Source organism: Paenibacillus sp. FSL H7-0331 (genome assembly GCF_001956045.1).
On record NZ_MRTH01000001.1, the window covers coordinates 57672 to 115342 of the forward strand.

Annotated in this window: 56 protein-coding genes and 1 other annotated feature (2 of these 57 cut by a window edge); of the genes, 21 read left to right on the forward strand and 35 right to left on the reverse strand. The window is 46.1% G+C overall.

Annotation, left to right across the window (positions count from 1 at the left end; all coding sequences use genetic code 11):
* A protein-coding gene (gene leuC / locus BK127_RS00270) for a 3-isopropylmalate dehydratase large subunit (protein ID WP_076228313.1) crosses the window boundary here: on the reverse strand, positions 1-924 show its 5' portion. Its footprint begins 495 nt before the window's first position; 924 of the gene's 1419 nt are visible here — the first part of the coding sequence; it begins with the start codon at positions 922-924; its stop codon lies beyond the left edge, outside the window.
* Between the two features lie 263 nt (positions 925-1187).
* Between leuC and sda the strand changes: the two genes are divergently transcribed.
* Positions 1188-1355, forward strand: a complete 168-nt coding sequence (gene sda, locus BK127_RS00275; RefSeq protein WP_083688949.1) for a sporulation histidine kinase inhibitor Sda — start codon at positions 1188-1190, stop codon at positions 1353-1355.
* Between the two features lie 199 nt (positions 1356-1554).
* Positions 1555-1665 (forward strand): sporulation protein YjcZ, encoded by a 111-nt coding sequence (locus BK127_RS44445; protein ID WP_218638988.1) that lies wholly within the window; start codon positions 1555-1557, stop codon positions 1663-1665.
* Positions 1666-1937: 272 nt separating this feature from the next.
* Here the strand turns inward: BK127_RS44445 and BK127_RS00280 are convergent, their stop codons facing one another.
* The 4 genes from BK127_RS00280 to BK127_RS00295 all read right to left on the reverse strand — a co-directional run bounded on the left by BK127_RS00280 (position 1938) and on the right by BK127_RS00295 (position 4853).
* Positions 1938-2966, reverse strand: a complete 1029-nt coding sequence (locus tag BK127_RS00280) for a HoxN/HupN/NixA family nickel/cobalt transporter (RefSeq protein WP_076228315.1) — start codon at positions 2964-2966, stop codon at positions 1938-1940.
* A 274-nt stretch (positions 2967-3240) separates the two neighbouring features.
* Positions 3241-3489, reverse strand: coding sequence for a YolD-like family protein (locus tag BK127_RS00285; RefSeq protein ID WP_256711125.1), 249 nt, complete (start codon positions 3487-3489; stop codon positions 3241-3243).
* A gap of 159 nt (positions 3490-3648) precedes the next feature.
* Entirely contained in the window at positions 3649-4440 is a 792-nt protein-coding gene (locus BK127_RS00290; RefSeq protein ID WP_076227352.1) for a DUF1906 domain-containing protein, read from the reverse strand.
* A complete protein-coding gene (locus BK127_RS00295) occupies positions 4437-4853 on the reverse strand; it encodes a phage holin family protein (protein WP_076227354.1) in 417 nt (138 codons plus the stop codon). Before BK127_RS00295 ends, BK127_RS00290 begins: the two co-directional genes overlap by 4 nt.
* A gap of 170 nt (positions 4854-5023) precedes the next feature.
* Between BK127_RS00295 and BK127_RS00300 the strand changes: the two genes are divergently transcribed.
* Entirely contained in the window at positions 5024-6055 is a 1032-nt protein-coding gene (locus BK127_RS00300; RefSeq protein WP_076227357.1) for a DUF3231 family protein, read from the forward strand.
* 150 nt (positions 6056-6205) lie between these two features.
* The gene (locus BK127_RS00305; RefSeq protein ID WP_076227359.1) at positions 6206-7105 is read left to right on the forward strand and encodes a LysR family transcriptional regulator; all 900 of its coding nucleotides are present in this window, start codon (positions 6206-6208) and stop codon (positions 7103-7105) included.
* Here the strand turns inward: BK127_RS00305 and BK127_RS00310 are convergent.
* Positions 7102-7905: a carbon-nitrogen family hydrolase gene (locus tag BK127_RS00310; RefSeq protein WP_076227362.1), complete on the reverse strand. Its 804-nt coding sequence runs from the start codon at positions 7903-7905 to the stop codon at positions 7102-7104. The two genes, BK127_RS00305 and BK127_RS00310, sit on opposite strands and share 4 nt — an antisense overlap.
* A gap of 102 nt (positions 7906-8007) precedes the next feature.
* A complete protein-coding gene (locus BK127_RS00315; RefSeq protein WP_076227364.1) occupies positions 8008-8808 on the reverse strand; it encodes a class I SAM-dependent methyltransferase in 801 nt (266 codons plus the stop codon).
* Positions 8809-9029: 221 nt separating this feature from the next.
* Here BK127_RS00315 and BK127_RS00320 point away from each other — a divergent pair, with 221 nt between their 5' ends.
* The 7 genes from BK127_RS00320 to mtnB all read left to right on the forward strand — a co-directional run bounded on the left by BK127_RS00320 (position 9030) and on the right by mtnB (position 16555).
* Entirely contained in the window at positions 9030-10235 is a 1206-nt protein-coding gene (locus BK127_RS00320; RefSeq protein ID WP_076227366.1) for a pyridoxal phosphate-dependent aminotransferase, read from the forward strand.
* 323 nt (positions 10236-10558) lie between these two features.
* Entirely contained in the window at positions 10559-11692 is a 1134-nt protein-coding gene (proB, locus tag BK127_RS00325; protein WP_076228318.1) for a glutamate 5-kinase, read from the forward strand.
* A 22-nt stretch (positions 11693-11714) separates the two neighbouring features.
* Entirely contained in the window at positions 11715-12992 is a 1278-nt protein-coding gene (locus tag BK127_RS00330; RefSeq protein ID WP_076227369.1) for a glutamate-5-semialdehyde dehydrogenase, read from the forward strand.
* Positions 12993-13051: 59 nt separating this feature from the next.
* Positions 13052-13918, forward strand: a complete 867-nt coding sequence (gene proC / locus BK127_RS00335) for a pyrroline-5-carboxylate reductase (protein ID WP_076227372.1) — start codon at positions 13052-13054, stop codon at positions 13916-13918.
* A 17-nt stretch (positions 13919-13935) separates the two neighbouring features.
* Positions 13936-15252 (forward strand): 2,3-diketo-5-methylthiopentyl-1-phosphate enolase, encoded by a 1317-nt coding sequence (locus BK127_RS00340; RefSeq protein WP_076227374.1) that lies wholly within the window; start codon positions 13936-13938, stop codon positions 15250-15252.
* Positions 15249-15911, forward strand: coding sequence for a 2-hydroxy-3-keto-5-methylthiopentenyl-1-phosphate phosphatase (locus BK127_RS00345; protein ID WP_076227377.1), 663 nt, complete (start codon positions 15249-15251; stop codon positions 15909-15911). Before BK127_RS00340 ends, BK127_RS00345 begins: the two co-directional genes overlap by 4 nt.
* Positions 15908-16555: a methylthioribulose 1-phosphate dehydratase gene (gene mtnB, locus BK127_RS00350; RefSeq protein ID WP_076227380.1), complete on the forward strand. Its 648-nt coding sequence runs from the start codon at positions 15908-15910 to the stop codon at positions 16553-16555. The genes BK127_RS00345 and mtnB overlap by 4 nt, the downstream gene beginning before the upstream one ends.
* Positions 16556-16715: 160 nt before the next feature.
* On the opposite strand, the gene pyrE is transcribed toward mtnB, so the two are convergent.
* The 13 genes from pyrE to BK127_RS42355 all read right to left on the reverse strand — a co-directional run bounded on the left by pyrE (position 16716) and on the right by BK127_RS42355 (position 33069).
* Complete coding sequence (pyrE, locus tag BK127_RS00355) at positions 16716-17372, reverse strand: orotate phosphoribosyltransferase (RefSeq protein WP_076227383.1); 657 nt, start codon at positions 17370-17372, stop codon at positions 16716-16718.
* 143 nt (positions 17373-17515) lie between these two features.
* Positions 17516-18247, reverse strand: coding sequence for an orotidine-5'-phosphate decarboxylase (pyrF, locus tag BK127_RS00360; RefSeq protein ID WP_076227386.1), 732 nt, complete (start codon positions 18245-18247; stop codon positions 17516-17518).
* A gap of 124 nt (positions 18248-18371) precedes the next feature.
* Complete coding sequence (gene carB, locus BK127_RS00365; protein WP_076227389.1) at positions 18372-21587, reverse strand: carbamoyl-phosphate synthase large subunit; 3216 nt, start codon at positions 21585-21587, stop codon at positions 18372-18374.
* Positions 21574-22761 (reverse strand): glutamine-hydrolyzing carbamoyl-phosphate synthase small subunit, encoded by a 1188-nt coding sequence (gene carA, locus BK127_RS00370; RefSeq protein WP_076227392.1) that lies wholly within the window; start codon positions 22759-22761, stop codon positions 21574-21576. The genes carB and carA overlap by 14 nt, the downstream gene beginning before the upstream one ends.
* Before the next feature lie 99 nt (positions 22762-22860).
* On the reverse strand, positions 22861-24150 hold the full coding sequence (locus BK127_RS00375) for a dihydroorotase (RefSeq protein WP_076227394.1): 1290 nt from the start codon (positions 24148-24150) through the stop codon (positions 22861-22863).
* A 32-nt stretch (positions 24151-24182) separates the two neighbouring features.
* Complete coding sequence (locus BK127_RS00380) at positions 24183-25091, reverse strand: aspartate carbamoyltransferase catalytic subunit (RefSeq protein ID WP_076227397.1); 909 nt, start codon at positions 25089-25091, stop codon at positions 24183-24185.
* Complete coding sequence (pyrR, locus tag BK127_RS00385; protein ID WP_076228320.1) at positions 25088-25618, reverse strand: bifunctional pyr operon transcriptional regulator/uracil phosphoribosyltransferase PyrR; 531 nt, start codon at positions 25616-25618, stop codon at positions 25088-25090. The genes BK127_RS00380 and pyrR overlap by 4 nt, the downstream gene beginning before the upstream one ends.
* 323 nt (positions 25619-25941) lie before the next feature.
* On the reverse strand, positions 25942-27549 hold the full coding sequence (locus BK127_RS00390) for a gamma-glutamyltransferase family protein (protein WP_076227400.1): 1608 nt from the start codon (positions 27547-27549) through the stop codon (positions 25942-25944).
* A 44-nt stretch (positions 27550-27593) separates the two neighbouring features.
* The gene (locus tag BK127_RS00395) at positions 27594-28580 is read right to left on the reverse strand and encodes a Gfo/Idh/MocA family protein (protein WP_076227403.1); all 987 of its coding nucleotides are present in this window, start codon (positions 28578-28580) and stop codon (positions 27594-27596) included.
* 21 nt (positions 28581-28601) lie between these two features.
* Positions 28602-29579 (reverse strand): Gfo/Idh/MocA family protein, encoded by a 978-nt coding sequence (locus BK127_RS00400; RefSeq protein ID WP_076227406.1) that lies wholly within the window; start codon positions 29577-29579, stop codon positions 28602-28604.
* Positions 29580-29662: 83 nt separating this feature from the next.
* Positions 29663-31216 carry an extracellular solute-binding protein gene (locus BK127_RS00405; protein WP_256711127.1) on the reverse strand — a complete coding sequence of 518 codons (1554 nt, stop codon included), beginning with the start codon at positions 31214-31216 and terminating at the stop codon, positions 29663-29665.
* Between the two features lie 32 nt (positions 31217-31248).
* The gene (locus BK127_RS42350) at positions 31249-32100 is read right to left on the reverse strand and encodes a carbohydrate ABC transporter permease (RefSeq protein ID WP_240413785.1); all 852 of its coding nucleotides are present in this window, start codon (positions 32098-32100) and stop codon (positions 31249-31251) included.
* Between the two features lie 15 nt (positions 32101-32115).
* Complete coding sequence (locus BK127_RS42355; protein WP_083688952.1) at positions 32116-33069, reverse strand: ABC transporter permease; 954 nt, start codon at positions 33067-33069, stop codon at positions 32116-32118.
* 198 nt (positions 33070-33267) lie between these two features.
* Here BK127_RS42355 and BK127_RS00415 point away from each other — a divergent pair, with 198 nt between their 5' ends.
* The 4 genes from BK127_RS00415 to BK127_RS00430 all read left to right on the forward strand — a co-directional run bounded on the left by BK127_RS00415 (position 33268) and on the right by BK127_RS00430 (position 38196).
* Positions 33268-35082 carry a sensor histidine kinase gene (locus tag BK127_RS00415; RefSeq protein WP_076227409.1) on the forward strand — a complete coding sequence of 605 codons (1815 nt, stop codon included), beginning with the start codon at positions 33268-33270 and terminating at the stop codon, positions 35080-35082.
* Positions 35070-36125: a response regulator transcription factor gene (locus tag BK127_RS00420; protein ID WP_076227412.1), complete on the forward strand. Its 1056-nt coding sequence runs from the start codon at positions 35070-35072 to the stop codon at positions 36123-36125. Before BK127_RS00415 ends, BK127_RS00420 begins: the two co-directional genes overlap by 13 nt.
* Positions 36126-36249: 124 nt before the next feature.
* A complete protein-coding gene (dapD, locus tag BK127_RS00425; protein WP_076227415.1) occupies positions 36250-36960 on the forward strand; it encodes a 2,3,4,5-tetrahydropyridine-2,6-dicarboxylate N-acetyltransferase in 711 nt (236 codons plus the stop codon).
* A 78-nt stretch (positions 36961-37038) separates the two neighbouring features.
* Positions 37039-38196, forward strand: coding sequence for an N-acetyldiaminopimelate deacetylase (locus tag BK127_RS00430; RefSeq protein ID WP_076227418.1), 1158 nt, complete (start codon positions 37039-37041; stop codon positions 38194-38196).
* 56 nt (positions 38197-38252) lie between these two features.
* Here BK127_RS00430 and BK127_RS00435 read toward each other — a convergent pair whose 3' ends face one another.
* Genes BK127_RS00435 through lspA form a run of 3 tightly spaced genes read right to left on the reverse strand, consistent with a single transcriptional unit; the run spans position 38253 to position 40868 of the window.
* Positions 38253-39407 (reverse strand): aminotransferase A, encoded by a 1155-nt coding sequence (locus BK127_RS00435; protein ID WP_076227420.1) that lies wholly within the window; start codon positions 39405-39407, stop codon positions 38253-38255.
* A gap of 17 nt (positions 39408-39424) precedes the next feature.
* Complete coding sequence (locus BK127_RS00440; protein ID WP_076227423.1) at positions 39425-40372, reverse strand: RluA family pseudouridine synthase; 948 nt, start codon at positions 40370-40372, stop codon at positions 39425-39427.
* Between the two features lie 4 nt (positions 40373-40376).
* Positions 40377-40868, reverse strand: a complete 492-nt coding sequence (gene lspA, locus BK127_RS00445) for a signal peptidase II (RefSeq protein WP_076227425.1) — start codon at positions 40866-40868, stop codon at positions 40377-40379.
* A gap of 120 nt (positions 40869-40988) precedes the next feature.
* Here lspA and BK127_RS00450 point away from each other — a divergent pair, with 120 nt between their 5' ends.
* Complete coding sequence (locus BK127_RS00450; RefSeq protein ID WP_076227427.1) at positions 40989-41756, forward strand: TraR/DksA C4-type zinc finger protein; 768 nt, start codon at positions 40989-40991, stop codon at positions 41754-41756.
* Here BK127_RS00450 and BK127_RS00455 read toward each other — a convergent pair whose 3' ends face one another.
* From BK127_RS00455 to spoIIGA, 12 genes are all read right to left on the reverse strand, one after another.
* Positions 41757-42041 (reverse strand): DUF5665 domain-containing protein, encoded by a 285-nt coding sequence (locus BK127_RS00455; RefSeq protein WP_256223325.1) that lies wholly within the window; start codon positions 42039-42041, stop codon positions 41757-41759.
* 118 nt (positions 42042-42159) lie between these two features.
* A complete protein-coding gene (gene ileS / locus BK127_RS00460) occupies positions 42160-44928 on the reverse strand; it encodes an isoleucine--tRNA ligase (RefSeq protein WP_076227431.1) in 2769 nt (922 codons plus the stop codon).
* A gap of 44 nt (positions 44929-44972) precedes the next feature.
* Positions 44973-45230, reverse strand: a binding site (T-box leader).
* Between the two features lie 40 nt (positions 45231-45270).
* A complete protein-coding gene (locus BK127_RS00465; RefSeq protein ID WP_076228324.1) occupies positions 45271-45750 on the reverse strand; it encodes a DivIVA domain-containing protein in 480 nt (159 codons plus the stop codon).
* 144 nt (positions 45751-45894) lie between these two features.
* A complete protein-coding gene (locus BK127_RS00470) occupies positions 45895-46683 on the reverse strand; it encodes a YlmH family RNA-binding protein (protein ID WP_372237336.1) in 789 nt (262 codons plus the stop codon).
* Complete coding sequence (locus BK127_RS00475; RefSeq protein WP_372237337.1) at positions 46683-46961, reverse strand: YggT family protein; 279 nt, start codon at positions 46959-46961, stop codon at positions 46683-46685. Before BK127_RS00475 ends, BK127_RS00470 begins: the two co-directional genes overlap by 1 nt.
* A gap of 23 nt (positions 46962-46984) precedes the next feature.
* Positions 46985-47407, reverse strand: a complete 423-nt coding sequence (locus BK127_RS00480) for a cell division protein SepF (RefSeq protein WP_076227436.1) — start codon at positions 47405-47407, stop codon at positions 46985-46987.
* A 120-nt stretch (positions 47408-47527) separates the two neighbouring features.
* On the reverse strand, positions 47528-48211 hold the full coding sequence (locus tag BK127_RS00485; RefSeq protein ID WP_076227438.1) for a YggS family pyridoxal phosphate-dependent enzyme: 684 nt from the start codon (positions 48209-48211) through the stop codon (positions 47528-47530).
* 14 nt (positions 48212-48225) lie between these two features.
* Positions 48226-49083, reverse strand: a complete 858-nt coding sequence (gene pgeF, locus BK127_RS00490) for a peptidoglycan editing factor PgeF (protein WP_076227440.1) — start codon at positions 49081-49083, stop codon at positions 48226-48228.
* Between the two features lie 164 nt (positions 49084-49247).
* Positions 49248-49553: a YlmC/YmxH family sporulation protein gene (locus tag BK127_RS00495; protein WP_076227442.1), complete on the reverse strand. Its 306-nt coding sequence runs from the start codon at positions 49551-49553 to the stop codon at positions 49248-49250.
* 161 nt (positions 49554-49714) lie between these two features.
* Positions 49715-50497, reverse strand: coding sequence for an RNA polymerase sporulation sigma factor SigG (gene sigG, locus BK127_RS00500; protein ID WP_076227444.1), 783 nt, complete (start codon positions 50495-50497; stop codon positions 49715-49717).
* A 209-nt stretch (positions 50498-50706) separates the two neighbouring features.
* Positions 50707-51429 (reverse strand): RNA polymerase sporulation sigma factor SigE, encoded by a 723-nt coding sequence (gene sigE, locus BK127_RS00505; RefSeq protein WP_076227446.1) that lies wholly within the window; start codon positions 51427-51429, stop codon positions 50707-50709.
* 30 nt (positions 51430-51459) lie between these two features.
* Complete coding sequence (spoIIGA, locus tag BK127_RS00510; protein WP_305954274.1) at positions 51460-52449, reverse strand: sigma-E processing peptidase SpoIIGA; 990 nt, start codon at positions 52447-52449, stop codon at positions 51460-51462.
* Between the two features lie 202 nt (positions 52450-52651).
* Between spoIIGA and BK127_RS00515 the strand changes: the two genes are divergently transcribed.
* The 5 genes in view from BK127_RS00515 to BK127_RS00535 are tightly spaced (at most 27 nt apart) and all read left to right on the forward strand, a layout consistent with a single transcriptional unit that may run on beyond the window.
* Entirely contained in the window at positions 52652-53650 is a 999-nt protein-coding gene (locus BK127_RS00515) for a beta-ketoacyl-ACP synthase III (protein ID WP_076227451.1), read from the forward strand.
* Positions 53640-54863: an ATP-grasp domain-containing protein gene (locus BK127_RS00520; RefSeq protein ID WP_083688955.1), complete on the forward strand. Its 1224-nt coding sequence runs from the start codon at positions 53640-53642 to the stop codon at positions 54861-54863. Before BK127_RS00515 ends, BK127_RS00520 begins: the two co-directional genes overlap by 11 nt.
* Positions 54860-55849: an NAD-dependent epimerase/dehydratase family protein gene (locus BK127_RS00525; protein ID WP_076227453.1), complete on the forward strand. Its 990-nt coding sequence runs from the start codon at positions 54860-54862 to the stop codon at positions 55847-55849. Before BK127_RS00520 ends, BK127_RS00525 begins: the two co-directional genes overlap by 4 nt.
* Positions 55846-56766 carry an MBL fold metallo-hydrolase gene (locus BK127_RS00530; protein WP_256711128.1) on the forward strand — a complete coding sequence of 307 codons (921 nt, stop codon included), beginning with the start codon at positions 55846-55848 and terminating at the stop codon, positions 56764-56766. Before BK127_RS00525 ends, BK127_RS00530 begins: the two co-directional genes overlap by 4 nt.
* Positions 56767-56793: 27 nt before the next feature.
* Positions 56794-57671, forward strand: the 5' portion of a protein-coding gene (locus BK127_RS00535) for a F390 synthetase-related protein (RefSeq protein ID WP_076227456.1). It continues 472 nt past the right edge of the window; the window shows 878 of its 1350 coding nt (coding positions 1-878); its start codon is at positions 56794-56796; its stop codon lies off the right edge, out of view.

The following is a 57671-nucleotide window of genomic DNA, read 5'->3' on the forward strand; positions in this document are numbered from 1 at the left end:
GCTTTGTGGATCCGGTACAAGCGCGGTTACATCGGTTCCCATACCAGGACTTGTTCCCCAGGTCACTTGCGGGATCAGGCTTTCCGCATCAAATTCAACAACCCAATCATATTGAGCGCCATCATCGGTAGTCAGCTTTTTCCATCTGTCTACAGCTTCGTCGAAAGCAGCACCCTGTGGTACATATTGACGACCACGCAGGTATTCAAAAGTAATCTCGTCCGGTGCAATCAGACCTGCTCTTGCGCCGCCTTCAATGGACATGTTACATACAGTCATTCTTTCTTCCATAGACAAACCACGAATCGCTTCACCTGTATATTCAATAACATAGCCAGTTGCGAAATCCGTACCATACTTAGCGATTACGCCAAGAATCAAATCCTTTGCAGTTACGCCAGGCTTCAAATTGCCGTTGATGCGAACTTCAAGCGTTTTGGCTTTGGACTGCTGCAAGCATTGAGTTGCCATAACGTGCTCAACTTCACTTGTACCGATACCAAATGCCAGGGCGCCAAATGCACCGTGAGTAGACGTATGACTGTCACCGCACACGATGGTTTTGCCTGGGTGTGTAAGACCAATCTCAGGTCCCATAACGTGAACGACACCTTGGTCAATATTATCAAGATCGAACAACGTAACGCCAAAATCCTTACAGTTTTGTGACAAGGTATCGATTTGCTGTTTGGAGATTGGATCCGTAATATTAAAACGATCTTTCGTCGGCACATTATGATCCATAGTAGCGTAAGTCAGATCAGGACGGCGAACCTTGCGGTTAGTCAGGCGAAGCCCTTCAAATGCTTGCGGGGACGTAACTTCATGTACCAGATGCAGGTCGATATAAATAATACTTGGTTTGCCTGCTTCCTGATGAATTACGTGATTGTCCCAAATTTTTTCGAACAACGTTTTTGCCATCAGTATCACCTCATTATCAGGAATAAATATCTCTTGGTACTTCATTATCCAATCCTATCATTTCTATACTCATTGTTCCAAGATATAATAGCTATAATATTGATAGGTAAATCGAATAAGCATAAGAAAAAACATTACTCTACGTACCTTGTACTCAAGCACTAGAAAAACCAAAAGATTTGTGCAATTTTTAACACCTATATTTTCCCAAATCATTCATACTGCTTATAGGTGGAGGGATAGGAGCCTTCGCTACAGGGAGATTGATTTCAATACTAAAAAAGCTGAATAACGAGGATTTGCTTGTTTACTACAGCATGGCAATCGAACTCGAACATCACGTAGATAAAGAATTTATTGAATTATTGGAAAGGGAATTAGCACGAAGAAATATTAGCATTCAGCCGCGGCAGGAAGACAACCAGAAGTAATCAAGAAATAAAAATTTGAGAGCGAAAGGCATCTAGCCCTTCACCGGTAGGGGCCCGTTAGCTTGTTGCTAGCGGGTCTCGCTTTCACGGCTCTTCAACAAATCAAGCAAGATTAGAACATACATTTCTTTGATAGGTCCAATCCAAGAGCCGCAGGCATTCATAATATACAAAAGGAAAGGCGAGAGGAGGGGGACATATGGGATTAGGAGTTGGTGGTAGTTGCGGAGGTTACGGGCTCGGAACATCTACTGGGGCGATTCTTGTATTGTTCATTTTGCTGGTAATTATTAGCCGTGCCTTTATCTAAAGATTATTCATCCGCCTACCATAACATTATGGAGGCGGTTTTTCACTAGTAACTATTTACATACTGGATAACGCTAACTTTCTCGACCAATAATAAGCCCATGCCAATTAAGGAGGGACACACAAATGGGTAAGCAACAGGGACATGCAGCTCAAAACACAACCACACGGACATCTGACAAAAAAAGTAACAAAGCTGAAAAGAATAAAGAGAAAGAGTAGAAGATCCTCAACATGAAACCCCCATTAACAAAATCGTTAGCGGGGGTGCTCTCACACATTTCCAGGCCCCCACCGCTCCTCAAGACGCATGCCTTTCCAGATACCAACTGAAATAGCCCAAGCTAGAACAAACAAAATAACCAGCATGTACCCCAGTGATCCAAAATCAAGGTCCTGAATCCAGCTCCAAAAAGCACCGTTCAAGCCCAATTTTTCGGAAAGCACCTGCAAGAGTTCAACCATACCGATGAGTAGGGCCGCGACGACAGCCAGTGAAGTAACGGAAAGATTGTAGTAAAGCTTACGAAGAGGTGTGGAAAACGCCCAGCTGTAAGCCTTGGTCATGAACATCCCATCTGCCGTATCCATTAAGCTCATCCCCGCAGCAAACAAAATAGGGAACGAAAGTACACCGACAAATGGCATGGCCTCTTTGGCGGCTCCAGCTGAAATCGCAAGAAGCGATATCTCGCTTGCGGTATCAAATCCAAGACCAAATAAAAAACCTAACGGATACACGTGCCAGCTGCGGGTTATAAATTTATAAAGAGGTCTTAAGAGCCGAGAGAAAAATCCTCTGGATTCGAGAAGTCTCTCAAATTCATCCTGGTTGTGCGCGCCATTACGAAATTGAACAAATAACTGAAATAATTGAATCAGTACAATAAGATTGATGAGACCTATAATAAGTAAAAACAATCCGGACACGGAAGCGCCTATCAAGCCACCAATTTCTTGCATTTGCGGCAGTTCTCTTTGTACCCATTTAACCGAAAAAGCAGTGACAATCGCCATGAGCAGCACCACCGAGGAATGTCCCAATGAAAAGTAAAAACCAACCCCAAGTGAATTCCTTTTTTGCTGCACCAGCTTACGGACGGTGTTATCAATAGCGGCAATATGATCCACATCAAAGGCATGCCTGAGTCCAAGCGTGTAAGCAAGCAGTCCCATCCCCCAGAGGGCTGGATTGTTACGTGCCGCTACATATAAAAACATCAGACCCATAATATGAAGAATAAGAACAGCACCAGAATAACCTATCCAAGACTTACTCTGCCCGAGATTATCTTTGTTCATCATTTATTTTACCTGGCTTTCCTGTTTATTATTTGGTGCTACGAATATATTAGAATGTAACACGATAATTGCTTTTTGAACATATCCATAACAAAAAAAATCGAACCCAAAAGGACTCGATTGGTTAGTATATGTGACTCAGCCGTTTTCCATATGAACCTGCATATGAAGTCAGCCCTAATAATTTCAGATTCTCATATAGCTTCATAGCTAACTTTTCGTATGAAACAAGTTATTCTCGTATCATCGACGCATACACAATGTATTCAAAACCTCAGGCACCGGAGTTTTCAGCCCTCATTATGTCCATGAACGGGATCTTCACCATCTCACCGCCAAATTGGGTTACATGAACCTTTCGGGTGTTGGCATCCAACTCCACAATCCGCCCACGAATTACCTCGGACTTTCCCCATACAGTCAGCAGCATTTCGCTTCTTTCATGCTTCGCTTCACCCAGCTTATCTCCCAATTCTTCCAGATCGGACTCATCTCTTTCTGGTCGCTTTGCTACATTCATCATTTTCATTACCTCCCACTTATAGGAACATTCGTTCTATACATATTTTATACGAACACAACACGAACGCGCAAGAGCCAAAATGAATTTTTTATGTAAAATGAACCGCAGCTTACGCGGTCCTAATATCCTGGGTATCTCGTTACCTATTGGATTAAACAGTTATACCTTAATTCCACGGTCCACCCTACCATCCAATACGGTATTCAGAAATACCAATTCCGTCACCGTCAATGTCTTGTCCACAATCTTCTGCATCCACTCCCAGCTAAGCTGGTCCGCATTGTAGGCGGCTCCCAGCACCTGGTACAGCATATCCCATTGCCATTGCTCCAGCTTCATCGGCATATTCATCTCATCCTCCTCAGGGATTTCATTGGTGTTCCACCAGCCCTCTTTACCGTACGATTCGTTCAAATCCACATTGATTCCGTTTAAGGTTATATCATTTTGATACTGATAAATGTTCCTAACCTCCGACTTCTTCCCGCCGCTCCAGGCATAGGTTTGCCAGAATCGGGAACAAACGCCGCGTTTGTACATCTCCTCAATCACCGCATAGGAGCCATAGACGCCCGTGTAGTATCCTGGCGTTGCCTCAGCTGCAGCAGCTATATAGTCTGCTATTGTATTCATCTGCGCAATGGTGGCATCGAAATCCACGGCAAAATAAATCGCACTTCCTGCCGGTTGCCCGATATCAATGGCAAGCTGTAAAGCCGTTGCCCCATCATTTAAACCGGCTTCCCGACCGTCCAGAGGCCGGTTGGCCGTTGTTTCGAATACGGATACAATTTGCAGTCCACCCTCTGTGATGATTTCCGCTTCTTTCCTACTCAGCGCCTTCCAGCCGCTGGGAACCAGATAACGGGCAACAAACTCAAAATTCTGTGACCGAAAAGCAGCAGTGACAGCTACCGTCAGCGGTGTTGCACAATCAAAGCCCTTGGTCATTTCTTATCCTCCTCCCCTTTCCCTTTATCTTCTAGCTGCTTCAGCACTTTGGTAATAAAGTGTGGTAGCGGCACACCAATAACCCCCAAATTTTCAACGATCGATAATCCTTCTCTACCAACATAAAAATAAATGGCCAGTGTCCTAAATATCGGTGCGGCATTGCCCACCAGCTCATCCAGCATAACTGCAAGTGCCAGAACAACGAGAATCACACTCTTGCGGATTCCCCCCCAGAACATGACCTCACTATTCAAATTACGCTGCTTGATTGCTCCCAGAACGCCCGTTATATAGTCAGCTACCATACAAAAAATCAACAGCTGTAAACCGATATCCCAGCCTCCCAGAAATGCATTTACAATTAGACCTGTTATCGCCACGATACTGCTGAAGGCCGTTTCTCTGGTCAAAAGTGGCTCCCCCTTTCCTCCGCTGGCAAGGCATGTACGCTCCATACAATATATTCAGATTTGCTAGAGTTGGATTGGACAGCATCAGCAATTACTGTAGCGGCAGGAAGCATACTTTCTGAATTTTTGAGAATCCTAGACATACAAATCTACAAATGGAGGACATAGCAATGACCCCTACACAGCTTCAGCCCTCACCTCAAACTGAACACAAAGTAGAACTGACATCAGCTGAAATAGCCAGCCTTTGGACCTCCTATCTAAGTGATACATTGGCTGTTTGTACCATAGGAGTTTATTTGCAGCATGTCGAAGATCCGGAAACCCAATCCATACTTGAATTCGCGTATCAACAATCGAAAGAACATGTTCAGAAGCTGCAGGCTTTTTTTACAAAAGGCAATATTCCTATACCTGACGGCTTCCAAGAAGGCATTGATACCCACCAGGCACCTCGCTTGTACACCGATGACTTTTACTTGTTCTATATTGAAAACATCGGTAAAGTCGGGATGCGCCAGTATACGATGGCTCTTTCTAATTCTGCACGGTCGGATGTCAGCCAATATTTCACTGACTGTCTGAATGAATCGGTACAAATATTTAACCGGTCTACAGATGCTTTGCTTGCAAAAGGGACTTTTATAAGAGCTCCTTACATTCCAAGCCCTACAACCAAAGAATATGTCCAGAAAAACAGCTACATGGATACATGGTTTGGCCCGCAAAGACCACTCAATGTGATCGAAATATCCGGACTCTATTTTAATTTGATCCAAAACCAGCTGGGTCGTTCTCTACTCATGGGTTTCAGTCAAACGGCAGGGACACAGCAAATTCGTAATTATATGATGCGGGGAAGGAATATTGCAGATAAGCATGTCGAAATTTTCGGTTCGATACTGAGTAAGGAATTCATTCCATCAGCGAGTGTGTGGGACACACTTCCGACAAATTCAACCGCACCCCCATTTTCAGATAAAATGATGATGTTTCAAGTTTCAGCGCTGAACGCCTCAGGAATCGCTCATTATGGAACGAATCTTGGTATGAGTACCAGAAAGGATTTGTCCACCCATTATATTGGTCTGACGGCTGAGATTCTTGCTTTTGCTGAGGATGGAGCCGAAATCATGATAGAGCATGGGTGGATGGAACAACCACCACAAGCACCCGACCGCAACAAGCTGGCTACACCTTGAACCGAGTTATCCCTTTAAAGACACAAAAAAAACAGCCTGCTCTCCAATAATGGATAGTAGGCTGTTTAGATTGTTTCCTGTATAATATGAATAAGCTTAATAGGAAACGATTATAAATGTGATAGCTTTGCTATATAAAGGAGCATTCTTATGGAACTCAGACAGCTGCAGTATGCACTGCAAATTTCAATTGACAAAAACTTCTCCAGAGCGGCTGAAAAGCTGCACATTGCCCAGCCATCTCTCAGCCAACAGCTTTCCAAGCTGGAAAAGGAAATCGGCTTGCTGCTGTTTCAGCGGACAACCAACTCCGTCGAAGTGACCTATGCCGGAGCCTTGTTTGTAGAAAAGGCACAAACGATTCTTGACATGATTGAGCAGCTAAAGCGTGAAATGGAGGATATTTCTCAAATGCGCAAAGGGAGACTCGTCGTTGGCAGTTTGCCTATTACCGGAGCCCATGTACTGCCGCTGGTGCTGCCTGTATTCCAAGCGAATTATCCAGAAATCGAAATTGTGCTGATGGAAGAGACATCTGCGCATTTGGAGCAAATGACAGCCAACGGACAGATCGATATTTCCTTGCTGTCGATCCCGCTCCAGGATGAGTCTCTGACCTATGAGCCCATCATTGAGGAAGAAATACTGCTCGCAGTTCCCCAGCACCATCGATTGGCAGCAAGAGCATCCGCACCACAGCAAACCATAGACATCCTGGAACTCCGCGACGAACCGTTCATCGCGCTTAAGAAAGGACAGGGCTTCCGCCAGATTGCTTTGGAGCTTTGTGCAGAATCCGGCTTCAAGCCTAACATCGTGTTTGAGAGCAGCAATATAGAGACTGTGCAATCACTTGTAGCAGCAGGAATGGGAATTGCTTTTGTTCCGCATATGGTGTCCAGAGGTGGTTGGAGCGAACACGCTCCAGCTTATCTTTCCCTTACTACCAAGCCTACACGCACACTCGTTATCGCTTACCGCAAAGGTCGCTACTTATCTAAAGCCGTAGGCGCTTTTATGAAAACATTCCATGACGTCATCAAAAATTAATATAACGCAGGTCGCCGATCTTCGAAAACCGGAATACGGCTTCGCACCTCATCTACAAGTGCCAAATCAATCTGAGCGCGAATGACCTGCTCCGTCTCATCCCCTTCGGCAAGCGCTTCTCCCCAAGGATCAACGACCATTGAATGCCCAAAAAATTCGGTGGTCCCGCTGATTCCTACACGATTGCAGGAAACGACAAACATTTGGTTTTCTATAGCCCGCGCCATCAACAAAGTGCGCCAATGGTGCAATCGCGGGTTTGGCCATTCCGCAGGTACAAACACAATTTGCGCTCCACCTAAAGCCAGCTTTCTGGAAAGCTCAGGGAACCGGATATCGTAACAGATCATCATGCCGGAGGATACTCCGTCAAGCTCGAACTGTCCAATATGGCTGCCTTCCTCTAAATACTTTTCCTCATCCATTAAGCGGAATAGATGAATTTTGGAATAATCCGCTACGCGGCTGCCCTCACGATTGTACGCATAAATCGTATTGTATATCTGATTGCCCTGCTTCTCGGCAATAGACCCCCCGATGATATTCACCTGATGCTTGCGAGAAAATTCCGACAGCAGCGCATGTGTACGTTGCCCTTCTTCATCTGCTAGCTCTTGAATACGATCCAACGCATAGCCCGTGTTCCACATCTCTGGAAATATTATGACATCCGGCTTCGTCTCGCCCTCAACAGCTTGATTCAGCAGCTTCTCAAGCTTCGCATAATTTAGCTCGGGTTCTCCTATTGCGATGTCCATTTGTAGTAAAGCAAGGTTCCATTTCCGATTATTTAAAGTCATATCCTTCACCCTTTATGATTTATATGATAACGACTTATGGCGTCATTGTGTGTGGATTCGTATATAGTCGTGATTTCATCATAGACGATGATGCACTGAACTTCAATCCTTTCGGGCGAACCATAAGCTCCATCGATCTTGTTCCACAAGTGGTTTGTCGAGAGCCTCCATGCCTTCTGCAGTCAACTGCTGCCGGATATAGTCGATTAAATCTTCCAATTCCACATCCGACAATTCGTGTAAAATCGAACGTCCAGTCCTCAGCAGCAGATCCTCTCGCAACTCCGCAAAATGATGGTAAGATTTCCTCGCTTCCCAAAGCGAAATCTCCTGCACTTGGTTAAAGCCAGCTGTCCTTAATGCGGCCAGTACATGGTCAGAACTGTGACGTCTACTGCTTTCCTGTACCAATAGACTTGGGAATTTATCAAAGATGTAGCCGCGCACATGCTCTTTACTTCCAGCTAACGCACAGTCCTCAGGTGTCCGGTCCTGCACAATAAGCACACCGTCCCGTTTCAAAATCCGATTAGCTTCCTTCATACAGCCTGCTAGCTCATCTGATGAAAGATGATGAATGAGCGCCCGCTCCAGCACAAGATCAATACTCTCGTCGTCCAAGCCTGTGCTCAGCGCGTTTCCTTGCTGAAATCGTATGTTCGGATGACTGTCAGCATAAGCCGTGGCTCCCTCCAGCATCACTTGCGAGAAATCCACACCAACGACTGATTCCACACCCATTTCGATTAGAGCCTTGCTATAAATGCCACCTCCACAGCCAACATCTGCAGCCTGAATTCCTTTTAAATCGACCTTACTGGCTATCAATTGCTTCCAGTCGTTATCCACACTTCGGTTGGTATAGCTGGTTGTGTTCTTCGGATCGTGAAAATCAATGGACATCTAGCAAACCTCCTTCATTCAGTATCATTTCATTAGATGAAACTAAATACTGTTGAATGAAACTTTTGGTTGGTATCATTTTACCATCAGAGTAACCCAAATAACAATAGCGTAACGCATTATCCATACTTACTTCTATACACTGCTTGCGTTTCATGTTACATTTAGGCTATCTGGGCAATTCACCCTTATCCTATACAATTACTGGAGTGTGACTATAGATGAGTTCAGCTTCTTCATCAAGTAAACCCGCGTTTTCCATTCAGCCAGCACAGCGTATGCAGCAGCTTCCTACCCAGTTTTTCGCTACTCTCGTAAGTAAAGCTAACGCACAAATAGCTGCAGGCCATGACGTCATTAACTTGGGACAAGGCAATCCGGATCAACCTACTCCTGCTCATATCGTCAAGGAATTACAGGTTGCTGCCGAAAATCCACTGTATCATCGATACCCGCCCTTCAACGGGTTCCCCTTTCTTAAGCAAGCTGTCGCCAAGCGGTATAAAGAAGATTATAATGTTGATCTGGACCCGGATACCGAGGTTGCCATCTTGTTCGGTGGTAAAACGGGACTTGTGGAAATAAGCCAATGCCTGCTTAATCCAGGCGACGTCTGTCTTGTTCCCGATCCCGGCTATCCGGATTACTGGTCAGGAGTTGCGCTTTCCGGAGCCAAAATGGCCTTCATGCCTTTGCGCGAGTCCAACGCTTTTTTGCCAGATTACAGTGCTTTGTCCGCAGAGGATATTAACAAAGCCAAGCTGATGTTCATTAATTATCCGAACAATCCTACAGGAGCCTCAGCACCGGCTTCGTTCTATGAAGATACGATTCGCTTTGCCGAGCAAAATGGTATTGTGGTTGCGAGTGATTTTGCTTACGGTGCACTTGGTTTTGACGGTCACAAACCGGTCAGCTTTTTGCAATTGCCAGGAGCCAAGGAAGTGGGAATAGAATTCTATACACTGTCCAAAACCTATAATATGGCAGGGTGGCGAGTCGGCTTTGCACTCGGTAATAAAGAGCTTGTCCGTTTAATTAATCTCATTCAGGATCATTATTATTGCAGTCTGTTTGGCGGTATTCAGGCCGCTGCCGCTGCTGCTCTAACGGGTCCACAGGATTGTGTCGCCTCCTTGCTTGCTACATATCAAGGTCGTCGTGATGCATTATACAGCTCTCTGGATCAGATTGGCTGGAAGGCACAACGTTCACAAGGCTCTTTCTTTACGTGGCTGCCTGTACCTAAGGGCCACACCTCCGCATCGCTCGCCGATTTGCTGCTTGAGCAGGCCAAGATCGTGGTAGCACCCGGAATCGGATTCGGTGAAAGCGGCGAAGGCTACGTCCGACTCGGACTTCTGGCACCGGAACCCCGATTGCAGGAAGCCGTCGAGCGGATCGCGAAGCTGCACTTGTTTGATTAATTTGGTTCTGTCCATTAACGGTTTCTAGCGAACGCTTGCTCCTTTACAACCGAATGGCCTCATGCTATGCTATAAAAAGCAAACGTTATGATGGGATTAGTAGAAAGCCCCCCGTGTACAGAGAGTAAATTCCACTGGCTGCAAGAATTTACCGCGAAGACTTATCGAACCCGCCCCGGAACGGCCAGTGACGAGCTGGACGGCCTGCCTTGCTGTTACCTAAGGCCTATTAAGTTGGATGTTCATCATCAATTAAGGTGGTACCGCGGAAGTTCATGCTTTCGTCCTTAGAGGACGGGGGCTTTTTGTGCATTAATCGGGAAATGAGTGATGGAACTGTGCAGTATCAAACCATTGTAGTGAAAATTGGAAGCAGCTCTCTTACCTCCGATGAGGGAGGGCTCAATCGAAGTAAAATCGTATTTTTTGCCGCCGAGCTGGCACGCCTGCATGGACAAGGTTTTCAGCTGCTGCTCGTGACCTCGGGTGCTGTTGCTGCAGGTTTTCGGGAAATAGGTTACACGGCTCGTCCAAAGAATGTTCATGAAAAGCAAGCATCCGCAGCAGTCGGGCAAGCCTTGCTGATGCAAGCCTACAACGAAGCTTTTGCCGCTCATGGAATTGGTGTCGGACAAATACTGCTGACACGTTCGGACTTTTCCAACCGCAAACGAATCCATAACGCAACCATGACGATTGAGGAGCTGTTAAAGCATCGAATACTCCCGATAATCAACGAAAACGATACTGTAGCGGTTGACGAGCTCAACTTGAAATTTGGTGATAACGATGCGCTATCCGCTCTCGTCGCTAACCTGGTCAAAGCCAAACAGCTTATCATCATTACCGATACAGATGGTCTTTATACGGAAGATCCACGCAAAAATGCGGATGCCAAGCGAATTGAACGTGTGCTGGAAATCAATGAAGAAATGATTCGTATTGCCGGAGGCTCCGGCTCGTCTGTGGGAACCGGCGGTATGCGTTCCAAGATTGAGGCAGCCAGGATCGCAATGCGCGGCGGTGTTCCCGTGTTTGTTGGTCGTGTCCTCGAGGATGGCGATTTGGAGCTAGCTGCCAGCAACACGGGCAAAGGCACTTATTTTGATACGAGTCAGCACAATTTGCCTATGAAAAAACAATGGCTTGGCTTCCACTCCATGCCGCTTGGCCATATTATGGTCGATGCTGGAGCTGAGATCGCGCTTGTTGACGGTGGCCGAAGCTTACTCCCCGCAGGAGTAACCGAGGTTGAAGGTGATTTTCACCCAGGCGATGTGGTGGAAGTAATCAATAACCAACGACAAATCATTGGCAGAGGTGTTGTGAATTACACGATCTGGCAGCTTAAAGCTGTCGCAGGCCTTAGTACGGAGGAAGTTCAAAAACGAATTGAGGTCCCTCGGATCGAAGTGATTCATCGGGATGAATGGATCACCCTATCCGTCCACAAATAAACTTTCTCAGGAGGAACTCCCTATGGAATCTTTGGATCAACAAACAATCACAACCAGCGAGGTCGTACAAAAAGCAACTTTAGCCAAACAAGCTGCTCCCCGTTTAAGCCTGCTAACAACTGAACAAAAAAATACCGCCCTGCTCTTGATAGCTGACGCTCTTATAGAAGAGACACCCTCCATATTAACAGCTAATGCTGAAGATCTGCATCTTGGGCGGAAAAACGGGACTAGCGATTCCCTGTTGGATCGTATTGCTCTGAATGAGCACCGTATTGCCGCCATGGCAGAAGGCTTGCGTCAGGTTGTGGCGCTGCCAGATCCTGTTGGTGATATATTAGAACAAACAACGCGTCCCAACGGCTTGAATATTACAAAAATTCGTGTACCTATCGGTGTCATCGGGATTATATATGAGGCTCGTCCAAACGTCACCGTTGATGCGGCTGCCCTTTGTCTTAAGACCGGCAATGCGGTCGTGCTGCGTGGAGGATCTGCAGCCCTATCCTCCAATCGCCGTATCGTAGAGGTTCTTCATGAAGCACTCACCCGCTCCGATATCCCTGCCGACTGCCTGCAATTAATCGAAGATCCTGACCGGAGCTCGGTAGACCAAATGCTGAAGTTAAATGGCTTGCTGGATGTACTTATCCCACGCGGTGGACACTCTCTGATTCAGAATGTTGTCAAAAATTCAACGGTTCCTGTCATTGAAACGGGCGCTGGAATTTGCCATACTTATATAGATGAAACCGCCGATTTCCAAATGGCTCTGCAAATCGCTATCAATGCTAAAGTGCAGCGACCATCCGTATGCAACTCGATGGAAACCATGCTTGTGCATGAACGGTTTGCAGAACAGCACTTGGCATCGATCGCTGAGCAGTTTATCGCCAACAATGTCGAGCTGCGTGGCAACAAGCAGGCTCAAGCCCTGTTTTCAGCAATCAAACCCGCTTCTGACGAGGATTGGAATACGGAATACAGCGACTATATTTTGAATATCCGAATCGTAAGCTCTTTGGATGAAGCTCTACAGCATATACGTCTCCATGGCACCCAGCATTCCGAATGTATTGTCACTACCAACGAAGCCAACGCGGAACGGTTTCTGCAGGAAGTCGATGCGGCTGCGGTATACCATAACGCCTCCACTCGCTTTACTGATGGATTCGAATTCGGATTCGGAGCTGAAATCGGCATCAGTACACAAAAGCTGCATGCGCGCGGACCGATGGGACTTCCTGCATTAACCTCTACGAAATTCCGTGTTTTGGGCAATGGACAAATCCGCGGCTAGTAGAACGTGTTCAAGCAGTCTCGACTCGACGAATCGTTTTAATTAAAGGAGAAATTACATTGACGTCTTTATCTACAGCTCGTATTACGTTTGTCGGAGCCGGCTCGATGGCCGAAGCGATCTTACGCGGACTCACCGCTGATGAAAACAGCAATAAACAGCGAATTACCGTACTGAATCGCTCCGATGTAAACCGTCTGCAATTCCTGCAGCAAAATTACGGGGTTAGCCTTGCAGTCGATGCAGAGCAGCGTGCTGAAGCGATTGCTGCTGCAGATGTTGTTGTTGTAGCTTTTAAGCCCAAGGATGCTATTGAAGGACTCCTATCGATCAAATCGTTATTAAAGCCTTCGCAGCTGTTAGTTTCCGTTATCGCAGGTTTATCCATCACGACTATGGAAATGATACTTGGCACTTCAGGTCAGCCTATCGCACGTACTATGCCGAACACTTCGAGCGCTATCGGGCTCGGAGCAACTGGCATCAGCTTTTCAAAAAGTGTCACGTCTGAGCTGCAGGAGCTCACTACACAAATGTTTGCTTCGACAGGCATCGTCACGATTGTTGAGGAAGCCAGACTGGACATTGTAACCGGTGTGTCAGGAAGCGGACCAGCTTACATTTATTATTTGATGGAAGCCATGATCGAAGGTGGTGTTCGGGGCGGTCTCACGCCGGAAGCTGCCAAAGAGCTTACGATCCAAACCGTGCTCGGTGCAGCGCAAATGGTTCAACAAACCGGTGAAGCACCTGCTGATCTCCGTCGGAAGGTAACTTCACCAAATGGCACCACTCAAGCAGCCATTGAAATGCTGGACCAGCATCAATTTGCTATTGGGGTGACGAAGGCTGTTTTACGTGCTTCAGAACGTGCCAATGAGCTTGGCAAAACGATCAGTGCGCAGGCAAGTGAAATCAAATTCTAATTAAGCAGGTGAAGCTCTTGTCTTATTCTTACTGTTCAGCAACTTATCGCTGCTATGACGAAAAGGCTGATTTCAATAAAAAAGCGCTCGGTATCGCCGTTGGCTTGACCGTAGGCAGCTGGACCGATTTACCCGAAGCTAAAAAGGCAGATATGGAGCGGCATCTCGGTAAAGTGATTAGCGTTGACGTTCATGAACCCGACAGCAGCAGTGGAGAAACCGCCTCTGAGCGGTACGCTGATATCCAGATCGCTTATCCAGACTTGAACTTCAGCCGTGACATCCCGGCACTACTCGTGACGGTATTTGGCAAGCTGTCGATGGATGGTCGAATCAAGCTAATCGACTTATCATTCTCAGAGAATTTTTTATCCGGCTTCCAAGGACCGAAATTTGGTCTCGAGGGCGTTCGCAAGCTGCTTGGAGTACAAGATCGGCCTCTCCTGATGAGTATTTTCAAATCCGTTATCGGTCATGATTTGCCGACACTTCGTGAGCAATTTTATTTGCAGGCGCTTGGTGGAGTCGATCTGATTAAGGACGATGAAATTTTGTTCGAAAACCCTCTTACTCCTTTGGAAAAGCGGGTTGAGGTGTGCATGGAGGCTGCGGCACAAGCCGAACAAGAAACCGGACAAAAGCTGCTGTATGCCGTTAATCTGACAGGTCCAACCTTCAGTCTGCTGGATCAAGCACGTAAAGCGATTCAAGCTGGTGCCAATGCCCTGCTGTTCAATGTATTGGCTTATGGCTTCGATGTACTGAATGAACTTAGCCGCCATCCTGACATCAAGGTGCCCATCATGGCCCATCCGGCAATGGCTGGAGCCTTGTATCCTTCAGCATATCATGGAATTTCGGCTAATGTCCTGCTAGGCAAGTTGATGCGTCTGGCGGGAGCTGATATCGTATTGTTCCCATCCCCTTACGGTTCTGTCGTAATGCCGCGTGAAGAAAATATGGCGATCAAGCAAGCATTGCTTACCGAAAACAAGGCCGATTACGTGTTTAATTCACAAAATAGTGAGCGTACAATCAAAGAAAATGGTAAATCATCCTCACATCAGGCACTTTCTCTGCGCAGCAGCTTTCCGGTCCCATCCGCAGGCATTCATCCGGGATTGGTTCCACTCATCCTGAAGGATTTTGGCAATCAAACGATCGTTAACGCTGGCGGAGGAATTCATGGTCACCCGATGGGTACAGTTGCTGGCGGCCATGCTTTTCGCCAAGCGATAGATGGATGCTTGGCAGGTCAATCCCTCAAGACATACGCCCTTCAGCATCCTGAGCTTAACGCCGCGATTGAAGCCTGGGGGCTTAGAGAATCATGAGTCGTCAACGTATTATCTTTTGCGACTTCGATGGTACGATCACTGTCAATGACAATATCGTAGCGATCATGAAGCACTTTAAGCCGGAAGGCTGGGAGTCATTGGTCGAACAGGTGATTTCGAAGAAAATGACGATCCGGGAAGGTGTCGGGCGAATGTTTGCTTTACTGCCAACCTCACGCAGACAGGAAGTCGTCGATTATGCAATCAATAACGTGACGATCCGGGAAGGTTTCGCTGAGCTATTAGCCTACTGTAAGGAGCAGCACATCGAATTTTATGTGACCAGCGGCGGCATCGATTTTTTCGTGTATCCGGTATTGTCAGCCTTTCCGATTCCACATGACCATATTTATTGCAACGCCAGTAATTTCAATGGAAGCCATATCGAGATTGTATGGCCGCATGCTTGCGATGAGCATTGTCACAATGACTGCGGTATGTGCAAAACGACGATTATACGACGCTATTCCCCTGATAATTACGAACGTATCCTGATAGGGGACAGCGTGACCGATTTCGAAGGCGCAAAGCTCGTTGAAACCGTATTTGCCCGTTCCCATCTGATTGATCTATGCAGTGAGCTCGGTTTGAATTATTTCCCATTTGATAATTTTCATGAGGTAATCCAGCGTTTAGAGGAGATGAGCGTACAATGACAAATCCAGCTGAGCTTCGCTTGGAGGATAAGCAGCAGGCTTTCGCCGAGCTGCGCGAGATTAAGACGACCTTGGCCAACAAAGGCTGGTTTCCAGCAACAAGCGGCAATCTCTCGATCCGTGTTGGTGATTTTGCACCTGACCAATTTACCTTTGCGATTTCCGCGAGCGGTAAAGATAAGTCCGTACATACACCATCCGATTTTTTGTTGGTCAATGAACATGGCAAGCCGACAGAAGCTACTGGGCTGAAGCCTTCAGCAGAAACTTTGATCCATAAAGAGATATATCGTTTAACTGGCTGTGGCGCTATTCTGCATGTACATACCGTGTTCAACAATATCGTCTCGGAGCTGTTCTGGGAGCGCAAATCGATCCCGGTGGATGGCGTCGAATTGATCAAAGCCTTCAACATTTGGGATGAGGAAGCTCATATTGAAATTCCTATTCTCCCTAACTATGCGGACATCCCACGAATTGCTGAGCTGGTGGAAGGTGCAATCGTACCCAAGGTTCCAGGCATTATGCTGCGCAAGCATGGTATTTACGCATGGGGCGCCAACTGCTTTGAAGCCAAACGCAATCTGGAAGCTTTCGAGTTTTTGTTCGAATACGTCTACCGTATGGAGTTATTAAAAAAATAGTTCCAAACAATCTCCATAGGCACACATGGTTTTAATTAAAAAAAGCCCCAACTTTTGTTGACGCTCAGTGATGACTGGCGGTAACAGAAGTTGGGGCTTTTTCTCGACACTGATGTTATCTAAGGAACCTACTTCTATAGAGAAGTTATGATAAATTCAATTATCTTCCATATTCACTTGGATTGCTGCTCCATGATCTCAAGGCTTCGAGATCCCGCTGCTGAATACTGCCCTGTTGTAACGCTACATCCAGTAAAATGGAATAATTGGTTAAGGTTTCGAATGGAATATTTGCCGCTTCAAATGCTGCGGTTGCTTTCTCGAATTGATAAGAGAAGATACCAAGCACACCCAGCGCCTTCGCTCCAGCATCATTTACGGCGAGCGCAACCTTCAATGAACTGCCCCCCGTAGAGATCAGATCCTCGATAACAACGGTTTTTTGTCCTGGGTGAATGCTGCCTTCGATAAGGTTCTCCTTGCCATGTCCCTTCGCTTTATCACGAACGTAAACCATTGGCAGGTTCAGCTTTTGAGCTACCCATGCCGCGTGTGGAATCCCGCCAGTAGCAGCCCCTGCAATAACTTCCGCATCTGGAAAATTCTCACGAACCAGAGCAGCAAAACCTTCTGCTATCGCCTCACGAATGTCCGGATACGAGATCGTAAGACGGTTATCGCAATAAATCGGTGATTTGAGTCCTGATGTCCAGGTGAACGGTTGGTCAGGCCGAAGTGCTACCGCACCGATCTGCAGTAAAGAACTGGCTACTTGCTCGGCAAGCTGTGGGTTCGTCTTAATTGATTGGGTACTCATAAATACATCGCTCCTTAGATAGTCAATTAGTGGTGAACCGGCTCCATCTATGTCTTGTTACACTGCCATCATACAATTGGTACCACACAACTTGTCGATGCAACCTCTTGGCAAGGCCAAGCTGCAATAGCTTTCGATACCATCTATTGGATCGACTCAATAATACTTTCCAGTGCACCACGAGGGTCCTGGGCAGCCGTGATTGGCCTTCCAATTACGATAAAATCCGTACCTTGTGCAAAAGCTTCTGCCGGTGTCAATACTCGTGACTGATCGCCAATATCTGACCCTGCCGGACGAATACCCGGTGTTACAGTTACAAAACCAGAACCGCAGGCTTCCTTGATGCGAACTACCTCTAATGGAGAAGCGACAACTCCAGCCAGTCCAGCTGATTGTGCCAAGGCCGCATAACGAAGAACTGTTGCTTCCACGGAGCCTGCAAGCCCTATTTCCTCGTTCATTACCTGCTGGCTTGTACTTGTCAGCTGTGTCACGCCAATAACCAACGGATGAGCGAGAGAATGCGTACCACCATTTAGTGCCTTATCCACACCTTCCATAGCTGACTCCAGCATTTGCTTACCGCCAGCCACATGCACATTAAACATGTCAACTCCAAGCCTTGTGATGCTTTCAGAGCCGCCTTTTACCGTGTTGGGTATATCGTGCATCTTCAGATCCAAAAACACCTTGTAGCCCTGTTCCTTCAAGCTGAGCACGAACTGGGGACCCGCGCTGTAGAATAACTGCATCCCTACCTTCATATAGCAAGGAATGCCTTGTAACGCTTCCACTAACTGACGAGCTTGACCGGCTTCCGCATAATCGAGTGCCACCATAATACGTTCTGCTACTTTTGCTGGTACTGTCATTCCCCTATCGCCTCCTGATTCATACTGCGTTCCAGTTGACACCTTGCGGCTCAGCCGCCTTATCATGGGATTAGCACAGCTTCCCGCTGAAGTCTTGGGCTGCTGTGCTAATCGATTTAAGCTGTTATATATGATTGGCTGGCATCGCTTCGGATTGGAAGTTGATGGACTCCAGCATATGCCAAAGCGCCCGCACCGTATCCAGTGATGTCATACAAACAATGCCATTCTCTACCGATTCACGGCGAATACGGAATCCGTCGCGCTCCGGTGTTTTACCTTTGGTTAACGTATTGACAACGAAATGCGCTTCTCCATTGCGGATCAAATCCAGAATGTTTGGAGAACCCTCGCTGAGCTTGTTCACAGTCGTTACAACGACCCCCGCTTCTTCCAAAGCTTTGGCCGTACCGCCTGTTGCTACGATCTTATAACCTAGCTTGTAGAAGCCTTTTAAAATCTCAATGGCTTCTTCTTTATCTTTGTCAGCTACGGTTGCGATGATAGAGCCTGTCGGCGGTATTTTCATACCGGAACCGATTAAGCCTTTGTACAAAGCTTTTGCAAAGCTCTTATCACGCCCCATTACCTCACCCGTCGACTTCATCTCAGGTCCAAGTGTCGTATCTACACGGCGCAGCTTGGCAAAAGAGAACACAGGCACTTTTACAGATACAAAGTCATCCTCTGGCCATAGGCCCGTTTCATATCCCATATCGGTAAGCTTCTCGCCAAGAATAACACGCGTCGCGACATTCGCCATCGGAATTCGGGTTACTTTGCTTAAGAATGGCACGGTTCTGGACGAACGCGGATTCACCTCAATCACATAAGGCTGATCTTGATAAATAACGAATTGGATATTAAGCAAACCGACGATTTCCAAACCTCTGGCAATTTTCGTCGTAATCTCAATGATTTGCTGCTTGATGGAATCCGAAACCGTTTGTGTTGGGTACACAGCAATCGAGTCACCTGAGTGCACACCGGCTCTTTCAATATGCTCCATAATACCAGGGATGACGACGGTCTCCTTATCGCAGATCGCATCGACTTCCACTTCTTTACCCAGCATATAACGGTCAATCAATACCGGATGCTCAGGGTTGATTTTTACGGCATACTCCATGTAGCTCAATAGCTCATCATCGGAATAGACGATTTCCATCGCGCGGCCACCCAGTACATAAGATGGACGAACCAATACCGGGTAACCATGGATCGCAGCCATACCTACTGCCTGGTCAACTGATGTTACTGTACCGCCCGGAGGCTGAGCGATATTCAATCCACGAAGCAGCGCTTCGAATTTCTTGCGATCCTCTGCTGCATCGATGTTTTCCAGATCGGTACCAAGAATGCGTACGCCTGCTTTGGATAATGGTGCAGCCAGGTTGATCGCAGTTTGACCGCCGAATTGAACGATAACGCCGATTGGCTGCTCGCGCTCAATAACGTTCATAACATCCTCGAAGAATAAAGGCTCGAAGTACAAGCGATCGGAAGTATTAAAATCGGTTGACACGGTTTCTGGATTGTTATTGATGATTACAGCTTCGTACCCAGCAGCTTGAATTGCCCATACCGCATGCACTGTGGAGTAATCGAATTCGATACCTTGTCCGATACGGATTGGACCGGAACCCAATACAACAACCTTTTGTTTTGTAGCTTCCTTGACTTCATCTTCAGTCTCATAGGTAGAGTAGTAGTAAGGCGTAGTGGCTTCGAATTCAGCAGCACACGTATCTACCATTTTGTATACGGGCTTCAGACCAATGCTTAAGCGGTAAGCACGAATTTCGGACTCATTCGTAAATTTCAAGCCGCTGTTAGCTGCTGTGCGAATTTCAGCGATAGCACGATCTGTAAAGCCTTTGCGTTTGGCTTCACGCAGAACCTCATCACTTAGCTCAGGCTCAGCGATCTGCTTTTCGAACAGGATCATACCTTCCAGCTTGTTCAGGAACCACCAGTCGATTTTCGTCAAATCCTGAATTTGCTGTAACGTATAACCGCGGCGGAATGCTTCTGCGATCAGGAACATCCGTTCGTCATCGGGTTTTACCAAGCGCGTTTCCAACGTTTCTTGATCGAGCAAGTCGGTTTCCTTAAGGAACAGACGGTGAACGCCAATTTCCAATGAACGGATCGCTTTATGAATCGATTCCTCGAAAGTACGACCGATAGCCATAACCTCGCCGGTAGCTTTCATTTGCGTACCCAGCTTACGATTGGCTGATGTAAATTTATCAAACGGCCAGCGTGGGATCTTCGATACGATATAATCCAGTGTTGGCTCGAAGCAAGCGTAAGTTTGACCCGTTACCGGGTTCATAATTTCGTCCAAGGTGTAACCGATAGCGATTTTGGCAGCCATTTTGGCAATCGGGTAGCCGGTTGCTTTGGAAGCCAGAGCGGATGAACGGCTTACACGTGGATTTACTTCAATTACATAATATTGATAGCTGAAAGGATCAAGTGCGAACTGAACGTTACAGCCACCTTCAATATTCAGTGCGCGAATAATTTTCAACGATGCGGAACGCAGCATTTGATATTCACGATCAGATAATGTTTGGCTCGGTGCAACAACGATGCTGTCCCCTGTATGAACGCCAACCGGATCGAAGTTTTCCATGTTGCAGACAACGATACAGTTATCGTTCGCATCACGCATTACCTCGTATTCAACTTCCTTCATACCTGCGATGCTTTTCTCAACCAGACATTGTCCAATTGGACTGTAACGGATTCCTGAAGCTACGGTCTCCACCAGTTCTTCCATGTCGGCGCAAATGCCTCCACCTGTTCCACCCAGTGTATATGCAGGACGAACAATTAATGGAAACCCGATTTCATTCGCAAAATCAACAGCTTCTTCAACAGTCGTTACGATAACACTATCCGGAACGGGCTGCTCTAATTCTCTCATCAGATCACGAAACAGGTCACGATCCTCGGCTTTTTCGATAGCTGTTAATTGTGTTCCCAGCAGCTTGACATTTTCACGCTCCAGCACACCTGCACGAGCCAAAGCAACGGCCATATTCAGACCTGTTTGACCACCAAGTGTTGGAAGCAAACCGTCCGGACGTTCCTGGCGAATAATTTGCGTAACAAACTCCAGTGTGATGGGCTCGATGTATACTTTGTCTGCCATGTTCGTGTCAGTCATGATCGTCGCTGGGTTGCTGTTGATCAGGACGACCTCCATGCCTTCTTCCTTCAATGCCTGACAAGCTTGTGTTCCTGCGTAGTCAAACTCAGCTGCTTGTCCAATGACAATCGGACCGGAACCGATCACTAATATTTTTTTGAGGCTATTATTTTTTGGCATAGTCTAGTTCTCCTTTTGCTGCAGGTCCGGAAGCACCGGCTGCTTGTAATCCTAGCTTGGAAGCCGCAGAAATTTGCGCTTGTCTAGGGAGCTGCGGACGATCCGCTTTGAACTGGCGTATTTGCTGGATAAAATCATCGAACAAATAGCTGGAGTCAAAAGGACCCGGGGACGCTTCAGGGTGATACTGTACGGAAAAAGCAGGATACTTGGTGTGCTTCAAGCCTTCGATAGTACCATCATTGTTATTGATATGTGTCACTTCAAGCTCCGTATTTGCAACGGATTCATCTTTAACGGTATAGCCATGGTTTTGCGATGTGATGTAACAACGATTGCTTTGCAGATCCTTAACCGGATGGTTACCGCCGCGATGTCCGAATTTCAGCTTGTCCGTGTCAGCGCCGCAAGCAAGAGCGAACAACTGATGGCCTAAGCAAATACCGAAAATCGGGAATTCACCAAGCAAATCAGCGATCATGGATACGGCATGCGGAACATCCTTTGGATCCCCAGGGCCATTGGACAATAGGATGCCATCCGGTCCCAAACGGCGAATTTGTTCAGCTGTTGTATCATGAGGTACGACGACAACGTCGCAATCACGTTTAACCAAATCACGAAGAATTCCGCTTTTGGAGCCAAAGTCAACCAGCACAACCCGTTCTTTGGGTCCTGGAATGCTGAACACGCTTTTGGTTGAAACTCTGGAAACCTGATCATTCATTAATGAGCTGCCTGTTAATTGCTCCATCAGTTCAGCAACTGATTTCGTAGAAGTCGTCAGCATGGCTTTCATAACTCCATGATGGCGAATCCGGCGAGTCAGCATCCGGGTATCGATATCGCTGATGCCGATAATTCCGTATTCTTTGAGCAAGCTGTCCAGTGAATATTCCGCTCTCCAGTTGCTTGGAACCACTTCATGCTCACGTACGACGAAGCCATGGATAAATGGACGAATCGACTCGAAATCATCACGTGCCATACCATAGTTACCTATCAACGGGTACGTCATCGTTACAATTTGTCCACAATAGGAGGGGTCTGAAAGAACCTCCTGATAACCTGTCATACCTGTATTAAAAACGACCTCGCCAACCGAGTCGCCCTCACTTCCAAAGCCTTTGCCTGTAAATAATGTACCGTCTTCCAACAATAATCTTGCCTGCATCGATTTCAACTCCTTATCTACTTGATTCCAACTCTTTAAGTGGTAACTCTGTAATTAACCTGTTTATTGTAGAATTGGCTTCATCGCCAATCGCTCCGTTTATGCTTCTGACCAAACGACCTTGCCGCCAACCATCGTATGCGTCGGCCAGCCTTGCAAGCTCCAGCCTATGAAAGGTGTATTGTGTCCTTTGGATAGGAAATCCGCCGCGTAGACCGCTTGTTCCTTATTCAAATCAATAATTGTAATATCTGCTACTTTACCTGCTTCCAACCAGCCTTGTGATAAACCGAAAACTTGTGCTGGCAAGGAGGTCATTTTGTCCACCAAAAATTGCAGTGTCCATTGTCCTGTTGCAACAAACTTGGTATAGAGCAGCGGGAATGCCGTTTCGAATCCGACAATTCCGAAAGGAGCCAAATCAACACCCTTCGCTTTCTCTTCAGCACTGTGAGGTGCATGATCGGTTACGATAATATCGATAGTTCCATCCAGCAAACCTTCGATACAAGCTTGTACATCTCTTGGCGTACGCAGCGGCGGATTCATTTTCCAATTGGCATCGTCCAGACCCGGGATATCTTCATCGGACAGCAGCAGGTGATGCGGACAAACCTCAGCTGTCACCTTAATGCCAAATTGCTTGGCATGGCGAATCAATCGAACCGATTGCTCCGTACTGACATGACATACGTGGTAATGTGCACCCGTTGCTTCTGACAGAAGAACATCGCGGCCTACATGAATCGCTTCTGATTCATTAGGGATTCCTTTTAAGCCGTGTTTGCGGGAAAATGCACCTTCGCTCGCCCATGCTCCCACTGTCAACGTGTCGTCCTCGCAGTGTGCGATAATCGGCAGTCCAATGGATGCAGCCTTCGTCATGGCATCCTTCATCATTTGCGCGTTTTGTACGCCTACACCATCATCTGTAAATCCGATAGCTCCCGCTTCCTTCAAAGCATCGAAGTCGGTCAGCTCGCGCCCCAGCTCATTTTTGGTAATACAAACATAAGGAAGCACGCGTATAATGCCTTCATTCTCAGCTTTATCCAACACATATTTGACCGTTTCTACGGTATCGATAACAGGCCGTGTGTTTGGCATGCAGGCTATCGTTGTAAAGCCCCCACGAGCAGCTGAGCGTGTTCCACTCGCAATCGTCTCTTTATATTCAAAGCCTGGCTCACGAAGATGCACATGCATGTCGATCAAGCCTGCTGTAACCAGCTTGCCTGCCGCGTCAATTACTTCGTGCCCTGCGGTATCTGGCAATGTATCTCCTGCTTCGATAATCTGTTCAATCAGCTGACCTTCTACCAATATATGACGTTTTGCAAGCTCATTACCCGAAGCTACCGTCTGTGCATTCAATATCCAAATTCCCATAATGGCCTCCCTGTAATTAAAGTTTATGAAGCTTAGCTCAGTGCCCGCTCAATGACTGCCATTCTTATAGGTACACCATTTCCCATTTGTTCAAAAATTCTTGATCTTCCGCATTCCACCAACTCGTCATCAATCTCTACATTCCGATTAATCGGCGCAGGATGCATAATGATCGCATGAGCTGCCATCGAAGCCTCGCGCTTTACAGTCATTCCGTAGGCTTCTCTGTAATCTTCCTGGGACTTGAACAACCCCTCTTCATGACGCTCCAATTGAACCCTGAGCATCATCACTACATCGCCTTTTATCGCTTCCTCCATGCTCACATAAGGGGCATGAGCAGCAAGCTCTGGCGCTTGCATCACTTGCGGAGCACAAAAGCTGACGTTGGCTCCAAGAGTCTTCAGCGCCCACAAATTCGAACGTGCAACCCGACTATGTAAAATATCCCCTATAATCGATACATTCAGCCCGCGCAGCTCACCAAAATGCTTACGCATTGTATACAGATCAAGCAAAGCCTGAGTGGGATGCTCGCTGTTGCCGTCTCCCGCATTGATTAAAGGCACTTTAATCTTTTGTGCAATCTCAGCAAGCAGTCCATTAGGTTTCATACGAATCACGCCTGCATCAATACCCATGGATTCCAAAGTTTTGACCGTATCGTAGATCGATTCGCCCTTTTGAACACTGGACACAGCAGCAGCAAAGTTCAACACTTCCGCACCAAGTCGTTTCTCGGCAACCTCGAAGGAGAATCTGGTTCTTGTACTGTTTTCAAAAAACATATTGGCAACAAACTTGCCATTTAAATGATTTGACAGCTTGGTGGGAGCTTGCTCCCAATATGCAGCCCGATCCAGTATGGATGTAATTTCTTCAGCGCTCATACCTTGTGTGCCGAGCAAATGCTTATGTGATGCTACCTGAAGCTGAGTCATCTCTGCTGCCTCCTCTGTTGAGTAATAACTACCTGATCGACCCCATCGACTTCATGAAGCAGTACTTCAATCGTTTCCAATCGCGAAGTCGGAATGTTCTTGCCTACGTAATCAGGACGGATCGGAAGCTCACGATGTCCACGATCTACCAGCACGGCGAGTTGTATCATCTGCGGCCGTCCCATATCCATCAGCGCATCCATTGCCGCTCTCACCGTTCTGCCTGTATACAATACATCATCGAACAGAATCAGCTTCTTATTATGAATATCAATGGCTGCAGGCGGCTCTTCGCTTGCTTTTGAATCCTGTCTGCCAGATCGGTCATCTCTGTACTTGGTAACGTCGATTTCACCGATAGGTGCCGGGACATTCTCGATTTCCAAAATATGTTCAGCAATGCGATTCGCCAAGTAAATACCTCTAGTACGAACACCGATCAACATACAGTTCTCAAAGCCTTTGTTTTTTTCCAGTATTTCGTGGGCGATCCGTGTCAATGCACGGCGCATCCCCGTTTCGTCCATGAGCACATGCTCGCGTTCTGCTTCCTGACTCAAGGTCTTCGACCTCCTGCTCCAGTGATAGACAAAATAAAAAACCTTGCTCGTTAGGGCAAGGTTTGCGGACATACGGAGATAACGGACGTTAGTAGACTTCATAATGAGACTGACCCATTAGTGCCTAATAGCCGTTGTTTCCATTCGTTCACCTTGCCAGTCTCTCTGGACTGAGTTTAAAGGTGCTTTTAAGTTACGAGTATTATCCCATGTTCGACACAATGTGTCAATAGGATGCAAAAAATGATCTTTACAAAACATATATTTCATTTATAAAAGACTTTAAGTTTTCACCAGGATGCTATGCTCGAATCCGTTCTGGGTTCGGTCCCGCCCACCAACACGCCATTAGCCATTTTCCAGATGATCTGACCGCGGCCCAAAGTAAAGGTGCCAACCGCTCTTCTTACATCATGTCCTCTGTTAGACAAAGCAAGTGCAAGATGTTCCGGCACTGTATACTCAAGTTCGATCGTTTTGTCTTGTTTCCACTGCCATCTGGGAGCATCCAGAGCAGACTGTGGATTTAATCCAAAATCTATGGTATTGCATACTACCTGCACATGACCGTGCGGCTGCATAAATCCGCCCATTACTCCGAATGGACCGACGGGCTGATTGTCCTTCGTAATAAATCCCGGAATGATCGTATGGTAGCACTTTTTACCCGGTTCGAGACGGTTGGCATCGTTATCATTCAAAGTAAACCGGCTTCCCCGGTTTTGCATGCCGATGCCTGTTCCCGGAATGACAATTCCTGAACCAAACGCAGCTGAATTACTTTGAATGTAAGAAACCATATTCCCTTCACCATCGGCAGTAGCCAAATAAACCGTATCGCCAAGCACCGGATTCCCTTTCTCCGGCTGCATCGCCGTCGGCCCAATGAGCTTCATTCTATGCCGCGCATAATCCTCAGAGAGCAACTGCTCTACCGTCACACTCATTTGATTCTCCTGTGTGATATAATTCACACCATCGGCAAAAGCAAGCTTTAAAACTTCTAACTGTGTATGATACAAGTCGACGGGACTCATTTTTGTCAGATCATAGTTTTTCAAAATATTCAAAGCCATCAATGGAATGATACCTTGGCTGTTGGGGGGCATTTCCCAAATGTCATAACCTCGATAATTGATACTAACCGGCTTGACCCATTCAGGAGAGAATGCAGCAAGATCCTCCTTGCGCAAATAACCTCCATGTAATCTTGAATACTGATCGATCTGATCGGCAAGCTCTCCCGTATAAAAGCTGGCAGCTTTCGTCTCTGCAATAAGCTGTAAGGTTCTGGCATGATCTGGTGAGCGCCACAATTCGCCTATCCCGGGAACTGAGCCGCCAGGAGCAAACGTGTCAAATAACGGTTTATACACCTCCCCGATAAATTCCCCTCGATACCTTGCAAACAATTTTGCCCAATCCGATCCAAGTGTAGGGTTGACTGCATACCCCTCTTCCGCATAACGAATAGCTGGCTCGAACAACTCAGCAAATGGCAGCTTGCCGAACTTTTCAGATAAAGCAGACCACGCTGCGGGAATTCCGGGCACGGTTACAGGAAGCCAACCATGAGAAGGCATTTTGTCGTAACCCGATTCACGTAATTTTTCGACGGAAATACTCTGAGGAGAAGGGCCGCTGGCATTTAAGCCGTGAAGCTCTCCTTGATGCCAAACCAATACGAACGCGTCACCGCCAAATCCGTTATTGGTAGGTTCTACCACTGTCAGACAAGCGGCAACCGCTATGGCTGCGTCTATGGCATTTCCGCCCTTTTTCAGCATATCCAAACCTACTTGAGCGGCAATTGGCTGAGAAGCGGCAACCATTCCTTTATTTGCGTAGATGATATTCCTTTTGGATGCATGCGGATAGTAAAGTGGATCAAAGTTCAACGTCGACAACCTCCCTACGATTGAATCCTCTAAACAGAAACATTTCAATATGGAATTGGAACTGGCTTGCCTTGCTTAACAGAGTCATAGGCAGCAAGAGCAACCGCAGCCGAATTCAATCCATCCTCACCCGTTACGGGAACCGATTTGCCCTCTTTAATAGAAAAAATAAAATTTTCAATCATATACTGGTCCATACTATCACCCCAGTAGCTCCATTTGGCTTTGGTCTCATGATTGCTGTAAATATCATTTTTCTGGGCAAAGGAATCAATCGTGATAACTCCCTTGGTTCCAATGATTTGCATACCTACGTCACCCCATGTAGGGAACGACTTGGGTCTGGACCAGCTTGTGTCAATAACAGCAAATACGCCATTTTCATACTTGACATGAACCATACCCGAATCATCAACCTGAATATTATGAAATAACGTGCCCATTTCGGCATAGACTTCCGTTGGCCGGCTGTCCAGAAACCAATTGTACAAGTCCATCAAGTGAACGGTATGATCGAGTATCGCTCCACCCCCGGACAGGGCAGGATCAATGAACCATCTGCCTGGCATCGAACCTCGATTGGTTCCTTTGATAGCGATGATATCGCCAATTTCGCCGCGTTTGACAGCTTCTCTTGCCTTAACAACGGGCGGTAAGAATCGGCAAGGGAATGCCGTCATCAGCTCCACTCCACTTTGCTTGCATACCTGTATCATTTCATGCATCTCTTCAACGCTGATCCCGAGCGGCTTTTCGCAAAGAACATGTTTGCCCGCGATCGCGGCTTCTTTGGTAATTTGGGAGTGGTATACATTCTCTGAACAAATCACAACAGCATCCAGATCCTGGTTCAACAAATCATGATAATCGGCATGATAGCTCGTATCGTTATTAATATAAGGCTCGACACGCTCCCTGACTTCGTCAGCGATAGCTGCCACAATAACATCATGTCGAGCCGTCAGCGTATGATAGTAACCAATAGCATGAGAATGGGCAAAGCTGATGATACCAACCTTAATTTTGTTCATCCCTTGGATCCTCCAATGATATTAATAGATATCAATTTTCATTCCGGTTTGTGCCGATTGTGCAGCCGCTAAAGCAATTCTCAGTGCTCTCAATGCGTCGGTAGCCGTAACTATAGATTCCGTATCGTTTTCAATACATGCCAAAAAGTGCTTCAGTTCATAGTAATACGGATTGTGAAACGCAGGGCTTTGGGGAATGGCCACTGCTGCCGGCTGATTGTCTTCTGCCGATGCTGCCTTTACGATCTTCAATGATAGGGCATCCTCACTGTTAAACCGAATGACACCCTCAGTCCCTGCAAACTCGACAGCCGTCGTGAATGGTCCGGGATATCCCCAGTGAGCCTCCAAATTGGCAATCGCTCCACCAGCAAATCGAAGTGTAACCAAGGCATAATCGTTCTGCTCCGATTGTGTCTGGAGCGCATATACCGATGTCACCTCGCCCATCACGCTGCAAAGAAAATCGATATCATGAATCATCAGATCGATAATAACGCCGCCACTTCTGTCTTTGTACCAGGCTCTTGCTCTCGCTGGATTCGAACCGATCCGTTTGGTATGGATCACGCCTACTTTACCTATGACACCTGCATCCACTTTGGCTTTGATGTCCGCATAGTTGGGAAAGAACCTTACGACATGTCCGACAAACAGCCTGACACCCTTTTCCTTGCAGGTATTAATCATCTCTACTGCGTCCTCTATCGACGGGGCTATCGGTTTTTCACAAATGATATGTTTACCGTACGCAGCCACTCTCAGCACATACTCCTTATGGAGGTAGGTGGGGAGACAAATACTCACTACATCGGGATTTTCCATGTTTATCATTTCATCGAGAGACACGTAGGCTCTTAATTGCCAATGCTCTGCCGTTTTGTTAACTTCAATCTCGTTATTGTCGCAAATAGCGACCAATTCCACACCTGGCATGGCTGCCAGATTTTCAATATGGCTTTTGCCCATCGTTCCGCAACCGACTACGGCAACTCTCATTCTTGGTTCCTCCTGAGGATTGGATTCCGGAAGCCCGCAATCTCAGGCTCCCGGGTTTGTATAAGGATGAAGGATGTCAGCTTTTATTTTTTTACGTTGCTATCATACCACTTCGTTGCTTCCTGAATAATTTGATCGCCCCCGCGCTTCTTCCAATCCTCAACGAATTTATCAAAATAATCAACGCTTTCTGTTCCTATGATGATTTTTGCTGCTGTCTCCATCCATAGCCCGTTTTTGGCAAGCTCGGGATGTGATTGCATCGTAGGAGGAAGCGGCATATCGATCCCATCATTTTTGCGTCCTTCAGCATTGGCAACATCCAGAGCTGCCGATATGAGTTCCCCTTCATTACGTCCCTTCATGAATACTTTGTTATCCACATAGGAAGGACCCGTTATCCGAATAAATTTTAAGTGCATGTTTTCCTTGTTGATCCCGTCTGGTGTTGTCGGATATTTATACGCAATTTTGCCGTTATTGATCGTGTAATCTTCGCCTTCCAAACCATACGTCATGAATTGTTCAGCTTGATCCGAATAGAACCAATCCAAAAATTTCATAACGGCTTCCGCATTTTTACTTGATTTGGGGATCGCAAACGCGGAACCAATCGAAGATGCAATACTGGTGCCCCCCTTGCCATCCGGACCGATCGGAGCCGGAATAACGAGAATTTCCGCTTTTGGATCGCCTTGCCTTACTTCAGTTAGCCATTTGTCCGGGTAGCTGGGATCATGCATCCACATTCCCACACGCGCGGCTCCTTTAATTTTCGCATCCCAATCCTTGCCTTCCTGTACAAAAATCTCATTGTCGATCAGCTTTTCCTGGTAAAGCTTTTTGTACAACGCCAGCGCTTCCTTCATCTCTGGACGCACGTAGTTGGGCACGAGCTGATTGTTCACATATTTCCAGGCTCCTTGCTTGAGATCATCACCTGGACTTACATCATAAGCACCGAAGAAAAGCTCGGCAAATCGGAAATTTTTGCGGCCTGAGAATGGAATTTCGTCCGCTTTACCATTCCCATTAAGGTCGTTATCCCGGAAAGCTCTCATAACCGTTATATACTCGTCAATTGTTTTGGGCACCTTCAAACCCAGCTTGTCCAGCCAATCTTTACGTACATAGACGGCCTGGGAGTGCGTAACCTCAGTAAGGTTGGGGATGGCATAGATTTTGCCTTCTTTGCTGAGAGTTGGAGAGTTCCATACCTCTTTGGAAATTTTGGCTTTGAGGTTAGGCGCAAACTTATCAATTAAATCATTCAACTCAAGGAAAGCACCGTTGTTAACCGCAGGAGCAGCCACCGGGGTGTTGATACCTCTAATCTCCAACAGATCCGACATCTCACCTGAAGCAAGTATCAAACCAAGCTTTTGTTCAAAGTCTGGGTGAGGAATCAGCTCGAATTGAACATTCGTTCCGGATAGCTCGCGTAACTTCTTCACGTACTTGTCCTCATTAATTTTGGGAGAAGCTTCAACATAAGGAAGTGATTTCGAGCTTAAAGCAACTTTAATGGATGGTGCCGGTTTATTGACATCTGATGCTGCATTCTCCGGTTTACTGCTACAGCCGACCGCTACAGCGGTAACAAGTGTGAAACAAATTGCCATTTTGAAATTGCTCACTGATATCCCCACCTTCGATTTTTTTATGATAATTACCCTTTGACCGATCCTAGCAAGGCACCTTTGATAAAATGCTTTTGGATCATTGGATAAATTAACAGCACCGGTACTGTGGCTACAATAATCGTTGCCATTTTGATTCCTTCCACCGATAGCTGCATCCCCTGTACCATACTCCCGGCATCACTTTCCACTATAAGCTGGCGCAATTTCACCTGCAGCGTGTAGAGATCAGGGTCCCGCAAATACATAATGGCATTCATATACCCATTCCAGTAGCCCACGGCATAAAACAATCCGATAGTCATTAAAGAAGGCAGCGAAAGCGGTAAAACAATAACCCTGAAAATTTTAAATTCGCTGCAGCCATCTATCGTCGCGGCCTCGGTTAAGCCCTCAGGTATGTTTCGAAAAAAGGAGATCATGATGATCAAATTAAAAGCGCTGATCAAACCAGGTATAATCAAGGCGTTTAATGAATTAAGCATACCAAGTGATTTGATTAGCAGATAAGTAGGAATCAGAGGTGCCGGGAAAACGATCGTAATAATGATTAATATCATAATTACGGCGCGTCCCCGCAATTGCTCCTTGGATAGTCCGTATCCCATCATAGCGGTGAACAACAAGCTGACAAGCGTACCTGCCACCGTCACCCAGACTGTAATGCCAAATGATTGCCAGATCGCCGCATTGCGCAGCACGGAAGCGTAATTATCCAGCGTAAAATTGACCGGAAATATGGTTACCTTCCCCTGGAGGATTGCCTGTCCACTGCTGAACGAGCCCGCCAATATATTTAAAAACGGGATTAACATGAGAAGTCCTACACCAATGAGCACGAAACCGTTAATATAGGGAAACCACTGCAGCCTCTTGTTCATTGCACTCACCTTCCTTTAAAAAAGGGATTGGCCGGTAAGCTTCTTGCTTATCCGGTTGAAGCCAAGAATCAAAATCAAACCGACAACAGATTTAAAGATGCCAATCGCGGTTGTGTAGCTGTATTGCCCACCCAGCAGCCCGATACTATAAATATACGTATCCAGAATCTGACCCTTGGCAGTCACTATCGGATTAAGGAGGATATATACCTGCTCAAAGCCCAAATCCAATATATGACCAATTCGGATCAACAGCAGTACCATGATCGTCGGCAGCAGCGCCGGGAGTGTGATACTGATTATCTTTCTGAGCCTGCCTGCGCCATCCACATCAGCAGCTTCATACAATTCCGGATTAATACTCGCAAGTGCAGCCAAATATATAATGGTGTTCCAGCCAACTTCTTTCCAGATGCCGGACCATACGACAATCGACCGGAAATATTCAGGCTTTTGCATAAAAAAGATGCGCTCAAATCCAAAAAAATTAAGCAAATCGTTAACAATGCCATAATTCGGAGACAGGACATTAATGACCAGACCCCCTACAATAACCCACGATAGAAAATGAGGAAGATACATAATCGTTTGAATGCTGCGTTTAAACCACATTTTCCTCACTTCATTGAGCAGGATTGCTAGCAGAACTGGTGCAGGGAAGCCAAATACCAATTGATACATGCTGATGAGGATAGTGTTCGTGAGTATATTGAGAAACTCGGGATACGTGAATAAGGTCTCAAAATGCTTAAATCCTACAAATGGGCTTTTCCAAATACCTGTATACAAGTTATAATCTTGAAAAGCAATGATGCTGCCCGATATGGGGATGTACTTAAAAAGAATAAAATAGATAAAGCCCGGAATGATCATGGCGTAGATTTGCCAATACTTGATCCAATAACGGCTCCGCGAACGGTTTCGTGTCTGGCTTTCAGTTAGCTTTACAGGCGGCGAGTGTGTATTCATGACCTTCCTCCAGTATTAGATTTTATCTCATTTTAAGCGGTTACATTTAAATCGTACATGTCATTTCCTGCTAAACCTGTGTTTTTTCAAGTTCAAACTTTTTTCATGTCAGTTAATCCTACATAATAAAAATAAATGAATTGACATCGAAATCAGAGTATCACAGAATAATAGCTACTACGTTAAAGGGGTGTTGACTTGCGAACCAATTTAATTATTTTGTTTATTGTTTTTCTTTGTCTACCCTTACTTGTGTTAAGCAAGATCTGGTACGACAAAACGACGGATTCCATCGAGCACTCAGCCAAGTTATTTAATGAACAAATTGTTAGACAAATGAATGGGCAGTTGAACGCTTATTTTTCTGATTTGGAAAGATCAACGCTTCCATTAATTGCACATCCGCTTATTAAGGAATTCATGTCGATTACCGAGAATGAGGCCTATAACCGCTTTGTCGTTACCCGCAAGATCGAGAGTGAGCTGTTTCAACAAGTAGTTTTTGGACGACCAGAAATCTTTTCCTTCACTCTTTATTCAGAAAATGGACTTCACGTCTCCAACCAAGGAGCCTATTTAAGTGATGATAATTATGAAACCTATATGCAGTTATCCAATCGAGCCAACTTCAATGTGATGGGCATTCGCTGGATCAACAATACACCACTGTTGACCATAACCCGCAAGTTTACAGATACGACTCATTACCAGACCTCAGGATTATTGGTTATCAATCTCCGATTGAACGAGATTTGGAATATTGTGAATCAGGTTCAGCTGGGAAATACCGGGTCGATTTGGATAGCCGACTCCAACAACCGAATTATTTATGACCGTGATCTGGACAAGCTTGGTTCCCAAATACCGGATTGGTTTACAACCCAAGCTTATGGACTGCAAGAAAATGATACGTTTATTCATAAAGAAAACAAAACAGATACGATGGTAATTTTTAACAAATCGACTTACACCGATTGGTCTATCGTCTCGGAAGTGCCTATCCAGGAGCTGAATGCGGATTTAATTGAGCTCAGAAATGTGACGATATGGGCTGCACTCATGCTGACTCTCGTCGCAAGCTTTATCATTGGCGGCTACTCTTTGTACATAACAGGCTCCTTAAGCAAGCTGGAGAAATTGATGCGTCAAGTTCAGGATGGGAATTTAGCTATTAATGCCCCACTACGTCGCGGCAAGGAACTGAAAAGCCTGTACAGCGGGTTCAACCAGATGGTTTGGGAATTGCGCCGACTTATTGAGGAAGTTCATACCTCACAGCTTCGAGAAAAAGAACTGCTGCTGAAACAAAAAGAATCCATGCTTCGTGCTCTCCAATCACAAATTAACCCGCATTTTCTATACAACACCCTTGAGATGATCAACTCCTACGCCATTCTCGAAGGCTTTAAGCCCATTAGCAGGATGGCTACCGCCTTAGCCGATATGTTTCGTTTCTGTATGAAGGATTCTATGTATGTCATACCTTTGCAGGATGAGATGGACCATGTTCGTACCTATTTGGACATCCAGAAAGAACGTTTTTCCGATTTGCAGGTAGATATCCATTTAGAGCAGGAAGAAGGCTATCATCGCGTTTTCACAGCCCGTCTGACGCTCCAGCCTTTAATTGAAAATTGCTTTATTCATGGATATGAGGAACATTTATTGAGGCCTTCTTATATCGGAGTTTTTGGACAACGTGTCCATGACAAATACATCATTCGAATCGTTGATCATGGGAAAGGCATGCCTCCGCATATCTTGAGGGCTTACAATTCCGCATTTAAAGCCGTAGATATTGACAGCATCTCTCAAAGAAATCAGCTTTCTGACGAAGAAAAACAACATGTGGGACTGATGAATGTTCATGCGAGGATACGGCTGTTATTCGGTGTTCATTTCGGCCTTTATATCACACAATCGGACGATAGTGGGACCATAATCACACTGACTTTCCCCCTGAACATCTCAGCAGCTGTGTATTCGAAGGAGGATCCGTTATGTACAGCGTAATGATTGTAGATGATGAGCAATTGATTCGTAGAAGCTTGTACAAAATGATATCTGAGAGTCCTATCGGCTTTACTGTGGTTGGTGAAGCAGAAGACGGACTGGCAGCTTTTGAGCAAGCATGCTCCTTAACCCCCGATCTCATTTTGACGGACATTAAGATGCCAGTTATGGGAGGTATGGACTTTATCAGGAACTCCCGAACAGCCAATCTGGATTGCCAGTTTATTGTTCTATCAGGCTATGGAGAATTTGAGTTAGCTCAGGAAGCTTTACGTTACGGTGTGGCCGATTATTTATTAAAACCGATACGACCCGAACAATTGGAATTTACTCTAGTTAAGATGAAAACAGCTCTGGACCATAAACGCAACGCCTGGATGGACTATGATCTATGGCTCGTATACTATCCGAATGCAGCGAAACGCATGGCCGATTGTATCTGGCATATGGACGAGATCGGTATCCATCATGAACTATCACAATTTTACGCTCAATGGATCGAAGGTGCTCATAAGTACCCAAGCTGTAAAGATCGATGTGTGGAATATGTAAGCTGGGTGTTAAAAAATCTGCAAAATTATGGTGGTGCTGAACTGAATCAACCGAATCTGTATGCACTTCGTTCAGCCAAAAATGGTGACACGATCCACAAACTCACGGAGTCCCTGCTTACGGAATGGATGAATGTGATCCGAACCAAACGAAACCACGGCGCTTATCATACGATTAAACAAGCTGCTGCGTTTATGGAAAAGAATTATATGGATAAGGAGCTTTCCTTACAAAGTGTGGCCGATTACGTTCGATTATCGCCATCTTATGTCAGTCAAATTTTTAAAGAAGCTATGGGAGCCTCCTTCGTACAATATTTGATTCAGATTAGAATGGAGCAATCCAAATGCCTGCTGTCCAATCCCCACTCCAAAACCTATGAGGTTGCTGAAGCGGTAGGCTACGAGGATTATCCCCATTTCACCAAAACTTTCAAAAAGTATTATGGTATCAGTCCACGCGAGTTCCGAAACAGACAAGGTTTGGAGTAATCCCGTCGTAATTTGTCAGTCTAAATATTGCTTGAACATAGCTTTTATGCTATAAAGATTAAGAGAGATTTTACCCGTGTCATGAATGATTACACGGTACACGATATAGGGAGTTGGAATGTGAATGACTGAGATGAACACTTTAGAGATTATTCAATTTATTAAAAACAGCGTAAAGAAAACACCGGTTAAGGTATATGTAAAAGGTGATTTGGAATCCATCGATTTTGGTTCCGAGATTCAATCCTTTATATCCGGCAAAAGCGGTGTACTTTTCGGTGAGTGGACTGAAGTAAAACGTGTGTTAGACGAAAACCAAAGCCGTATTGAAGATTATGTGGTTGAGAATGACCGTCGTAATTCGGCAATCCCAATGCTTGACCTTAAAGGCATTAACGCACGTATTGAGCCAGGCGCAGTCATTCGTGATAAAGTATCTATCGGCGACAATGCAATTATCATGATGGGGGCTTCCATTAATATCGGTGCATCTATCGGTGCAGGTACCATGATTGATATGAATGTAGTCGTTGGGGGCCGCGCGGTTATTGGAGCTATGTGTCATATTGGTGCAGGTTCGGTCGTTGCTGGTGTTATTGAGCCTCCTTCCGCTCAACCCGTAGTCATTGAAGACGACGTGTTGATTGGTGCCAATGCCGTTATCCTAGAAGGTGTTCGTATTGGTAAAGGTTCGGTCGTTGCTGCAGGTGCTATCGTTACTCAGGACGTTGCCGAGTATACGGTTGTGGCTGGGGCACCAGCTCGAGTTATCAAAATGGTGGATGCCAAAACAAAATCCAAAACCGAAATTTTGCAAGACCTCCGCACCCTTTAAGGTGCTTGGCTTAACGCTCGGCGTATATCGCCGGGCTTTTTTTACACTTCATTACCTGTTAGGAGGACTGACCACTCAATGACACATTCGACTTCGAGCATTAGCGCGGCACCAAGTCCATTTGTAGAAATCCGCAGACAATTGCATCAAATTCCAGAGCCAGGCTTTGCCGAGTTTAAAACTCAGCAGTTTCTGCTGAATTATCTTCATTCTCTTCCACAGGAGCGACTCGAAATCCGGACCTGGCGGACAGGTATAATCGTGAATGTAAAAGGAACCTCCCCCAAACGTCGCTTTGGCTACAGAGCTGATATGGATGGTCTGCCTATCTTGGAAGATACCAGCTATGAATTTCGGTCCAGCCATCCTGGTTATATGCATGCTTGCGGACATGATGTTCATATGTCGATCGGGCTAGGTATTTTGACCCGGATTGTACAGAATCCGATCAGGGACGATATCACGTTTATTTTTCAACCAGCGGAAGAAGGTCCTGGCGGAGCACAGCCTATGCTTGAATGTGTGGAACTGCAGGATTGGATGCCTGACCAAATCGTAGCCCTCCATATTGCCCCCGAATATCCGGTTGGCACGATCGCTACAAAGCCGGGTATTTTATTTGCCAATACATCCGAACTGTTCATAGACCTTACTGGTAAAGGTGGACATGCTGCTTACCCTCACCTTGCCAATGATATGGTGATTACAGCCTGCCAGTTGGTTTCACAGCTGCAAACTATTATTTCACGCAATGTGAATCCACTCGATTCTGCTGTTATTACGATTGGTAAAATTGAAGGCGGTACGAAGCAAAATATTATCGCCGAGAAGTCACGTCTGGAAGGAACCATTCGTACCTTATCCGCTGCAACGATGCTGCTAATCAAATCGCGTATTGAAGCGCTGGCCGACGGTATGGAAACCGCCTATGACTGCAAGGTTGATATAGATTACGGAGCTAATTATTTGCAGGTATTCAACCATGCAGAAACTACCCAAGCATTTATGGACTGGGTTCGCGAAACAGATACTATGAAGGTAATCGAATGCACAGAGGCTATGACCGGTGAGGATTTCGGTTATTTTCTGGAGAAAATTCCTGGCTTTATGTTTTGGCTCGGGGTGGATACGCCTTACGGTCTGCATCATTCCAAAATCGAACCCAATGAGCACGCCATCGATCTCGCGATTGAGCTAATTGGCAGCTACTTCAGGTGGTTATCGGAGCAAGATTAAATAAGAAACAACAATAAAGCTCCTTACACCTTAACCGGTACAAGGAGCTTTATTGTTTACAATTTGCGAACAAAATCTTCCATGCGATCTAGCGCTTGTTCCAAAACTCGCCTACTATAAGCATAGGATATCCGGATGTAGCCTTCTCCATAGATGGAAAATGCATCACCTGGCACAACAGCAACCTTATGCTCATTCAACAACCTCATTGTAAAATCCATCGAGGATAGCTTAAACCTTTCTATTGATGGAAATAAATAAAAAGCTCCCTCCGGCTTTTCCAGTTCGAATCCCATCTGCAGTAAGCGATTGTACACATAGTCTCTACGCTGCATATAAGCTTCCTTCATAGGCAATGCATCATCCACACCGTTCGTCAGCGCCTCCAGCGCCGCATATTGGCTGATCGAGCTTGCACATGTCACATTGTACTGGTGCACTTTAACCATATGCTTAGCCACATACTCCGGTGCAAAAACGAATCCGATCCGCCATCCGGTCATCGAGTGCGATTTGGACAATCCATTAATGACAATCGTTTTCTCACGCATGGAAGGAATCGTTGCGATAGAGACATGGGGCTGATCGTAAATCAGCTCGCTATAAATTTCATCGGAAATGACAAATATCGATTTTTGCTCCAACAGACTTGCGATATCTGCGAGCTCCTGACCACTCACAACCCGTCCCGTTGGATTGGATGGATAACATAAAATGATGCAACGGGTTTTGTCTGTAATGTGAGGCTCTATCAGCTCGGCTGTCAGTTTAAAGCCATTACTTCGCGTATCGACATAAATCGGTACGCCTCCGCACAATCGAATCAAGGGCTCATAACCTGGATATATCGGCCCAGGAATCAATACTTCACTGCCTGGCTCCAGGATCGTCCTTAACGTAATATCCAGTGCCTGACTTGCCCCTGTCGTGACGATAACTTCTGATTCCGGTGCATAGTGCATCTCATATTTATTCCGTACAAAAGCAGCAGCTGCCTGGCGAAGCTCCAGAAGCCCTGGGTTTGCCGTGTAAGTCGTTTTATGTGCATCGATTGCCAGTTTGGCGGCCTGCAATATATGATCAGGTGTCGGAAAATCCGGCTGACCGATGGTTAAAGAAAGTGCATCCGGAAACTGACTAACCAGATTAGCGATTTTTCGGATTCCCGATATTTGAATATCCTTCACACCGGGATTGATCAAATGTTCCATTGTCGGTTCCCCAATCTTTAGCGATTTTTCAATATGTGGATCAAATGCTGCATATCCGTAGGAATTTCCGCTTCAAACTGCAAATGCTCCCCGGTTCTCGGGTGTGTGAAGCCAAGTATGGCGGCATGCAGCGCTTGTCCATCCATCGTTGCGCCTTTGCCGCGGGAAGGTCCGTATGCCGGATCTCCTACTAGGGGATGCCCTATAAACTTCATGTGCACACGAATTTGATGGGTTCTGCCGGTTTCAAGCCTGAGCTCCAGCAAGGTATGATCACCATAGCGTTCAAGCACAGCAAAATGCGTTACCGCCTTCTTACTGTTGCGCTCTGTTACGGTATACAATTTACGATCGAACGGGTCCCGGCCTATTGGTGCATCTACCGTACCTTGCTCATGAGTCACATTCCCGTGTACAACAGCCAAATATTTTCTGACCACCGTATGTTCCTTCAGTTGCGCGGCCAATGATTGGTGAGCTGAATCATTTTTGGCAGCCATCAGCAATCCCGAGGTATCTTTATCAATTCGATGGACGATCCCAGGGCGCATCACCCCATTAATTCCGGATAAATCTTGACAATGGTACAGCAGTGCGTTAACCAATGTACCGCTATAATGGCCAGGAGCTGGATGAACAACAAGCCCTCTTGGTTTATTGATGACAATCATGTCCCCATCCTCATAAACCACTTCAAGCGGAATGTTCTCGGCTGTCAGATTCAATTCTTCCGGTTCAGGTGTAAGCAGCTCCAGTTGGTCGCCTGCCGACAGCTTATAATTCGCCTTAACAGGTGCACCATTGACTTTCAGATGGCCGTCCTTGATCCATTGCTGGACCAGACTGCGGGATACGTCCTCATCCGATGCTTCAGCCACGAATTTATCAACCCGTTCACCTTGATCCTGAGCCTCTGCAATCCATTCTTTCCGATTCTCCAATTCTTCTTGTTCAGAAACAGACATAAGATTACGCGCCTCTCTTTTCTTTTCTCCAGCTGATGATGGAATCGATAAAAATGAGTGCTACACCAATGCAGATCGCTGAATCCGCAATATTAAAAATCGGATACGTATAGTCAACAGGGCTGCCAAAACCATTAAATTGGAAACGAAATTTCAGAAAGTCGACCACTTCACCAAACAAAGCCCGATCAACAAAGTTCCCCAATGCTCCACCCAATAGCAGGCTTAGTGCAACGGGTAGCAGCTTTTTACCCTCTTTATAGCTTTTGCGAAGATAAATAATAATACCAGCTGCAACCACCAACGTGATCACAATAAAAAACCACCGTTGGTCCTGCATAATGCCAAAAGCAGCACCCCGATTCCGGTGTGACGTAATTTGAAAAAATTCACCAATAACCGAAACCGCTTCATTCAATTCAAGCCGATTCACAATCAGCCATTTGGTAACCTGATCTAAGATCAGTACCACTAACGCATATAAATAATATCTCAACGTTACAGCTCCTTTTTCGCTTCCTGCTCCTGATTTACGCCTTAGACCCATGATTTACCTATGTAAAAAACTTCGTTTCTGCAAAAAATAGCAGCAATGCTTTCAAAGGAGGCGTACTTGATGACTCATGATCCTCATCCAATTAGCTCTCAGCAATTGCAATCGTTACGCTCAATTTTACTTGAAGAAAAACAATGGCTGGAGAAAGAGAGAGAAAGCAACAGCCATTTTGGTCTCTCCGACTCCCTTCGTGATCAGACGGGTGAGCTATCCACTAATGATAACCATCCTGCCGATTTAGGGTCAGAAATGTTTGAACGCAGTAAAGATATAGCTTTAAACGTTAACCTGGAAAGTCATTTTACCCAAGTTGCAGAAGCACTGGAACGAATCGACAAGGGTCAATATGGCATCTGCCAGAGCTGTGGCGCTCCTATCTCTTTTGAACGACTAGAGGCTGTGCCTACTACCTTATATTGCAAAAAACACGTTCCTGATGCTCCTGACATGGAATATCGTCCAGTTGAAGAAGATATTCTGGCCCCGCCATTCGGCAGAACGAGTCTGGACGAAGTGGATAAAGAAACCGAATTTGACGGCGAAGATGCCTGGCAAATCGTTGAAAGCTGGGGCAGCTCCAATTCACCAGCTATGGCAGACAACCCCAACATTTCTAATAACTATAACGATATGGAAATTGAAGCTGACGAACAGGTTGGCTACGTGGAGGCTTTTGAAAGCTTTTTGGCAACGGATATATATGGTCAACACGTTACTTTGATCAGAAATCGAGCTTATAACGAGTATATCCACAACAATGAAGGCGAAGGTTTGCTAGAGCTTGACCCGCAGGATGCCGAAGATGATACGTATACGGATCTTACTTAGCTAATAGGTTCTTCCCTCCAATTGATATTGGACATGCTTGATGATATCAGCTATATAGTCTCCGATTATAGGTAAATTCAAGGCCCCCAACAATTGAAGAACATACAGAATCGTCGTAGCAAACACAGTAAAGCCAATCGCGATCCCGACACCTCTTGCTAAACCAGCCAGTAAATTCGAGAAAATGAGCTTACGCGGACTGTTGAGCAGATCCACATAATCGGCAATTTGGGTTCGTTCCATCTGATTTGCAATCTTGGTCACTTGCTGGTGGATACTTTCCATCAGCTTCCGATCCGGCAATGTTTGATGTCCGCTCAAACCCATTCCTCCAGACTTTCTTATGAGACTCATCCCGTTGGCAGAGTTGTTTTCCTGCTGCCGGGATGAGTCCATTTTCTAATTATACCTCTGCCCTTAGCTTGATAACTTCCGCGCAGCGTTTGCACAAGGTCGGATGTTTCGCATCCAAACCCACATCCTTGGTAACATTCCAGCAGCGCTCACATTTTTCACCTTCAGCTATTTTCACCTGTACAGACAACCCTTTGGATGAACGAGCACCCTCTGGTGCCGTCGTTCCAGCCTCATGGACCTCAACGGCAGAAACAATAAACAATTGCTCCAATTGCTCTAAACCGGCTATCAGCTGCGCTTGCTCCGCATTTGGATATAAATGAACGGCTGCACCGAGCGAATTCCCGATCATTTTTTCCTTACGTGCATCCTCCAAAGCCTTCAGAACATCATCACGAACAACGATAAACTGCTCCCACTTGGATTCCATCTTTTCATCGAACAGCGTCGTATCCACTTCCGGCAGCTCGCTTAGTTGAATGCTGTCCAACTCAGTACCTGGAATGTACTTCCATACTTCATCCGCGGTATGCGGCAAAATCGGAGCAATTAACTTAGTTATTACCGTCAAGGCATCATATAATACGGTTTGTGCTGCTTTTCTACCCGAATCGGACGGGGCGCTTGCGTAAAGTCTGTCTTTAATAATGTCCAGATAAAAAGCACTCATCTCCACTGCACAGAAATGGTGTACAGACTGATACACAATATGAAACTCGTAGGCGTCATATGCCTTGATAACACGGTCTGTCATCCGGTTCAAACGTGCCAGTGCAAAGCGGTCCAACTCATTCATTTGGTCAGGAGCCACACGATCTGCTGTCGGGTTAAAGTCAGACAAATTCCCCAGCAAGAAACGCAGCGTGTTCCGAATCTTACGATACACTTCGGTAATTTGATTCAAAATATTGTCCGAAATGCGTACATCCGATTGGTAATCAACCGAAGAAACCCACAAGCGTAAAATATCGGCGCCCAGCTTGTCGCATACTTTATTAGGGTCAATGGTATTGCCCAGTGATTTGGACATTTTACGCCCTTCACCATCCAACGTAAACCCATGACTCAAAATTCCTTTATACGGCGATTGTCCGTGCACAGCAACACCCGTAATTAAAGAAGAATTGTACCAGCCGCGGTATTGGTCCGAGCCTTCCAAATACAGATCTGCCGGCCATTCCAGCTCGTCTCTTGTTTCAAGAACAGCTACATGACTGGATCCGGAATCAAACCATACGTCCATGATGTCGGTTTCCTTACGGAATTCAGTATCCCCGCTTATCGGGCAAACCGTACCTTCTGGCAATAGCTCGGATGCATCCTTTTGAAACCAGGCATTGGAGCCTTCACGCTCAAAAATTTGAGCCACATGCTCAATCGTTTCCTTATTGACGAGCGGCACATTGCTGTTCCGTCCGTAAAAAATCGGAATCGGTACCCCCCATACCCGTTGACGCGAAATGCACCAATCGCCACGATCTGCGATCATATTATGTAGACGAACTTCACCCCAGGCTGGAGTCCATTTTACCTTTTTGATTTCCTCCAGCATTTCTTCGCGAAACTTGTCTACAGATGCAAACCACTGCTCGGTGGCACGGAAAATAACCGGCTTCTTTGTCCGCCAATCATGCGGATATTGATGCTGGATCAAGCTCATATGAAGCAAATGCCCTGATTCTTTCAGCATTTCGGTGATCACTTTATTGCCTTTATCGTAGAACATTCCTTCAAATCCTGGCGCTTCCGCTGTAAAATGACCTTGATCATCCACAGGACACAGCACACCGAGATTGTAGCGTTGACCAATCACAAAGTCATCTTCCCCGTGACCCGGCGCGGTATGTACACAGCCCGTACCCGCTTCCAGTGTGACATGATCTCCTACCATGACAAGTGATGTCCGATCGTAGAACGGATGCTGACACAACACATGCTCAAGCTCACTGCCCTTAATTTGAAACAATACCTTAACATCAGTCCAGCCAATTTCCTTGGATACGGCTTCGAGCAAGCCTTGGGCCACCACATACTTCTTGCCTTCCACTTCGACAAGCGCGTATTCGAAATCAGGATGCAAGGAAATACCCAGATTGGCAGGCAGCGTCCAAGGTGTCGTCGTCCAAATCACAATCGAAGCATCCTCTGGCAGCTTGCCTTTACCGTCTTTCACTTGAAAAGCGACATACACAGAGGTAGACGTTTTATCCTGGTATTCGATTTCTGCTTCAGCTAGCGCACTTTCCGAGGATGGGGACCAATAAACTGGCTTAAGTCCTTTATAAATATAGCCTTTGTTCACCATTTCACCAAATACGCGGATTTGCTGAGCTTCGTATTTGGGCTGCAGTGTAATATAAGGATTGTTCCAATCGCCACGAACGCCTAAGCGTTTGAATTGCGCCTTCTGCCGTTCAACCGATTGCAGTGCGTAGTCCTTACAGTATTCGCGAAACTCATGAACGCTCATTTTTTTACGGTCAATTTTGTCGTTGTTGGCAACAGCCTGCTCAATCGGCAAACCATGTGTATCCCAGCCTGGAACGTAAGGCGCGTCGTAGCCCTGCATCGTTTTGAAACGTACAATAATATCTTTAAGTACCTTGTTCAACGCATGTCCAATATGAATATCGCCATTCGCATAGGGAGGTCCATCATGCAAAATAAACTTAGGCTTTCCCTTGCGGCTCTCCTGTACCTTGCTATAAATATCAATTTCTTCCCAATGCTGCTGCATGCCTGGTTCGGCTTGCGGCAAGTTGCCTCTCATCGGAAAATCAGTTTGTAATAGGTTTAATGTTTTGCCATAATCCATTAATGTTCATCTCCTTCATTATATACAAAAAAACCTCCCATCCCCATAGGGACGAGAAGCCTCGCGTTACCACCCTGATTAAGACTTGCAGCTGTGCGCCAGACTTCTGTTCAGAAATCTCCGGCTTGCAGCCCAATAGCCTTCACTCAACAATCGTTAACGGGATTAGCCGATCCTCTCTACTGCTGGTTCAAGAGAATGCTCCTGGGTGATTTTCCATTACTGCAAAGATCGGGCTCGCACCAATCCCCGACTCGCTTTCCTTGCGTACGTAACCTACTCTTCCCACTCATCGCTTTTTGTGATCATTGTAGCAGTTTATTTTGCAATAGGCAAGCCGACTTAAGCTTGTTCAATTTCGATCCGTTCCATAGCATTCCAATCCTCTTGACCGAGCAGTTCAAGCTGTGCTTCCAGCAAAGTGCGAAAGCGTGTACGATAGATCGAAGCCTGCTTTTTGAGCTCTTCGATTTCCACAGAGATTTTGCGGGATTTCGTCAAGGATTCATTAATAATCCGGTCCGCATTTTTCTCGGCTTCCTTTATAATGAGCTGCGCCTCTTTTTTGGAATTGCTCCTTAACTCGTCGGCAGCTTCCTGAGCCACGATAATGGTCTTGCTCAAGGTTTCTTCGATACTGGAAAAATGATTAAGACGCTCCTGGATCGCAGCAAGCTGATTCTGCAAGTCCTTATTCTCACGGATATTTGCTTCATAATCTTTGATGATTTGGTCCAAAAACTCGTTTACTTGATCTTCATCATAACCTCGGAATGATCGGCCAAATTCTTTATTATGTATATCCAACGGTGTTAAAGCCATTGCTGCACCTCCTGAAAATTTGACATCAGTCCGGGAATCTCCGAGACTTGCTGTCCGACGCGTATTGCTATATTCGACGACACCTTCGTTATTTCCTTCATTTATCCAAAAAAACCTGAAAATTTTAACAAAAAAAATCGGCAATCACGCATATTTGCCGATTCTTAACCGATATCTTCCTTTTTTCGTGACACCTTCTACTTCGAGCACCTGAAACCGCCCAAAGCCTTGCAAGGATACAACATCACCTGATTTCAAAGGCTTGCTCGGATCCTCTTCCTGCTTCCAGTTCAGCTTGCAGCGTCCCGCTTTAATGGGAATCAGGATTTTGGCACGGCTCAGATGATAAACGTCACTGACAATACCATCCAAGCGAAGCGAAGCCACAGACAGCGTCATTTCTTCTAGCCTCGTAGGGGACACTTGCAGTTGGTCAATCGTTAGCTGCTGGGTCTGAACATGCACGCGATGCACCTGCTGCAAATTCAGTCGCATATAATCAGCTACTTCTGATGCCACGATAAACTGACAGCCCTGATCGGTTACATAAATATCTCCGACTTTCTCACGCTTCATACCGAGCGCAAGAATCGAACCCATGTAATCCCCATGGTCCAGATCCTTCAGCTTATTGTCCAATGATGTAACAGAAATCAAGCTGATTCCCATATCCTCTTTATCCAATGCGCGATATTCAGGTGCTACAAAGGCTCTCTTACGTTCCGCTTGCTCGTGTCCACCATCAAACCGGATATGAATATCCATGCTTCGATTGGCAAGCGTTGATAAAATGAAAGCCTGCCTCGGGTCCAGAAAATCGGTTAATTTAACCATGTGCTGCTCCGCGCGTGCAATCCATTCGGCAGCCTTATCTACAAAACGATGCTCATCCGGATGAAAGTGGGTGTATACTTGCTCCCTGTTCTTCTCCATCATTTAATAAAAAACAACAGGACAGCTGCAATACCTTGCCCAACAAAGCGTAAAGCAATTAGCGCAACGATCGGCGAGATATCGATAACTCCGGCGATAGGTGGAATAAACCGACGAAAAATGGACAAATACGGTTCACACAGCTTGCCCAATATTTCACCAATAAAGCTTTCTTTTGCACTAGGCAGCCATGATAACAGCACGTAGGCGATCAGCATGTATGTATAGATTTCAATAAGTGTGTTAACGTAGCCAACAATAGCAAACAAACGATTCACCTCGATTTAGAATGTGGTTGGAGCTAGCCCTCGTTATTCAGTATTTCCGAAATCGAGCCATGAATTTCAACCGTGTCCGGTGTGCACAGAAAAATATTAGGACCAATTTTGGAAATCGAACCATTGAGCGCATAAACAGTGCCGCTTAAAAAGTCAACAATGCGGGTTGCCTGATCCGGACGAACCAGATGAAGATTGACAACGACTGGGCGGCGTGAACGCAAGTGGTCGGCAATTTCCTGTGTGTCCTCATAGGACTTTGGCTCATTCAGTATGACTCTCACTTGCTTGGCTGAATGTATGCTGACAATGTTTCCTTTATTTTTACGTTGCTCCACGGGATTGGTTTCATGTTCTTCGGTATGCTCAGTGACATGTTCACGTTCCGTGATCTCTTCTTCTTCCTGAATCCCGATAAAATTCATAAACTTATTCATCACACCCATCACAAATCTCCTCCTTATAGTTTTCGTATAAAACTGTCTTCGTAAGCATCACTTTATAGTTTTCGTATAAAACTGTCTTCGTAAGCATCACTTTATAGTTTTCGCAAGCATACTGCGCGGCTATTCTTTACCTACTAATACGGTTCCGAGACGTATCCAGGTCGCGCCTTCTTCGATAGCGACTTCAAAATCATTGGACATGCCCATAGATAAATGCTTAATTTCATAACCCAATACCTGTTCGCGATTTAATTCATCCCGCAATCGACGAAGCTCACGAAATACCGGTCTGGTCGATTCAGGCTCTGCTTCATAGGGCGCCATTGTCATCAAGCCAACTATTCGGATATGCGGCATATCTCGCAGCTTGTCAACAAAAGAGTCCAGTTCCTCAGGAGGCAGTCCATACTTGGTCTCTTCCCCGGATACATTCAGCTGTATAAAGCAGGATACAGTCAGACTCTGAGCGGCAGCCTTCTTTTCAATTTCGGTAGCTAGGGATAGCCGGTCAAGTGAATGAATGTAAGCGAATTTACCAATGACATCCTTTACCTTGTTCGTTTGCAAATGCCCGATAAAATGCCACACTGCCTGATCATGAAAAACTTCCCACTTGGGCTGAACATCCTGCCAACGGTTTTCCCCAATATGGTTCATCCCCAAACGGATGGCCTCACCTGTGGTTGCAAGCGAAACATACTTCGTTACAGCAATGATCTGCACATCTTTACGGTCTCTATTCGCACGGTCACATGCTTGCTTGACTTTATCTTCTACAAATTCAATATGCTGATTCAGCTTCAAACGGGAGGTCACCTCTATTCATACAAACCAATCCAGGCAGCCATTCTGCCTGTTTTTCCCGCTTCTTTGCGATGAGAAAAAAAGATATCGGAGCGGCAGCTTGTGCATAAACTACTCATTTCGATATGGGATGGCATAATTCCTGCTTTTATCATAATTTGTCGGTTCATTTGTTGCAAGTTTAAGTTGTATTTCCCATTCTGTTTGCTTTCATAGATAGGGATGTTTCCATTTGCTTCTGTATTGGATATGTCTAACTTCTGCATGAGCGAGCTAAATTGCGAGACCACAGTATCATTTACCTCATAACAGCACCCTTGAATCGACGGGCCTATTGCAGCCATCACGTGCTCTGCCTTCGTTCCATATTCCTGATGCATAAGGTTCAACGTATGAGTTGCTATTTGAAGTACAGTCCCTTTCCACCCCGCATGAGCTAGTCCGACCACACGCCCCACCGGATCGTAAAAATACAGGGGTACACAATCAGCAAACATCACGTGCAGAAACAGTCCTGACTCATTGGTTATAAAAGCATCCGTTGCTTGAATCGCTCGTTCACGCGAATCGATACCTGCCCCAGCATGCGACCGGGTTACTTTAAGCACCTTATTTCCGTGAACCTGCTCCGCATAAGTGCACTGTTGTAAATCGACATGCAGAGCTTCTGCTAATTTATGACGATTGGTTACGACATCCTCATGTATATCCTCAACATGCAGACCGCAGTTCAAGCTGCCAAATTCACCGCTGCTAACGCCTCCATGACGCGAGGTGAAACCGGCTGTAAGTCCGCTGTCGCGTTCCATCCAGCTGCGTATAAACAACAATTCGCACCCATTATCAGCTTGCTCCGGCACGAACGGCTCCATAGTTGTAAGACCCCCTTCGTCAATCTGTCAGTTATCCATTTCGGTGTGTGTAAGTTTCCTGTATGCTTGACAGCTTACTCATATCCGCTTTCTACCAGTATACACGAAGCCGCGCTAAACAGCACCCCTTATGCAGCCCGATCTTGGCATATACATTCGTTTTCTTAGCCTTGTCCCCGATATTGTTTATTAAATTCATGATACGCCTCAGGCTCTTCTTTTTGGCGAAAGCTGCGAACATCATCAATTTTGACCAGAACGACATCCATTCCGATTTTCACGATATTTTTCCAGGGGATAACGACATCAGTTGAGCCCCCAAACCAGCCAAAAAATCGGCCGCTGTTAGGCACAACAATCGACTCAATGGTCCCATTGCGCAGATCCAGCTCCAAATCGCTGATTTGACCTAGCTTCTTTCCGTCCACAATATTGATTACGTCCTTGGTTTGAAAATCTGATATTTTCACGTTGTAACCACCACGTATTCATTGGATTGTTGATCTCTTTTATTTACTATATGTGAGACTTGGGCAAAATGTCATCTTCCACAAAAAAACCTCCCTGCTGATTTCAGCAGAGAGGCCGCCTGGAAAGTTCCCCTTCCATATTAGGTGATTCGGACAAGCGATTAGTTTTTGACATACTTTTGCATTTGTGAAATCGCCGATTTTTCCAGACGCGATACCTGAGCCTGCGAAATGCCGATCTCGTCAGCTACCTCCATCTGTGTTTTGCCATCAAAGAACCGCATGGACAAAATCATTTTTTCCCGGGTATTCAGCTTGTGCATCGCTTCACGCAGGGCTATTCCCTCAATCCATGACACATCCTTATTCCGATCATCACTAATTTGATCCATCACATAGATCGGGTCGCCGCCATCATGATAGATCGGCTCAAACAAAGATACAGGGTCCTGAATCGCGTCCAGAGCAAATACGACATCTTCCTTTGGAACATTCAAGGCTTCAGATATTTCATAAATAGTCGGTTCGCGCGAATTTTGATTCGTTAGACTGTCACGCACCTGCAAAGCTTTATAAGCGATATCCCGCAATGATCGGGATACCCGGATTGGATTGTTGTCTCGTAAGTAACGGCGGATTTCACCAATGATCATCGGTACCGCGTAGGTAGAAAATTTAACATTTTGGCCTAAATCAAAATTATCTATCGCCTTCATAAGTCCGATACATCCCACTTGAAACAAATCATCTACAAATTCGCCGCGATTATTGAAACGTTGAATCACACTCAGCACCAGTCTCAGATTACCATTCACCAGCTTCTCTCTGGCCGACCGCTCATGAAGGGTCTGTAATTTAACGAATAATTCGCGCATTTCCGCATTAGTTAGAACAGGAAGCTTTGCAGTATCTACACCACAAATCTCGACTTTGTTTCGGGTCACCGTGATTACCTCCCAAGGAGAAACATTACTGTTAATTATCTCCTTGAGGTGTATTTTTATTCGTGGCCTAATTTCGATTAAATTATTAGGCAAGCGCTACCAATTTAGGCTTAATAACAAAGGTTCCGCTTTCATGAGTATAAAAAATACTTTTATTGCTGCCAAAAAAGCCCCGGATTGGGCCCGGAGCTGCTGAAATCAATTTGAATCTACACCATCTTGTTAAACTCTTTACGCAGCCGCTTAATAATTCTTTTCTCGAGACGGGATATATAAGATTGGGAAATCCCAAGCATATCCGCAACATCCTTTTGCGTCTTCTCTTCTCCATTCTGTAGACCGAAGCGTAGCTCCATAATCGTTCTTTCGCGTTCGGAAAGCTTATCCAAAGCCTTGTGCAGCAGCTTGCGATCGACCTGCTCCTCTATATTACGGTAAATCGTATCATTTTCGGTACCCAGGACATCCGACAAGAGCAGCTCATTGCCATCCCAATCAATGTTTAAAGGCTCATCAAAAGAAACTTCACTGCGGATTTTGTTATTCCGGCGCAAGTACATCAAAATTTCGTTCTCGATGCAACGTGAGGCGTAAGTGGCCAGCTTGATTTTTTTCTCGGGATCAAAGGTATTTACCGCTTTTATTAGCCCTATCGCACCAATCGAGACCAGATCCTCAATATTAATGCCGGTGTTCTCAAATTTGCGGGCAATGTACACGACCAGCCTCAGGTTACGTTCAATCAGCATGGCTCGTATGGCCGAATCACCTGTCGTCAGCTTGCCAAGCAAATATTCTTCCTCTTCACGGGTAAGCGGCGGCGGCAAGGCCTCGCTCCCTCCTATGTAGTAAATTTCCTCGCTTTTGAGCTTCAGCATCATCATCAGACGGTAGTAGCTGATTTGCATACGCAGCTTCCATTTTAACAGCATGATCCTTATCCTCCTTACGCTTGTTGTAGGTTATCTCTGCATCAGCATGGGGTGTATGATAGCTTGGTATGAATTATCAGAGCTGAGCTTGCCTCCATCCAGTCCAATGAGCACCTTGTGCGATTCATTTTGCTTGTCCTGATAACTGATAATCACTCGATCCGGCTTAATGGCCAGCATAAACTGGGTGGATTTATTAATCCCACGATAAGGTACAAGCCGCAGCCGGTCCTGCCATATGAAGGGGTCTGTCTCATCGTCGGTCCCGATCGCCGCTATCATTTGATCCACCTCAGCATCACGAATTTTCCTCATCCATGACTCAGAAATGTAGTCCTGACATTGTGAGACTTCCAGCACCATAACCGGTGTACGGGTCAACGGATCGTATAATTGGTTTCCGGTATCAATCAAACCTGTGCAGTGCAGCTGCACCGCACCGATCTCAATGTGAACCTGAGCAAAAAAAGAAGTCAACTCCTCTCGCTGCCTAGCACTTTGGAACACCTTCTTGTAGAATCCAATCACCGCGATCAATGCAATGGCAATGAATGTAACACCAAATTGCAGTTCGTGCGTCAAGCCTCCGGACTGGCTGATCACCATACCGTTCAGCACTTCATTCGAGTTTGCCCACAAATAATGGATCCCCAGAATACCTCCGGCAGCTACAAAGTTAATCAGATAAAAGGCACCCAAATTACGCAAATAATGCTGCAGGCTGGCAAAACCAAAGCTGATGACAATCATGATTAATGCAAAGCACAGTTTAACAACAAAAGTAAACATAAAAGATAATGCCGGAACAAACATAAACACGACATACATCGCCCCGATGCCTGCTCCGATCACAAGTCTCCACCAAACAATCGGAATTTTGCGCGTTCGCGCCGTCGTATACAGCAGCAAACCATCAATGACCAAATTCATCAGGAAAATAAGATCCACATAAACGATCATCGTTATTTTCCTTTCCTCGTAAGCGGCTACAGAGACAAGTATATATAACTTTATTTCCAAAGTCTGTCTAACGGTGAAGCCATAATGTGGCTTTTTTTGTTTAACACTGTCGTTATTACAACGTCGGTGATCCATGACTCGCTTTGTTCAAAAGGATTCAATATAACAATGTCGAATTGGGTACTAGATGAATATAGTACTTTTCATTCTCCGGCATTTCTTTACAATATAGGGTAAATGGACATCGGAAGGGAGAATCATCATGAAACCACGTAAAGTGAAGATCGTTGGAAGCGGAATCTATTTGCCTAAACAGTTGATTACTAGCGATGACATGGATCTTAAATTACAGGTTCCTTCTGGTTGGGTTCTCAGGAAATCAGATGTCAGAACCCGGCATTTCATTCAGGATGAGACCGCAGCGGAAATGGGTGCGAGTGCAGCATATGCAGCACTCGCAAACGCTGAACTCACCTTTGCAGATATTGATTGCATCGTATGTACGAGTGGGACGATGCAGCAGCCAATACCTTGTACAGCAGTTTTAATCCAAAAGGCCATGCAGCAGGAGCATTCGGGGATACCCTGCTTTGATATCAATTCGACCTGCCTTAGCTTTGTTACTGGCCTAGACACCATGTCCTACCTGATCGATGCAGGAAGATACCGCCGTGTCCTGCTTATAGCCACAGAAATTGCGTCGGAGGGAATTAATTGGACCGATAAAGAAAGTGCTTCCTTGTTTGGGGATGGCGCCGCTGCCGTCGTGATTGAACGGTCAACCGATACCGATAGCTCGGCTATACTCCACGCAGCCATGGAAACTTACAGCTCCGGGGCCCATCTGTCCGAGATTAAAGCAGGTGGAAGCTTGCAGCATGCCAAACAGCATACGACTACCAATGCAGATAACTATTTGTTCCAAATGAACGGTCAAGCCATATTCAGGATGGCCTCCAAGCTGCTTCCCCGCTTTGTCGAGCAGCTGCTCACAAAAGCACAATTGCGTATGGCCGATATAAGCTTGGTTATTCCACATCAAGGCAGTGCCATGGCCATGAGATTGCTGCGTAAACGATTAGATATTTCCGAGGAGAAACTGCTTTACATTACACCAACGTTCGGGAACACTATCGCAGCATCGATTCCTATCGGACTTCACGAAGCAATACGCCTTGGCAAAATTTTAAGGGGTGACCGCATAATGCTGCTTGGCACTTCTGCCGGACTTTCTTTAGGAGGCATTGTGCTTGAGTACTAATACGGGAATGAACATTCTGCTAACCGGAGGACGTGCACCCGTTGCATTGGAATTAGCAAGGATGCTAGCCAAGGCCGGCCATCGTGTCGATCTTGCAGAAAGCGTAACTCATCATCTTTGCAGAAAATCCAAAGCCATTGCCCAAAGCTTTCTCGTTCCTAAACCTAATCAAGAGCCTGATGCGTATATTTCGGCTTTGTCTCGAATTATTGGGCAGCGAAACATTCAGGTGCTCCTGCCTACCTGTGAAGAGATCTTTTGGATTGCACGAGGACTAACGAAGCTTCAAAGCCTTTGCAAGGTCATCTCAGCACCTTTGGAGCAATTAAGACGTCTTCATAGCAAATGGGAGTTTATCCGGCGTGTGGAGACGTTTGGCTTCGCAATACCTCAAACACAAATTTTTCATAATACAAAAGAATGGGCGAATGTATGTAATGAAGAACACTCATGGCTCGAAGCAGGCTTTGTATTAAAGCCGGTTTTCTCGCGTTTTGGTGCCAATGTCCAGTTATTTGGCCCAGATTGCTCGGTTGCAGACAGACTCAAACGTCTACAAACCAACCATGGCATAACAGCTACACCGGCCCAGCCCTGGATCATTCAACGATATATAAAAGGGAGACCGCTCTGCACGTATAGTGTGGCATGGGAGGGTGTCGTAGTTGCCCATTCCGCTTATGAAGTGGAATATACGGCCAATCAGGGGGCTTGTGTATACTACAAGCAGCTTCAGCACTTACAAGCTTTGAACTGGGTGCAATCCTTCGTACAAAAAGAGCATTTCAGCGGACAAATCGCTTTTGACTTTGTGGAATCCTATGAAGACGGTATCTTGTATCCCATAGAATGCAATCCACGGGCAACAAGTGGAGTTCATTTGTTTAGCCCGGAGGACAAACTCGTTGAAGCGCTTATCCATCCTGAAGACTTATCCCAACAAGCATGTAGGAAACCGCAGACTAATCAAGCTGCCATGCTGTCCATACCTATGCTGGCTTATGGACTGAATAAGGAACGAACCTGGGCGGCCATCTGTCACTGGTGGGCACAGTTTGTCTCGGCACGAGATGTCATATGGCAAGTCCGAGACCCGTTACCTTTCCTGGAGCAGATTCCGCTAATGCTGGACGCTTGGCGGCTGAGCCACAAACAAGCGATATCCATCACTGCAGCGATGACTTATGATATTGAATGGAATGGTGAAGCATGAAAGCACTCGTAACAGGAGGAACAGGATTTCTCGGAGGCCGCTTGGCTGAGCGTCTGCTGGACGCAGGTTCGGAAGTGACGATTATTGGACGTAACGCCGTGATAGGCGCCAAGTTCGCAGCCAAAGGTGCGAGATTCATAGAGGCGGATCTTCGCGATGAGCAAGCCATTGTCAACGCATGCCTGGGTCAGGAAGCGGTCTTCCATTGTGGAGCCTTGTCTTCTCCGTGGGGAACCTATCGCGACTTCTTTGAAACAAACGTAAAAGGTACTCGGCATATCCTGCATGGATGCCGGATTCATAAGGTGCAGCGGCTTGTACATGTGTCTACACCAAGCGTCTATTTCAATTTCACAGATCGTTTGAACATTTCAGAAGCAGACCCGCTTCCGACCCGATTTGCCAATGCTTACGCGGCTACCAAACGGCTAGCCGAACTGGAGGTTTTGCAGGCTATTTCAGCGGGACTTCAGGCTATGATCATCCGTCCTCGTGCTATCTTTGGTCCGGGCGACAGCTCCATACTGCCGCGTATCATTAGAGCCAATGCTTCACGTGGAGTTCCGATCATTAATGGGGGTCATGCATGGATGGATCTAACCTATATTGATAACGTCGTAGATGCATTGCTGCTCTGCCAACAAGCTCCGGACTTGGCATGGGGACGCATATTCAATATCTCTAACGATGAGCCTGTTCAGTTATCGACAATCATACCAAGATTATTCGCTATGCTCGATATTCCGCTCCGAGCAAAGGCTGTATCCTACCGAGCTGCATATGGATTAGCCGCTATGCTGGAGCTAGCAGCGCATCTGCTGCCTGGTAACCACGAACCATTACTAACCCGATACAGTGTCGGAATTCTGGGACGGAGCCAGACGCTGGATATTAGCGCAGCACGCCAGATTCTGGGTTATACACCACAAGTTAGTATCGAAGAAGGCTTGCTAGCATTTGCAGCGGTTTGGAGGACACCCCTTTGAGACCCTTTCAGTTGTCTCCTATTCACCAGATTCACTTCTTACGTGCCGGTTACTGCACACATCGGGAATGGGTGACCATTCGTGGAGGAACTTTCCGCTCAGTTCGCTTCCCAGCTGGTTTTGCTTGTATCGAGCATCCGACAATGGGCCTCATTCTATTTGACACAGGATATTCAGAACGATTTCTGATAGAAACATCATCCTATCCAGCGAGCCTGTACCGCTATCTGACCCCTGTTTATTTCAGTGAAGCCGATCGTGCTCTTAGTCAGCTTCAACGGATTGGCTATGAGGCTCAGGATGTCGCTCTCATTATTATTTCACATTTTCACGGGGATCATATTGCCGGCTTGCGTGATTTCCCTCGGGCCCAATTTATTTATGCAGCGGAAGCCTATGAGGAGGTTCGTAACCTGCAAGGTTTGGCAGCCGTAAGGGCTGGCTATTTACCGAATCTGCTTCCTGATGATTTTGAAGAGCGATCTATTGCCATCACCTTCAATCCATCCTTCGCTGTACCATCAAGCAGCTCAATGACCATGAGCGCTTTATCAAAGGGAAGCACACCAGCCTCTTCTTTCTGGCCTATGCACGCCGCACTCCCGCCAGAATGTCCGTTTACATCAGGCATCGATTTACTCGGAGATGGCAGTATGATCGCTGTTGATCTACCAGGTCATGCCGAGGGCCAGATCGGATTATTGGTATCTACGAATCAACAGGATTATTTCCTGTGCGCCGATGCAGCGTGGTCCAGTAAAGCCATCCGCTTCAATTTACCGCCGCATCCATTAGCAGGGCTAATCATGTCCAATCGTCAAGGCTACCGAGCTACCTTTAATAAGCTGATACAATTGAATCAAAGGTTTCCTTCTCTACAAATAGTACCCTCACACTGCACAGAGGTTCCAAAATGATAATCGGGAAAAGGAGTGATGTTAAGGATGCTGAACCGCAAAGCGACTGTCCTCTGGCACTATTTCCTTGATCGTTATCTGCATAGATGGGCTAATCGCCGTGCCTTTGAAGAGTGGCAGGAAGCCAAAGTGATAGCACATTTACAGCTTATTCGAGAGTCCTCAACCTTTTATCAGGAATTGTGGAACGGCCTCATTCTATCCAAGTGGCGAGAGTTTCCTATTATTAACAAGCAAATCATGATGGATCATTTCGATAGCTTGAACACAGTGGGTATCCGCAAGGAAGAAGCCTTTACTTTGGCGCTGAAAGCAGAGAGCACAAGAGACTTTACACCACAGCTGAATGGGATTACGATAGGCTTATCCTCTGGAACCTCTGGAAACAGGGGGTTATTTGTCGTTAGTCCGCAGGAGCAATACGCTTGGGCAGGGAGGGTTCTCTCCAAGGTTTTGCCAGGCTCCCTTCTTGCCTCACACCGTATCGCTTTTTTTCTGAGAGCCAATAGCAACCTGTATGGGTCCGTCAGTGGGGCGAGGCTTCGTTTTGAATTTTTTGATTTAATCGAGCCCATGCAGCAGCATATTCATCGCTTGAATACTTATCTGCCCAATCTCTGGATTGCACCTCCTTCCGTACTCCACTTATTAGCGGATGCTTATCGTCAGGGCAAGCTGATAGCCAAGCCGCAGCGAATGGTTTCAGTAGCCGAGGTGCTTGACCCACTGGATCGGCAATATATCGAATCCGTCTTTCAACTGCCCATACATCAGGTTTATCAGTGTACGGAAGGCTTTTTGGCAGCCACTTGCGCTCATGGAACCCTTCATCTGAATGAAGATATGGTTGCTTTTCAAAAAGAATCTGTTGATGGTGAACGTAGGTTCGTTCCGATCTTGACCGA

Coding starts and splice junctions, on each gene's coding strand:
- BK127_RS44445 (WP_218638988.1), top strand. CDS start 1,555: ATGGGATTAGGAGTTGGTGGTAGTTGCGGAGGTTACGGGCTCGGAACA.
- BK127_RS00280 (WP_076228315.1), bottom strand. CDS start 2,966: ATGAACAAAGATAATCTCGGGCAGAGTAAGTCTTGGATAGGTTATTCT.
- BK127_RS00285 (WP_256711125.1), bottom strand. CDS start 3,489: ATGATGAATGTAGCAAAGCGACCAGAAAGAGATGAGTCCGATCTGGAA.
- BK127_RS00290 (WP_076227352.1), bottom strand. CDS start 4,440: ATGACCAAGGGCTTTGATTGTGCAACACCGCTGACGGTAGCTGTCACT.
- BK127_RS00300 (WP_076227357.1), top strand. CDS start 5,024: ATGACCCCTACACAGCTTCAGCCCTCACCTCAAACTGAACACAAAGTA.
- BK127_RS00305 (WP_076227359.1), top strand. CDS start 6,206: ATGGAACTCAGACAGCTGCAGTATGCACTGCAAATTTCAATTGACAAA.
- BK127_RS00310 (WP_076227362.1), bottom strand. CDS start 7,905: ATGACTTTAAATAATCGGAAATGGAACCTTGCTTTACTACAAATGGAC.
- BK127_RS00315 (WP_076227364.1), bottom strand. CDS start 8,808: ATGTCCATTGATTTTCACGATCCGAAGAACACAACCAGCTATACCAAC.
- BK127_RS00320 (WP_076227366.1), top strand. CDS start 9,030: ATGAGTTCAGCTTCTTCATCAAGTAAACCCGCGTTTTCCATTCAGCCA.
- proB (WP_076228318.1), top strand. CDS start 10,559: ATGAGTGATGGAACTGTGCAGTATCAAACCATTGTAGTGAAAATTGGA.
- BK127_RS00330 (WP_076227369.1), top strand. CDS start 11,715: ATGGAATCTTTGGATCAACAAACAATCACAACCAGCGAGGTCGTACAA.
- BK127_RS00345 (WP_076227377.1), top strand. CDS start 15,249: ATGAGTCGTCAACGTATTATCTTTTGCGACTTCGATGGTACGATCACT.
- mtnB (WP_076227380.1), top strand. CDS start 15,908: ATGACAAATCCAGCTGAGCTTCGCTTGGAGGATAAGCAGCAGGCTTTC.
- pyrE (WP_076227383.1), bottom strand. CDS start 17,372: ATGAGTACCCAATCAATTAAGACGAACCCACAGCTTGCCGAGCAAGTA.
- pyrF (WP_076227386.1), bottom strand. CDS start 18,247: ATGACAGTACCAGCAAAAGTAGCAGAACGTATTATGGTGGCACTCGAT.
- carB (WP_076227389.1), bottom strand. CDS start 21,587: ATGCCAAAAAATAATAGCCTCAAAAAAATATTAGTGATCGGTTCCGGT.
- carA (WP_076227392.1), bottom strand. CDS start 22,761: ATGCAGGCAAGATTATTGTTGGAAGACGGTACATTATTTACAGGCAAA.
- BK127_RS00375 (WP_076227394.1), bottom strand. CDS start 24,150: ATGGGAATTTGGATATTGAATGCACAGACGGTAGCTTCGGGTAATGAG.
- BK127_RS00380 (WP_076227397.1), bottom strand. CDS start 25,091: ATGACTCAGCTTCAGGTAGCATCACATAAGCATTTGCTCGGCACACAA.
- pyrR (WP_076228320.1), bottom strand. CDS start 25,618: ATGGACGAAACGGGGATGCGCCGTGCATTGACACGGATCGCCCACGAA.
- BK127_RS00395 (WP_076227403.1), bottom strand. CDS start 28,580: ATGAACAAAATTAAGGTTGGTATCATCAGCTTTGCCCATTCTCATGCT.
- BK127_RS00400 (WP_076227406.1), bottom strand. CDS start 29,579: ATGAGAGTTGCCGTAGTCGGTTGCGGAACGATGGGCAAAAGCCATATT.
- BK127_RS42350 (WP_240413785.1), bottom strand. CDS start 32,100: ATGAACAAGAGGCTGCAGTGGTTTCCCTATATTAACGGTTTCGTGCTC.
- BK127_RS42355 (WP_083688952.1), bottom strand. CDS start 33,069: ATGAATACACACTCGCCGCCTGTAAAGCTAACTGAAAGCCAGACACGA.
- BK127_RS00420 (WP_076227412.1), top strand. CDS start 35,070: ATGTACAGCGTAATGATTGTAGATGATGAGCAATTGATTCGTAGAAGC.
- dapD (WP_076227415.1), top strand. CDS start 36,250: ATGACTGAGATGAACACTTTAGAGATTATTCAATTTATTAAAAACAGC.
- BK127_RS00430 (WP_076227418.1), top strand. CDS start 37,039: ATGACACATTCGACTTCGAGCATTAGCGCGGCACCAAGTCCATTTGTA.
- BK127_RS00435 (WP_076227420.1), bottom strand. CDS start 39,407: ATGGAACATTTGATCAATCCCGGTGTGAAGGATATTCAAATATCGGGA.
- BK127_RS00440 (WP_076227423.1), bottom strand. CDS start 40,372: ATGTCTGTTTCTGAACAAGAAGAATTGGAGAATCGGAAAGAATGGATT.
- BK127_RS00450 (WP_076227427.1), top strand. CDS start 40,989: ATGACTCATGATCCTCATCCAATTAGCTCTCAGCAATTGCAATCGTTA.
- BK127_RS00455 (WP_256223325.1), bottom strand. CDS start 42,041: ATGGAAAGTATCCACCAGCAAGTGACCAAGATTGCAAATCAGATGGAA.
- ileS (WP_076227431.1), bottom strand. CDS start 44,928: ATGGATTATGGCAAAACATTAAACCTATTACAAACTGATTTTCCGATG.
- BK127_RS00465 (WP_076228324.1), bottom strand. CDS start 45,750: ATGGCTTTAACACCGTTGGATATACATAATAAAGAATTTGGCCGATCA.
- BK127_RS00470 (WP_372237336.1), bottom strand. CDS start 46,683: ATGGAGAAGAACAGGGAGCAAGTATACACCCACTTTCATCCGGATGAG.
- BK127_RS00480 (WP_076227436.1), bottom strand. CDS start 47,407: ATGGGTGTGATGAATAAGTTTATGAATTTTATCGGGATTCAGGAAGAA.
- pgeF (WP_076227440.1), bottom strand. CDS start 49,083: ATGGAGCCGTTCGTGCCGGAGCAAGCTGATAATGGGTGCGAATTGTTG.
- sigE (WP_076227446.1), bottom strand. CDS start 51,429: ATGCTGTTAAAATGGAAGCTGCGTATGCAAATCAGCTACTACCGTCTG.
- BK127_RS00515 (WP_076227451.1), top strand. CDS start 52,652: ATGAAACCACGTAAAGTGAAGATCGTTGGAAGCGGAATCTATTTGCCT.
- BK127_RS00525 (WP_076227453.1), top strand. CDS start 54,860: ATGAAAGCACTCGTAACAGGAGGAACAGGATTTCTCGGAGGCCGCTTG.